At 71.8% G+C, this 57,671-nt stretch carries 50 protein-coding genes, 1 pseudogene and 1 riboswitch (2 of these 52 only partly in view); of the genes and pseudogenes, 39 read left to right on the top strand and 12 right to left on the bottom strand.

Going from position 1 to position 57,671, the window contains the following annotated elements:
• A protein-coding gene (gene ffh, locus STTU_RS08100) for a signal recognition particle protein (RefSeq protein ID WP_007821634.1) crosses the window boundary here: on the top strand, nucleotides 1–428 show its end. It extends 1,114 nt beyond the left edge of the window; 428 of the gene's 1,542 nt are visible here — the last part of the coding sequence; the start codon falls outside the window, past its left edge; its stop codon occupies nucleotides 426–428.
• Nucleotides 429–979: 551 nt separating this feature from the next.
• Entirely contained in the window at nucleotides 980–2,896 is a 1,917-nt protein-coding gene (gene ftsH / locus STTU_RS08095; RefSeq protein ID WP_043254543.1) for an ATP-dependent zinc metalloprotease FtsH, read from the top strand.
• Nucleotides 2,897–3,402: 506 nt separating this feature from the next.
• On the opposite strand, the gene STTU_RS08090 is transcribed toward ftsH, so the two are convergent.
• Nucleotides 3,403–4,368 carry a hypothetical protein gene (locus tag STTU_RS08090; RefSeq protein ID WP_007821629.1) on the bottom strand — a complete coding sequence of 322 codons (966 nt, stop codon included), beginning with the start codon at nucleotides 4,366–4,368 and terminating at the stop codon, nucleotides 3,403–3,405.
• Nucleotides 4,369–5,027: 659 nt separating this feature from the next.
• On the opposite strand from STTU_RS08090, the gene STTU_RS08085 reads away from it, so the two are divergent.
• From STTU_RS08085 to STTU_RS08005, 17 genes are all read left to right on the top strand, one after another.
• Nucleotides 5,028–5,672, top strand: a complete 645-nt coding sequence (locus STTU_RS08085) for a hypothetical protein (RefSeq protein ID WP_007821627.1) — start codon at nucleotides 5,028–5,030, stop codon at nucleotides 5,670–5,672.
• 550 nt (nucleotides 5,673–6,222) lie between these two features.
• The gene (gene rpsP, locus STTU_RS08080) at nucleotides 6,223–6,651 is read left to right on the top strand and encodes a 30S ribosomal protein S16 (RefSeq protein WP_009068900.1); all 429 of its coding nucleotides are present in this window, start codon (nucleotides 6,223–6,225) and stop codon (nucleotides 6,649–6,651) included.
• Nucleotide 6,652: 1 nt separating this feature from the next.
• Nucleotides 6,653–6,892, top strand: coding sequence for an RNA-binding protein (locus STTU_RS08075; protein WP_009068901.1), 240 nt, complete (start codon nucleotides 6,653–6,655; stop codon nucleotides 6,890–6,892).
• A 140-nt stretch (nucleotides 6,893–7,032) separates the two neighbouring features.
• Nucleotides 7,033–7,743, top strand: a complete 711-nt coding sequence (gene rimM, locus STTU_RS08070; protein ID WP_007821623.1) for a ribosome maturation factor RimM — start codon at nucleotides 7,033–7,035, stop codon at nucleotides 7,741–7,743.
• Nucleotides 7,740–8,636, top strand: a complete 897-nt coding sequence (gene trmD / locus STTU_RS08065) for a tRNA (guanosine(37)-N1)-methyltransferase TrmD (RefSeq protein WP_078518945.1) — start codon at nucleotides 7,740–7,742, stop codon at nucleotides 8,634–8,636. Before rimM ends, trmD begins: the two co-directional genes overlap by 4 nt.
• Before the next feature lie 129 nt (nucleotides 8,637–8,765).
• Entirely contained in the window at nucleotides 8,766–9,116 is a 351-nt protein-coding gene (gene rplS / locus STTU_RS08060) for a 50S ribosomal protein L19 (RefSeq protein WP_009068904.1), read from the top strand.
• Between the two features lie 87 nt (nucleotides 9,117–9,203).
• Nucleotides 9,204–9,899, top strand: coding sequence for a signal peptidase I (lepB, locus tag STTU_RS08055; RefSeq protein ID WP_043254539.1), 696 nt, complete (start codon nucleotides 9,204–9,206; stop codon nucleotides 9,897–9,899).
• Nucleotides 9,892–11,196 (top strand): signal peptidase I, encoded by a 1,305-nt coding sequence (gene lepB, locus STTU_RS08050; RefSeq protein ID WP_043254538.1) that lies wholly within the window; start codon nucleotides 9,892–9,894, stop codon nucleotides 11,194–11,196. The genes lepB (STTU_RS08055) and lepB (STTU_RS08050) overlap by 8 nt, the downstream gene beginning before the upstream one ends.
• A complete protein-coding gene (lepB, locus tag STTU_RS08045; RefSeq protein WP_043254536.1) occupies nucleotides 11,093–12,019 on the top strand; it encodes a signal peptidase I in 927 nt (308 codons plus the stop codon). Before lepB (STTU_RS08050) ends, lepB (STTU_RS08045) begins: the two co-directional genes overlap by 104 nt.
• A gap of 94 nt (nucleotides 12,020–12,113) precedes the next feature.
• Nucleotides 12,114–12,866, top strand: coding sequence for a signal peptidase I (lepB, locus tag STTU_RS08040; protein WP_063894604.1), 753 nt, complete (start codon nucleotides 12,114–12,116; stop codon nucleotides 12,864–12,866).
• Between the two features lie 256 nt (nucleotides 12,867–13,122).
• Nucleotides 13,123–13,635 (top strand): NUDIX hydrolase, encoded by a 513-nt coding sequence (locus tag STTU_RS08035; protein ID WP_052862472.1) that lies wholly within the window; start codon nucleotides 13,123–13,125, stop codon nucleotides 13,633–13,635.
• A 53-nt stretch (nucleotides 13,636–13,688) separates the two neighbouring features.
• The gene (locus STTU_RS08030; protein ID WP_007821609.1) at nucleotides 13,689–13,997 is read left to right on the top strand and encodes a DUF2469 domain-containing protein; all 309 of its coding nucleotides are present in this window, start codon (nucleotides 13,689–13,691) and stop codon (nucleotides 13,995–13,997) included.
• A 250-nt stretch (nucleotides 13,998–14,247) separates the two neighbouring features.
• A complete protein-coding gene (locus STTU_RS08025) occupies nucleotides 14,248–14,613 on the top strand; it encodes a YraN family protein (protein ID WP_009068910.1) in 366 nt (121 codons plus the stop codon).
• Nucleotides 14,614–16,230 carry a YifB family Mg chelatase-like AAA ATPase gene (locus STTU_RS08020; RefSeq protein ID WP_007821605.1) on the top strand — a complete coding sequence of 539 codons (1,617 nt, stop codon included), beginning with the start codon at nucleotides 14,614–14,616 and terminating at the stop codon, nucleotides 16,228–16,230.
• Nucleotides 16,227–17,414, top strand: coding sequence for a DNA-processing protein DprA (dprA, locus tag STTU_RS08015; protein WP_043254534.1), 1,188 nt, complete (start codon nucleotides 16,227–16,229; stop codon nucleotides 17,412–17,414). Before STTU_RS08020 ends, dprA begins: the two co-directional genes overlap by 4 nt.
• Before the next feature lie 286 nt (nucleotides 17,415–17,700).
• A complete protein-coding gene (gene whiG / locus STTU_RS08010) occupies nucleotides 17,701–18,540 on the top strand; it encodes an RNA polymerase sigma factor WhiG (RefSeq protein WP_043254533.1) in 840 nt (279 codons plus the stop codon).
• Between the two features lie 198 nt (nucleotides 18,541–18,738).
• Nucleotides 18,739–19,299, top strand: a complete 561-nt coding sequence (locus STTU_RS08005) for a TetR/AcrR family transcriptional regulator (RefSeq protein WP_009068914.1) — start codon at nucleotides 18,739–18,741, stop codon at nucleotides 19,297–19,299.
• A 298-nt stretch (nucleotides 19,300–19,597) separates the two neighbouring features.
• Here the strand turns inward: STTU_RS08005 and STTU_RS32845 are convergent.
• A pseudogene (locus tag STTU_RS32845) lies at nucleotides 19,598–20,119 on the bottom strand (murein hydrolase activator EnvC family protein); the annotation flags it as partial.
• A gap of 712 nt (nucleotides 20,120–20,831) precedes the next feature.
• Between STTU_RS32845 and rpsB the strand changes: the two are divergent.
• The 9 genes from rpsB to STTU_RS07960 all read left to right on the top strand — a co-directional run bounded on the left by rpsB (nucleotide 20,832) and on the right by STTU_RS07960 (nucleotide 31,639).
• Nucleotides 20,832–21,740, top strand: a complete 909-nt coding sequence (gene rpsB / locus STTU_RS08000; protein WP_007821594.1) for a 30S ribosomal protein S2 — start codon at nucleotides 20,832–20,834, stop codon at nucleotides 21,738–21,740.
• A gap of 159 nt (nucleotides 21,741–21,899) precedes the next feature.
• Nucleotides 21,900–22,739, top strand: a complete 840-nt coding sequence (gene tsf, locus STTU_RS07995; protein ID WP_009068917.1) for a translation elongation factor Ts — start codon at nucleotides 21,900–21,902, stop codon at nucleotides 22,737–22,739.
• Nucleotides 22,740–22,927: 188 nt separating this feature from the next.
• Nucleotides 22,928–23,701: a UMP kinase gene (pyrH, locus tag STTU_RS07990; RefSeq protein WP_010262000.1), complete on the top strand. Its 774-nt coding sequence runs from the start codon at nucleotides 22,928–22,930 to the stop codon at nucleotides 23,699–23,701.
• 184 nt (nucleotides 23,702–23,885) lie between these two features.
• The gene (frr, locus tag STTU_RS07985; RefSeq protein ID WP_008745390.1) at nucleotides 23,886–24,443 is read left to right on the top strand and encodes a ribosome recycling factor; all 558 of its coding nucleotides are present in this window, start codon (nucleotides 23,886–23,888) and stop codon (nucleotides 24,441–24,443) included.
• Complete coding sequence (locus tag STTU_RS07980; protein ID WP_007821588.1) at nucleotides 24,443–25,567, top strand: phosphatidate cytidylyltransferase; 1,125 nt, start codon at nucleotides 24,443–24,445, stop codon at nucleotides 25,565–25,567. Before frr ends, STTU_RS07980 begins: the two co-directional genes overlap by 1 nt.
• Before the next feature lie 262 nt (nucleotides 25,568–25,829).
• Nucleotides 25,830–26,939 carry a 23S rRNA (adenine(2503)-C(2))-methyltransferase RlmN gene (rlmN, locus tag STTU_RS07975; protein ID WP_007821579.1) on the top strand — a complete coding sequence of 370 codons (1,110 nt, stop codon included), beginning with the start codon at nucleotides 25,830–25,832 and terminating at the stop codon, nucleotides 26,937–26,939.
• Between the two features lie 346 nt (nucleotides 26,940–27,285).
• A riboswitch (TPP riboswitch) is annotated at nucleotides 27,286–27,411 on the top strand.
• A gap of 75 nt (nucleotides 27,412–27,486) precedes the next feature.
• Nucleotides 27,487–28,575 (top strand): thiamine ABC transporter substrate-binding protein, encoded by a 1,089-nt coding sequence (locus tag STTU_RS07970; protein ID WP_043254529.1) that lies wholly within the window; start codon nucleotides 27,487–27,489, stop codon nucleotides 28,573–28,575.
• Nucleotides 28,576–28,586: 11 nt separating this feature from the next.
• Nucleotides 28,587–30,488: an ABC transporter permease gene (locus STTU_RS07965; protein ID WP_234019190.1), complete on the top strand. Its 1,902-nt coding sequence runs from the start codon at nucleotides 28,587–28,589 to the stop codon at nucleotides 30,486–30,488.
• A complete protein-coding gene (locus tag STTU_RS07960; RefSeq protein WP_007821576.1) occupies nucleotides 30,488–31,639 on the top strand; it encodes an ABC transporter ATP-binding protein in 1,152 nt (383 codons plus the stop codon). The genes STTU_RS07965 and STTU_RS07960 overlap by 1 nt, the downstream gene beginning before the upstream one ends.
• A gap of 173 nt (nucleotides 31,640–31,812) precedes the next feature.
• Here STTU_RS07960 and STTU_RS07955 read toward each other — a convergent pair whose 3' ends face one another.
• The 5 genes from STTU_RS07955 to STTU_RS07935 all read right to left on the bottom strand — a co-directional run bounded on the left by STTU_RS07955 (nucleotide 31,813) and on the right by STTU_RS07935 (nucleotide 36,863).
• Nucleotides 31,813–32,229: a VOC family protein gene (locus STTU_RS07955; protein WP_010262017.1), complete on the bottom strand. Its 417-nt coding sequence runs from the start codon at nucleotides 32,227–32,229 to the stop codon at nucleotides 31,813–31,815.
• Between the two features lie 167 nt (nucleotides 32,230–32,396).
• Entirely contained in the window at nucleotides 32,397–33,542 is a 1,146-nt protein-coding gene (locus STTU_RS07950; RefSeq protein WP_043254526.1) for a hypothetical protein, read from the bottom strand.
• A complete protein-coding gene (locus tag STTU_RS07945; RefSeq protein ID WP_007821573.1) occupies nucleotides 33,524–34,276 on the bottom strand; it encodes an ABC transporter ATP-binding protein in 753 nt (250 codons plus the stop codon). The genes STTU_RS07950 and STTU_RS07945 overlap by 19 nt, the downstream gene beginning before the upstream one ends.
• Before the next feature lie 734 nt (nucleotides 34,277–35,010).
• A complete protein-coding gene (locus tag STTU_RS07940; protein ID WP_009068926.1) occupies nucleotides 35,011–36,390 on the bottom strand; it encodes an aspartate aminotransferase family protein in 1,380 nt (459 codons plus the stop codon).
• Nucleotides 36,375–36,863: an Lrp/AsnC family transcriptional regulator gene (locus STTU_RS07935; protein ID WP_007821571.1), complete on the bottom strand. Its 489-nt coding sequence runs from the start codon at nucleotides 36,861–36,863 to the stop codon at nucleotides 36,375–36,377. The genes STTU_RS07940 and STTU_RS07935 overlap by 16 nt, the downstream gene beginning before the upstream one ends.
• Nucleotides 36,864–37,082: 219 nt before the next feature.
• Between STTU_RS07935 and STTU_RS07930 the strand changes: the two genes are divergently transcribed.
• Together STTU_RS07930 and STTU_RS07925 are read left to right on the top strand one after the other, a co-directional pair.
• Nucleotides 37,083–38,519, top strand: a complete 1,437-nt coding sequence (locus STTU_RS07930; protein ID WP_007821570.1) for a gamma-aminobutyraldehyde dehydrogenase — start codon at nucleotides 37,083–37,085, stop codon at nucleotides 38,517–38,519.
• Nucleotides 38,520–38,976: 457 nt separating this feature from the next.
• The gene (locus tag STTU_RS07925) at nucleotides 38,977–40,287 is read left to right on the top strand and encodes a polyamine ABC transporter substrate-binding protein (RefSeq protein ID WP_007821569.1); all 1,311 of its coding nucleotides are present in this window, start codon (nucleotides 38,977–38,979) and stop codon (nucleotides 40,285–40,287) included.
• Here STTU_RS07925 and STTU_RS07920 read toward each other — a convergent pair.
• Both STTU_RS07920 and STTU_RS07915 read right to left on the bottom strand, forming a co-directional pair.
• A complete protein-coding gene (locus STTU_RS07920) occupies nucleotides 40,229–40,972 on the bottom strand; it encodes a glycerophosphodiester phosphodiesterase (RefSeq protein WP_043254524.1) in 744 nt (247 codons plus the stop codon). The genes STTU_RS07925 and STTU_RS07920 overlap by 59 nt on opposite strands.
• Before the next feature lie 20 nt (nucleotides 40,973–40,992).
• The gene (locus STTU_RS07915) at nucleotides 40,993–42,027 is read right to left on the bottom strand and encodes an adenosine deaminase (protein WP_007821568.1); all 1,035 of its coding nucleotides are present in this window, start codon (nucleotides 42,025–42,027) and stop codon (nucleotides 40,993–40,995) included.
• 999 nt (nucleotides 42,028–43,026) lie between these two features.
• On the opposite strand from STTU_RS07915, the gene STTU_RS33840 reads away from it, so the two are divergent.
• Entirely contained in the window at nucleotides 43,027–43,440 is a 414-nt protein-coding gene (locus tag STTU_RS33840) for a hypothetical protein (protein WP_086021134.1), read from the top strand.
• A gap of 363 nt (nucleotides 43,441–43,803) precedes the next feature.
• On the opposite strand, the gene STTU_RS07905 is transcribed toward STTU_RS33840, so the two are convergent.
• Nucleotides 43,804–44,439: an NADAR family protein gene (locus STTU_RS07905; RefSeq protein WP_007821562.1), complete on the bottom strand. Its 636-nt coding sequence runs from the start codon at nucleotides 44,437–44,439 to the stop codon at nucleotides 43,804–43,806.
• 199 nt (nucleotides 44,440–44,638) lie between these two features.
• Here STTU_RS07905 and STTU_RS07900 point away from each other — a divergent pair, with 199 nt between their 5' ends.
• From STTU_RS07900 to STTU_RS07870, 7 genes are all read left to right on the top strand, one after another.
• The gene (locus STTU_RS07900; protein ID WP_007821560.1) at nucleotides 44,639–46,153 is read left to right on the top strand and encodes a gamma-aminobutyraldehyde dehydrogenase; all 1,515 of its coding nucleotides are present in this window, start codon (nucleotides 44,639–44,641) and stop codon (nucleotides 46,151–46,153) included.
• A gap of 59 nt (nucleotides 46,154–46,212) precedes the next feature.
• Entirely contained in the window at nucleotides 46,213–47,487 is a 1,275-nt protein-coding gene (locus STTU_RS07895) for a polyamine ABC transporter substrate-binding protein (protein WP_007821559.1), read from the top strand.
• A gap of 406 nt (nucleotides 47,488–47,893) precedes the next feature.
• Nucleotides 47,894–49,087 (top strand): ABC transporter ATP-binding protein, encoded by a 1,194-nt coding sequence (locus STTU_RS07890; protein ID WP_043254522.1) that lies wholly within the window; start codon nucleotides 47,894–47,896, stop codon nucleotides 49,085–49,087.
• Nucleotides 49,084–50,043, top strand: a complete 960-nt coding sequence (locus tag STTU_RS07885) for an ABC transporter permease (RefSeq protein WP_043254520.1) — start codon at nucleotides 49,084–49,086, stop codon at nucleotides 50,041–50,043. The genes STTU_RS07890 and STTU_RS07885 overlap by 4 nt, the downstream gene beginning before the upstream one ends.
• On the top strand, nucleotides 50,043–50,939 hold the full coding sequence (locus tag STTU_RS07880; RefSeq protein WP_007821553.1) for an ABC transporter permease: 897 nt from the start codon (nucleotides 50,043–50,045) through the stop codon (nucleotides 50,937–50,939). Before STTU_RS07885 ends, STTU_RS07880 begins: the two co-directional genes overlap by 1 nt.
• 429 nt (nucleotides 50,940–51,368) lie before the next feature.
• Nucleotides 51,369–52,787, top strand: a complete 1,419-nt coding sequence (locus STTU_RS07875) for an NAD(P)/FAD-dependent oxidoreductase (protein ID WP_007821546.1) — start codon at nucleotides 51,369–51,371, stop codon at nucleotides 52,785–52,787.
• Nucleotides 52,788–53,076: 289 nt separating this feature from the next.
• Nucleotides 53,077–53,568, top strand: a complete 492-nt coding sequence (locus STTU_RS07870) for a hypothetical protein (protein ID WP_043254518.1) — start codon at nucleotides 53,077–53,079, stop codon at nucleotides 53,566–53,568.
• A 115-nt stretch (nucleotides 53,569–53,683) separates the two neighbouring features.
• Here the strand turns inward: STTU_RS07870 and STTU_RS07865 are convergent, their stop codons facing one another.
• Together STTU_RS07865 and gabT are read right to left on the bottom strand one after the other, a co-directional pair.
• Nucleotides 53,684–54,370, bottom strand: coding sequence for a phosphatase PAP2 family protein (locus STTU_RS07865; RefSeq protein ID WP_007821542.1), 687 nt, complete (start codon nucleotides 54,368–54,370; stop codon nucleotides 53,684–53,686).
• A gap of 604 nt (nucleotides 54,371–54,974) precedes the next feature.
• Complete coding sequence (gene gabT / locus STTU_RS07860) at nucleotides 54,975–56,309, bottom strand: 4-aminobutyrate--2-oxoglutarate transaminase (protein ID WP_043254516.1); 1,335 nt, start codon at nucleotides 56,307–56,309, stop codon at nucleotides 54,975–54,977.
• Between the two features lie 478 nt (nucleotides 56,310–56,787).
• On the opposite strand from gabT, the gene STTU_RS34085 reads away from it, so the two are divergent.
• Nucleotides 56,788–57,671, top strand: the start of a protein-coding gene (locus STTU_RS34085) for an ATP-binding protein (protein WP_043254514.1). Its footprint extends 1,429 nt past the window's final position; 884 of the gene's 2,313 nt are visible here — the first part of the coding sequence; the start codon lies at nucleotides 56,788–56,790; its stop codon lies beyond the right edge, outside the window.

The raw sequence follows: 57,671 nt of genomic DNA, 5'->3' as shown, positions 1-57,671 counted from the left end.
AACGCGACGTCGACCGCACCGCCGCCATCATCAAGTCGATGACACCGGCCGAGCGCGCCGACGCGACGATCATCAACGGCTCGCGCCGTGCCCGTATCGCCAAGGGCTCCGGCGTCGAGGTCAGCGCGGTGAAGAACCTCGTGGAGCGCTTCTTCGAGGCCCGCAAGATGATGTCGCGCATGGCGCAGGGCGGTGGCATGCCCGGCCTTCCCGGCATGCCGGGCATGGGCGGTGGCCCGGGGCGCCAGAAGAAGCAGCAGAAGCAGGCCAAGGGCAAGCGCCGCAGCGGCAACCCGATGAAGCGCAAGGCCGAGGAGCAGGCCGCCGCCGAACGCCGCGCCCAGGCCGCGGCCGGCGGCCAGGACGACGCGCCGCAGGGCGGCGGCGCCTTCGAGCTGCCGGACGAGTTCAAGAAGTTCATGGGCTGACCGTCCTCGGATTGTCGTACGTGAGGCGGGGTGCCCCCTGAAAAAGGGGGCGCCCCGCCTCACGTATGCGGCGACTTCGTAGAACGCCGCGTTCGGTGCCACGCCAGCCACGGCGCCGGGTGATGGGGCGGGCGGTGCGCGGCAGGGACGCGACGTACGGCGGGTTCGGGGCGATGCGCGGCGCTACGGGTCCTCGCGACGTCGCCGCGCCGTACGTACCGAGCATCCCGATGCCACGTCGCGTGACGGCGCGCGCCGTCGGGGCCCTTACGCGACGTCACGTCGTTCCGCACGTGCACGCCGCGCACGCGTCGTCCCGTACGTACACGTCAAACGCACGCGACGTCGCGCCGCCCCGGACGAACACGTCGCCTGCGCAACGCCCTCGTTGCCCCGTACGCCCGCCACGTCCCCTCTCTTCCCCCGAGCCCCCCGCCTCCCTCGCCCGCCCCCTGTCCGGCCGAAGCCGGGGGGCTGCCGTCGCATACCTCCGTTAATGTCCGGATCAAGGCATGCGGGGGAGGACCCGTTCCGGCGGCGAAGGAGCACGCGTGAGCAATCCCGTACCCCCGCGCGACCGGACGGACCAGCCGTGGCGCTCGGAGGGGGCACCGCCGCCGCCGAAACGGAAGCCGCCGTGGGGGCGGATCATCATCGCCGCGCTCGTCGTCTACCTCCTGACCAACCTGGTCCTCACGCTGGTCAATCACGACGACGACACCACGATCTCGTACACCGAGTTCAGTAAGCAGGTCGCTGACGACAACGTCGACAAGATCTACTCCAAGGGCGACTCGATCCAGGGCGAGCTGCGCAAGTCCAAGCCGAAACCGAAGGACGCCGACGGCGACGGGGACTACAAGAAGTTCACGACGCAGCGCCCTTCGTTCGCCGATGACAAGATCTGGGCCGATCTCGAACGCCACAAGGTCACCGTCACCGCGCGGCCCGTCGTGCAGGAACGCAGCCTGCTGACCAATCTGCTCATCTCGCTGGCGCCGATGATCCTGATCATCGTGCTGTGGTTGTTCATCGCGCGCCGGGTGAGTTCCGGCCTCGGGGGCGCCGGCGGGATGCTCGGCCGCAAGCAGCCGCCCAAACCGATCGAGATGGAGGGCGGCAAACGCACCACCTTCGCCGACGTCGCGGGCATCGACGAGGTCGAGGGGGAGCTGAACGATGTCGTCGACTTCCTCAAGCACCCCGACGCCTACCGCGCCATGGGCGCGAAGATGCCGCGCGGCGTCCTGCTCACCGGACCGCCCGGCACGGGAAAGACGCTGCTCGCGCGCGCCGTGGCCGGTGAGGCGAACGTGCCGTTCTTCTCCGCTTCGGCCTCCGAGTTCATCGAGATGATCGTCGGCGTCGGCGCGAGCCGCGTGCGGGAGCTGTTCGCGGAGGCGCGCAAGGTCGCGCCGTCGATCATCTTCATCGACGAGATCGACACGATCGGTCGCGCGCGAGGCGGCGGCTCCGGCCTCGGCGGCCACGACGAGCGCGAGCAGACCCTGAACCAGATCCTCACCGAGATGGACGGCTTCTCCGGCTCCGAGGGAGTCGTCGTCATCGCCGCGACGAACCGCGCCGACGTCCTCGACCCCGCCCTCACCCGGCCGGGCCGCTTCGACCGCACCGTCGTGGTCAGCCCGCCGGACCGCGAGGGCCGCGAGGCGATCCTCCGCATCCACACCCGCGGCATCCCGCTCGCCCCCGACGTCGACCTCGCCCAGGTCGCCCGCATCACCCCCGGCATGACCGGCGCGGACCTCGCCAACCTCGCCAACGAGGCCGCCCTCCTCGCCGTCAAACGCCGCAAGCAGGACGTCACGATGCCCGACTTCACCGGCGCCCTGGAGAAGGTCCAGCTCGGTGCCGAACGCAGCCTCGTCATGCCGGGCGAGGAACGCCGCCGCACCGCCTACCACGAGAGCGGCCACGCCCTCCTCGGCATGCTGCAACCCGGCGCCGACCCGGTCCGCAAGATCACGATCGTGCCGCGCGGTCGCGCCCTCGGCGTCACCCTCTCGACCCCGGACGCCGACAAGTACGCCTACACGGAGGAGTACCTGCGGGGCCGCATCATCGGCGCGCTCGGCGGCATGGCGGCCGAACAACTCGTCTTCGGCGTCATCACGACCGGCGCGGAGAGCGACCTCGAACAGGTCACCAACCTCGCGCGCGGCATGGTCGGCCGCTGGGGCATGAGCGCACGCGTCGGCAGGCTCTCCGCCCTCCCCAACGACGGCCAGCAGCCCTACGGTCTCGCCGCGGCGCCCGCGACGCTCGACACCATCGACGAGGAGATGCGCCGCATCGTCGACGAGTGCTACGCCCACGCCCTGCGCACCCTTCAGGAGCACCGCGCCCAGCTCGACGCCCTCGCCGACGCCCTCCTGGAGAGCGAGACCCTCGACGAGGCCGACGCCTACCACGCCGCCGGCATCCCCCGCCTCTCCAAGAACGACTGAACCGGGATGCGGTCGTCGGTCCTGGCGTGGCCGAAACCGCCCCTGTCGCGACGCAGGGATACGCCGCGTGGCGGATGCCGCGCGCAGACGCCGCGGCCGACCGGGGTACGACACGTCGCGCCGACGACGCGACGTCCGCGTGCGGGACGGGGCGCTGCGGGCGACGACGGCTGACGCGACGTGGCATATGCGACGTCGCGTGCGGGGCGGCTACGCACCGGGCACGACGCGACGTCGGCGGGGACGCGACGTCGGCCGGAAGTGGCGTTGGTAGGGACGCGACGTCGACGAGGACGCGACATCGGCCGGACGCCACGTCGGCCGGGACGCGACGTGAGCGGTAACGCGAGGACGCGGCGTGGTCCGCTTGTCCGTCCGCGCGCGCCACGTCGCGACGCCCGCGCGGCGTGGGCAGCGGTACGGGGCCCGCGCGACGTAGCGCGTGTGACGCCTCGCCCGCGTCCTCGCCACGCGCCGTTCTGCCGCACCGCGCCGAGCCTGCCCCGTCAGTCCCGCCGTGCGACGACGTAGCGGAAGACGTTCGGCATCCAGACGGTGCCGTCCTGCCGCGTGTACGGGTGCAGGGCCTCGCGCAGTTCCTTGTCCACCTGCGCGGCGTCCGTCGCCTCGATCGCGGCGTCGAAGAGTCCGGTCGACAGCAGACCCCGCACCGCGCCCGCCGTCCCCGCGTACCCGAAGGGGCAGGCCACGCGTCCCGAGCCCAGCAGCCGCAGACCCGCCCGCGCGGCGACCGCCTCCAGGTCGTCCCTGCGCTCCGGCCGCCAGCCCCCGCCCGCGCCCAGCTCACCGGGGCCGAAGGGCAGCGACGCGTCGGTGTCCGCGAGCCGTGTCGCGACGCGCAGCACCGTCGACGCGGCGCACCGCTCGGGCGGCCCCCAGCCGGCCACCACGACGGTCGCGCCGTGTGCCGTGAAGGGCAGCGCCGCGCGCAGTCGCGCCGTGAGGGTCTCGTAGTCACCCGCCGTCGCGCCTGCGGGCTGAAAGGCGGTCACGACCGTGTACGGCGGCGCGTCCACGCCGCGCAGGACGGCGGGTGAGCCGTGCAGGAGACGCGGCGTCGCGACGTCCTCCGTGGCGGCGGCCACGCCACGCGCCGCGACGTCGCGGCGCGGCACCGACGCCCCAGGCGGGGGTACCGGCTCCCGCGACGACCCCGCCCCGGCCACGGAGCAGCCGAGGCGCTCCGCGGCGAGCGTCAGCCGTGCCCGAGGCCCCTCGTCCACGCCGGTCACCGAGGCGCCCCGCGCCCGCGCCAGCACCAGTGCGAGCCCCGCCCCGCAGCCCAGCCCGAGCAGGCGCGCGCCGGGGCCGATCTCAAGGCGCTCGTACACCGCCGCGTAGAGCGGGACGAGCATGCGTTCCTGGATCTCCGCCCAGTCCAGGGCGGCACGTTCCTCGTCGTGTGCGCGCCGGGAGCCCGCAGCCCCGCGACGTGGTTCCCGCACGAGCATGGATGTCATGGATGGCGCCCCTATCGGCCCAGAGGTGTGTGGTGCCTGTCTGCAGTCCGCCCCCGTGCGGCCCGTGCCGCCCTCGTGCGCGGCGTGAGCCGTCGCTCGTCCGCGCGTGCTCCCTCTCCCGTGTGCCAGGAAACTCCGACCGCGCCGTGCCGTCCAGGGGAGGCCCGGGGCTTGTCGGCCAATGCTTGCGTGCCACCTTCCGCGCTCCCGTGCGCTGTCCGCGTCCCGGTTTGCCCCGGGCGGCGCCACCTTCACGCCACCGGACGAGGAGCGCCGCGCGACGTCGCGCCGGATGCGCGACGCGGGTCCCGCGCCGCGACGTCGCGGGGATGTCGCGTCGGCGGCACGCGCGACGTCGCCCGCACCGGCGCCCCGTACCCCGCCGCGAACGCCTCCCGCGCCGCGCGATAACGTCGCCCCGTCGCGCGACGCGGGACACCGCCCGAGGTGGCACACGGCCGGGTCGGCCGCCGCCTCTCCCCCCGCGCGGTCCCCGGCGCCGCCCCCGCCGACCGTGTCGCCGGGCGCTGTGCGTAGCGGCGCTACGTACCGTCTTGCGGGGAGCTGTGACGGGTTCTCCGCACATCGACGCACCCGCCCTCCTCCGGACGCATCACGGCCAACTGGCGGGTACGAGCAAATTATTTGGGATGGCCCGGAATAGGAACACGCCGCGCGCGCGGCTCGTTGGTCACGACGTGAGCACGACACCACCTGTTCTCGCCGCAGAGCTGGCACAGGCGTGGGCCGACATTCAGCGGTACCACCCCGACCTGCCGGATCTTGCCGCGCCCGAGTCCCTGATCGGGGAGTCCTCGTCCGCCTGCGGACACGAACTCTCCTTCGAACGACTGCTGCACGAGGCGGTTCACGGTCTCGCCGCCGCCCGGGGTGTTCGCGACACCTCCCGCGCCGGCCGCTACCACAACCGCAGATTCCTCACGATCGCCGAGGAACTGGGCCTGGACCATCCCGAGGAGCCGCATCCGAGCAGCGGCTTCTCCCTCGTCACCCTCAGTGCCGAGGCGAGGAAGCGGTACCGGGCCACCATCGACCAACTGCACCGCGCGCTGAAGGCGCACACTGCCGCGACCTCCACCGACTCGTCGAGCAGCTTCCGCGGCCCCGCGGCCCGGCACGGTTCGTCCGGCGGCGGCGTACGTGTCAAAGCGGTGTGCGACTGCGGGCGCAACGTACGCGTCGTCCCCTCGGTCCTCGCCCAGGCGCCGATCATGTGCGGCGGCTGCGGAAAGCCCTTCCGCATCCCCGAGCCCGCCGTTCCCGCCATGTCCTGAACGCCAGACCGCGCGCAGCCCCGCGAGCCGACGGCGCGGCATGTCCGGCCCCGCCCCGGACGTGCCACGCCGCCGGACGATACGGGGCGTACGGTGATCCGCCGCGCGCGACGCCGCGTCGCGCCCGCCGCGCGATGTCGTGGCGGCGCTCGTACGTCGCGGCGCGTACCTCGTATGTCGCCTCCCGGCGCTTCGTACGACGACGCGTGCCTCGCGCCGCAGCCGCCGCGGCGTCGCGGCGTCCCCGGCGTGATTCCCGCGCGACGTCGCGGCATTCCCATCCTGAAGTCACGCGACGTCGTGCGGCCTCGCTACGTCATGTCGCCCCCCCGCGACGTCGCGCGGTCCCCGTGGTGAGCGCGGTCCGGGCGTCTCCCCCCACGGGTCCGGGCGCGTCGTGGGCTGTGGCAGAATGGACAGCTGTACTCGACAGCCGCACAGGACCCCTCTCTCCTCCGGCTGACGTGTCCTGCGGGCCCGGTCGGATTCCGCAACCCCACGCGGCATCATCCGGTGCCCCACCCCGTCAAGACCAGGAGACACCACTCCCGTGGCAGTCAAGATCAAGCTGAAGCGTCTGGGCAAGATCCGCGCGCCTCACTACCGCATCATCATCGCCGACTCCCGCACCCGCCGTGACGGCCGTGCGATCGAGGAGATCGGCCTGTACCACCCGGTGCAGAACCCCTCGCGCATCGAGGTCGACGCCGACCGCGTGGCGTACTGGCTGGGTGTCGGCGCGCAGCCGACCGAGCCCGTGCTCGCCATCCTGAAGAAGACCGGCGACTGGCAGAAGTTCAAGGGCGAGCCCGCCCCGGCGCCGCTGCTCCAGCCGGAGCCGAAGCCCGACCACAGCGGTCTCTTCGAGGCCGTCTCGGCGAAGGCCGGCGATGAGCCCAAGGGTGAGGCCATCACCCAGAAGACGAAGAAGGCCGACAAGAAGGACGAGTCCGACTCGTCCGAGTCGACCGAGGGCTGACATGCTCGACGAGGCTCTCGAACACCTCGTGAAGGGCATTGTCGACAACCCCGACGATGTGCAGGTTGCCGAGCGCACCCTGCGCCGCGGGCGCGTTCTCGAGGTACGGGTGCACCCCGACGACCTCGGCAAGGTGATCGGCCGCAGTGGCCGCACCGCGCGCGCCCTCCGCACCGTCGTGGGTGCCATCGGCGGCCGTGGCGTCCGCGTCGACCTCGTCGACGTGGACCACGTGCGCTGAACTCGTACACGCGCTGAGGTCCACCGGACACAGCACAGCACCGGCGCGGGCCGGGGCGGGCCCTCGGGCCGGCCCCGGCCCGTCGTCGTACCAGGACCCACGTCGCAGCAGGCGTCGTAGCAGGACAGGAGATCCCCAGAGTGCAGCTGGTAGTCGCACGGATCGGCCGTGCCCACGGCATCAAGGGCGAGGTCACCGTCGAGGTGCGTACGGACGAGCCGGAGCTGCGGCTCCCGCCCGGCGCCGTACTCGCGACCGATCCGCCCGGTGCCGGGCCGCTGACGATCGAGCAGGGGCGGGTGCACAGCGGCCGGCTGCTGCTGCGCTTCGCGGGGGTGAAGGACCGCACCGCCGCGGAGGCGCTGCGCAACACGCTGCTGATCGCCGAGATCGATCCGGAGGAGGTGCCCGAGGACCCCGAGGAGTTCTACGACTATCAGCTCATGGATCTCGACGTGGTCACCGAGGATGGCCAGGAGGTCGGGCGGATCACGGAGATCTCGCACCTCCCCTCCCAGGACCTCTTCATCGTCGAGCGCCCGGACGGCAGCGAGGTGATGATCCCCTTCGTCGAGGAGATCGTCACCGAGATCGACCTCGACGAACAGCGCGCCGTGATCAATCCGCCGCGAGGGCTGCTCGACCTCGACGAGGCCGACGTCGCTTCGGAGCGGGAGACGTCGCGTACGGAGACGGGCGCCGCGCCGGACGACGCGACGGCGCGCACCGCGTCGCGTACGGACGAGGCGACGTCGCGCGGCGGCGACGCGACGTCCGCCGGGGACGACGCGGCGGCAGCCGCCGCCGATGACGCGACGTCGCGCGACGTCGCCCCCGAGGACCCCCGGTGACGGCCGCCACGTCGCGTACCGCCGCCACGTCGCGCGAGCCCGCGGACGCCTCGTCCCGCGTCGCCCCCTCGCTCCGTCTCGACGCGCTCACGATCTTCCCCGAGTACCTCGACCCGCTCCACGTCTCCCTCGTCGGCAAGGCACGCGCCCGCGGACAGCTCGATGTCCATGTGCACGACCTCCGCGACTGGACGTACGACCGCCACAACACGGTCGACGACACCCCGTACGGCGGCGGGCCCGGCATGGTCATGAAGACCGAGCCGTGGGGCGACGCGCTCGACGAGGTGCTCGCGGACGGCTACGAGGCGGGAGCGCGCGAACCGGTTCTCGTCGTGCCGACGCCGAGCGGCCGGCCCTTCACGCAGCGGCTCGCAGTCGAACTGTCCGCCCGCCCCTGGCTGATCTTCACCCCGGCGCGGTACGAGGGCATCGACCGGCGCGTCATGGAGGAGTACGTGACGCGGCTGCCCGTGTACGAGGTCTCCATCGGCGACTACGTGCTCGCGGGCGGCGAGGCGGCCGTACTCGTCATCACCGAGGCCGTCGCCCGGCTCCTGCCCGGCGTACTCGGCAACGCCGAATCCCACCGCGACGACTCCTTCGCGCCCGGAGCCATGGCGGACCTGCTCGAAGGCCCCGTCTACACGAAGCCGCCGTCCTGGCGGGGGCGCGGCATCCCCGACGTGCTGCTGAGCGGTCACCACGGCCGCATCGCGCGCTGGCGCCGCGACGAGGCGCTGGCACGCACCGTCGCGCACCGCCCCGACCTCATCGCCCGCTGCGACCCCGCGGCGTTCGACAAGAAGGACCGCGAGACGCTCTCGATCCTCGGCTGGCGGCAGGGGCCCGACGGCCGATTTGGGCCTGCCCCCTCCGACGTGGAAGAATAGGCCGCTGCCGTCCGTCCCGGCGCGCGCCCCTGCCACAGGGGGAACGACGCCCGCCCGGCGAAGCGGCACCCTTCACTCATCACCATGTTCCGTTGATGACCTGTGGCATCAGCGAGGAAGCAGACACACATGTCCAACCTGCTCGACTCCGTCGACGCCGCGTCGCTGCGCAGCGACCTCCCGTCGTTCCGCCCCGGCGACACCGTCAACGTCCACGTGCGCGTCATCGAGGGCAACCGCTCGCGTGTGCAGCAGTTCAAGGGCGTTGTCATCCGCCGCCAGGGCGCGGGCGTCCGCGAGACCTTCACGGTCCGCAAGGTCTCCTTCTCCGTCGGCGTGGAGCGCACCTTCCCCGTGCACACCCCGATCGTCGAGAAGATCGAGCTGGTGACGCGCGGTGACGTCCGTCGCGCCAAGCTCTACTACCTCCGTGAGCTGCGCGGCAAGGCCGCGAAGATCAAGGAGAAGCGCGAGAGCTGATCTCGCACGCGCGGCCGGCCGGTCGCGCGCATTGGGCCACCACGGCCCGGAGGGACCCACAGCGCCGCCCGATAGCATCGGGGCGCCATGGACACCGAAACGCAGGACACGGAGCGCGACCGCTCCGCCGTACCGAATCCGTCCGCACAAGCGACGGACCGGGCGGTGGAGGGGCCGCGCTCTCGTCTGTCCTGGCTGCCCGGCGGCGTCTGGACCGTCGCCGGACTGGCTCTTGTCGTCGTCCTGCTCCTCGTGAGCCGCTTCGTCGCGCAGCCCTTCGGGATTCCCAGCGCGTCGATGGAACCCGCGCTTCACGTCGGCGACCGTGTCATGGTCGACAAACTGGCGTACCGTTTCGGCGGAGAGCCGCGCCGCGGCGACGTCGTGGTCTTCGACGGCACCGGGTACTTCGGTGACGGCGACTACATCAAGCGCGTCGTGGGAGTCGGGGGTGACCGGGTGCGGTGCTGCGCCAAGGACGGCAGGCTCACGATCAACGGGAAGCCGGTCACCGAGCCCTTCCTGCACGCCGGGGACACGCCCTCGGACGTCGCCTTCGACATCGTGGTCCCGGCAGGACGCCTCTTCGTCCTCGGCGACCACCGCGCGGACTCCGCCGACTCGCGCGACCACCTCGGTTCGCCGGGCGGCGGCATGATCCCCCTCTCCGCCGTACGTGGCCGGGCGGACCTGGTGGTCTGGCCACCGAGCCGCTGGAACAGCCTCCAGCAACGCGACGCCTACGCGCCCGTTCCCGCGCCGTCCGCCGCGGCGCATGGGTAGGCACGGGGGACAGCCGGAGCGCCGCGGAGCGGCGGACGACGGCGATGACGACGACGCGGCGTCGCGCGCGCCTGGACCTCCGCCCGACGCGACGTGGCACGCCCCGTACGAGGACCGCGAGGCGGCGTACGGGGGGCGGGAGGCTCCGTACGAGGGCCGGGACGCGCGGTACGACGCGCAGGACGTGAACGACGCCGCGCGCTCGGTGAGCGACGTGCGGGCGCCATACGACGCGCACGACGCGTACGACGGCGCGGACTCCGTCGGCGACGCGCAGGCGACGTACGACGCGGAGGGCCGTACCCGACGCGACGTAGGACGCGTGGGACGTCGCGCGCGGGCACGTCGCGTCGCGCGCCGCAGACGTCGCGCGACGTTGCGCGAGATCCCGCTCCTCCTGGGCGCGGCGCTGCTCATCGCCCTCGTCCTGAAGACCTTCTTCGTGCAGGCGTTCGTGATCCCCTCGGGATCGATGGAGGAGACGCTGCGCATCGGGGACCGCGTGGTCGTCGACAAGCTCACACCGTGGTTCGGCGCCGACGTGCACCGGGGCGACGTCGTCGTCTTCCGCGACCCCGGCGGGTGGCTCGGCGCGGAGGAGCAAGGCCAGGACACCTCGTCCGGACCCGTACGGCAGCTGAAGAAGGGGCTGGCGTTCATCGGCCTGCTGCCGTCCGCCGACGAGAAGGACCTGATCAAACGCGTCGTAGGCGTCGGCGGCGACACCGTCGCCTGCTGCGACGCGCGGGGGCGGGTCACGGTCAACGGCCAGGCCGTGGAGGAGCCGTACGTGCGTGCGGGGAATAGGCCGTCCGAAGTGGAGTTCCGGGTCCGTGTCCCGGCCGGGCGCCTCTTCGTGCTGGGGGACCACCGGGCCGACTCGGGGGACTCCCGTTTCCACAGCGACGCCGGCTTCGACGGAACCGTCGCGGAAGACGCCGTGGTCGGGCGCGCCGTCGCCGTCGTCTGGCCGGTGGGGCACTGGTCCACGCCGGGGCACAGGGAGCGCTTCTCGCGGGTCCCCGACGCGGCGTCCGGGTGGCCCGTACGCACAGATGACTCGCATAGTCTGGCCCAGGCGCGGCCGAAGGCCGGCGTCGCGCTCCCGACCCCTGCGGAACTCCCGCTCGTTATGGGAGTGGTGGGCCCGCGCCTCCTACGGCGCGGGCAAGGGCTCGAAGTGAGGAGTGAGCGTGGGGGACGTCGCGGTGGGCGCCCGGTCCGGACACGAGGGGCCGGAAGAGCCGGAGCAGGGAGGCGCGGGTCCGGCCGGCGCCGGAGAAGGGCGGGAGCCTGAGGTGACCGAGTCCGGCGCGGACACCCCGCGAGGCCATGGCAGGACCAGCGCCCCGAAGAAGCCGCGGCCGTTCTGGAAGGAACTGCCGCTGCTCATCGTCATCGCCCTGGTCCTGGCGCTGATCATCAAGACGTTCCTGGTGCAGGCGTTCTCGATCCCGTCCGGCTCGATGCAGAACACCCTCCAGGTGAGCGACCGCGTACTCGTCGACAAGCTCACGCCGTGGTTCGGCTCGAAGCCCTCGCGCGGCGAGGTGATCGTCTTCAAGGACCCGGACCGCTGGCTGGAGAACGAGCCCACGCCCACGCCCAACATCCTCCAGAAGGGTCTCAGCTTCATCGGGCTGATGCCCTCCGCGGACGAGAAGGACCTGATCAAGCGCGTCATCGGCGTCGGCGGTGACACCGTCGAGTGCAACGGCACAGGCCCCCTCAAGGTCAACGGGAAGCCGCTCGACGAGCCGTACGTCTTCCAGGGGAACACCCCTTGCTCGGTTGACGAAGGTGGTCAATTCAAGGTCAAGGTGCCGAAGGACAAGCTGTGGGTGATGGGTGACCACCGCCAGGCGTCGGCCGACTCGCGGTACCACCAGACCGACCGCAACCAGGGCTTCGTCCCCGTCGACAACGTCATCGGCCGCGCTTTCGTGATCGCCTGGCCGCCGAACCGCTGGTCGACCCTCTCGGTCCCCGACACCTTCCACCAGTCCGGTCTCAACGCCGCGGCCTCCGCCACGGCCCCGGCCGCCCTCGGCCTCGTGGGCGCCTTCCCGCTCGTGCTCTGGCGCAGGCGGAGGCTTTCTGCCGAGCGTACCGACGGGTAGGGTGCCTCCCCAGACCGGCGATCATCGCGGCCGGACGCCCTGTGTCCCGGGCGCGCCGGCCCGGTGACGCACCGTTCCATCTGGGGGCACCACCATGAGCGCATCGTCCGGTACGGCCCCGCCCGGAAGCCGTACGGGAAACGTGCTGTCCGGCATCGTCGTCGCACTGGGGTTCGTGCTGCTCGTCGGTGGCTTCGCCTGGGGGGCCTGGGAGTACCGGCCGTACACGGTGCCCACGCCCTCCATGACCCCGACCATCGACGCCGGGAACCGCGTGCTCGGGCAACGCATATCGGGTGACGAGGTACGCCGCGGCGACGTGGTCGTCTTCAAGGACCGCGCCTGGGGCGACGAGACGCTGGTCAAACGCGTCGTGGCGGTGGGCGGCGACAAGGTCGCCTGCTGCACCGACGGCCACCTCACGGTCAATGGCAAGCAGATCGCCGAGCCCTACCTCCCCACCGACGCCGCGCACCGCGGCACGCGAGTCCCCGAGACGTCCGTGCCGAAGGGTCGCCTCTTCCTCCTCGGCGACGAACGCGCCGGCTCTCTCGACTCCACGGCCCACCTCGACGATGTCGCGCGCGGTTCCGTGCCCCGCTCCGCGGTCTCGGCCCGCGTGGACGCCGTCGTGGTGCCGTGGCGCGGCATGCTGGAGCGCCCGAGCGGTTTCGCCGGGCTCCCGGGCGGCATCTCCGCACCGGGGCCGCTGCGTCTGCTCCTCGGCTCTGTCGTCCTTGGCGCCGTACTGATCCTGGGCGGCGCGGCGTACGGCCCCCTCGCGCGACGTAGCGCGCTTCGCCGCGCGGCGCGACGGCGCAGGGAGGCGGCGACGAGTGCGGTCTGAGGACGGTGGCGACGGGGGTACGCGTCGTGACGGCGGTGCGCGCCCGGAAGGCGCGGTGCGTGGGGAGGACGACGCGTGGCGTGACGACACGACGCGTGGGGGCGATCGGGCAGGGAACGCGCGCGACGGGGCGACGTCGCGGCACGACGCCCCGTCCGGTGCGTACGACGCTCCGTCCGGTGCGTACGACGCGACGCTGCGTGACACGGTGCGACGTTCTGGAGACGCCGCATTGGTCGACGTCGCGCCGCAGCTTTTGCCCGAGACCGTCCCGCTTGGTGACACCCCTCCGCTACGCCGCGTAGCACGCGTCGTCCTGCTCGATCCGGACGACCGCATCCTGCTGATGCACGGACACGAGCCGGGCGACGTGGCCGACGCGTGGTGGTTCACCCCCGGCGGCGGTCTGGAGGGAGCCGAGACGCGTGAGCAGGCGGCCCTGCGGGAGCTGAGGGAGGAGACGGGGATCACCGAGGTTGCCCTCGGGCCCCTGATGTGGAGGCGGACCTGTTCCTTCTCGTTCGCGGGCCGGCGTTGGGACCAGGACGAGTGGTACTACCTCGCCCGTACGGCGCAGACCGCCACGGCGGCCGAGGGGCTGACCGAGCTGGAGCGCAGCAGCGTGGACGGCGCCCGGTGGTGGACGTGCGCCGAGCTGGAGGCCACGTCGGAGACGGTGTATCCCACCCGGCTCGCGTCGCTCCTGCGACGCCTGCTGCGCGAGGGACCGCCTCCGGTGCCCGAGATCCTCGCCACGGAAATCGCCTGAGAGTGGATGGGCAGGCGCACAATGGGGGGACGCACGGCTGAAGGGGAACTGCCATGAGCGCCGAGGACCTCGAAAAGTACGAGACCGAGATGGAGCTGAAGCTCTACCGGGAGTACCGCGACGTCGTCGGCCTGTTCAAATACGTGATCGAGACCGAACGGCGCTTCTACCTGACGAACGACTACGAGATGCAGGTGCACTCGGTGCAGGGCGAGGTGTTCTTCGAGGTGTCCATGGCGGACGCCTGGGTCTGGGACATGTACCGCCCCGCGCGCTTCGTGAAGCAGGTGCGGGTGCTCACGTTCAAGGACGTGAACATCGAGGAGCTGAACAAGACCGACCTGGATCTTCCCGGCGGCTGAACAGCGGCGACGAAGAGACCGGAGGGGCCCCGCGCGCGAGCATCGGGGCCCCTCCGGCGTTTCCGCTCGCCATACCCCACAAGGACGGGTGCTCGGCCCGGCCTGGGGATAACTCAGCGTTCCCGCCGACGCGCGTCACCCGAACGGGTGGGCGATTTTTCTTTTTCTCGGAGTTATCCACAGATTCCCGTTCGGCCCTCCCGCATCCCCTTGGCGTCCGTCACAGTCGGTGAGGAAGGAGGTGGTGTCCGTGAACACCAGAACGGCGCTGGGCAAGTACGGCGAGGAAGCCGCGGTGCGGGCGCTCTGCACGGCCGGGCTGCGGATCGTGGCACGCAACTGGCGGTGCGGTCGGGCCGGGGAGGTCGACATCGTCGCCCTGGACGGCGACACCCTGGTCATCTGCGAGGTGAAGACCCGCAAGGCCGAGGGATTCGAGCACCCGATGGCGGCGGTGCGGACCGCCAAGGTGGAGCGATTGCGGCGGCTCGCGGAGCTGTGGCTGAGCAAGCACGGAGGAGCGCCGCCGGGAGGCGTGCGCATCGATCTCGTCGGGGTCCTCGTTCCGCGTCGGTCGGGGGCCCCGGAGATCGAGCACGTGCGGGGGGTGGGCTGAATGGGCTTCGCCCGCACCTGCTCGGTGACCCTGCTCGGGATCGACGCGGTCGTGGTCGAGGTGCAGGCAGACCTCGAACCGGGCGTCGCGGCCTTCGCCCTGGTCGGGCTGCCGGACAAGAGCCTCGTCGAGAGCCGGGACAGGGTGCGTGCCGCTGTCGTCAACTCGGGTGCCGAGTGGCCGCAGAAGAAGCTGACCGTCGGGCTGAGTCCCGCGTCGGTCCCCAAGAGCGGCAGCGGCTTCGACCTCGCGGTGGCCTGCGCCGTCCTGGGGGCAACGGAGCGGATCGACCCCGCCGCGGTCGCCGACCTCGTGATGATCGGCGAGCTGGGCCTCGACGGACGCGTACGGCCCGTACGCGGCATTCTGCCGGGTGTCCTCGCCGCGGCCGACGCCGGCTACCGGCACGTGGTCGTCCCGGAAAGCTCGGCGGCCGAGGCGGCCCTCGTCCCCGGGATGTCCGTCCTCGGGGTACGCAGTCTGCGCCAGCTCGTCGCCGTGCTCACGGGCGAAACGGTCCCCGAGGAAGAGCCACTCGCTCCAGGCCGTCCCGACCCGTTGCTCACGGGTCTGTCGATGCCGGGCGCGGGCTTCGGGACCGGCGTGGCTCCCGGCCTCACGGACCGGCAGCCCGACCTGGAGGACGTCGCGGGGCAGCGCACGGCCCGCCGCGCCCTGGAGGTCGCCGCGGCGGGCGGCCACCACCTGCTGCTGCACGGACCGCCGGGAGCGGGAAAAACCATGCTCGCGGAGCGGCTGCCCGGCATCCTGCCGCCGCTGACCCGCCCCGAGTCGCTGGAGGTCACCGCGGTGCACTCGGTGGCGGGGATGCTGCCGCCCGGTCGGCCATTGGTGGAGTCGCCGCCGTACTGTGCGCCGCACCACTCCGCGACGATGCAGTCACTCGTGGGTGGCGGCGCGGGGCTGCCCCGCCCCGGAGCCGTCTCGCTGGCGCATCGAGGTGTGCTCTTTTTGGACGAGGCCCCCGAGTTCCACGCCCAGGTGCTGGACTCCTTGCGGCAGCCGCTTGAGTCGGGGTACGTGGTGATCGCGCGCTCGGCCGGGGTGGTGCGACTTCCGGCGAAGTTCCTCATGGTCCTTGCGGCCAATCCTTGCCCTTGTGGGCGCAGCGGCCTCGTGGGCGACCCCTGTGAGTGCCCGCCGGCCATGGTGCGTCGTTACCAGGCCCGGATCTCCGGGCCGCTGCTCGACCGCGTGGACCTCCATGTACGTGTCGATCCCATCGGCCGGGCGGAGCTCCACCTGGACCGCGCGGACAACGAGTCCACGAGCGTCGTGGCCGCACGGGTGCGCGAAGCGCGGGAGCGCGCGCTCGCCCGGTACCGCGACGAGCCGTGGCACTGCAACAGCGAGGTGCCCGGCCACGAATTGCGCACCCGCTGGCCACTCGCCCCGGGCGCGCTCGACACCGTGGCGAGGGACTTGGAGCGCGGCCTGCTGACGGCCCGGGGGCTCGACCGGGTGCTGCGCGTCGCCTGGACCCTGGCCGACCTGGCGGGCCACGACCGCCCCGACGCGGCGGCCCTGGCGCTGGCGCTGGAACTACGTACGGGCGTACGACGCGGAGCGGCCCTCACGACGGGAGCCCCCGCATGAGCGAGATCACCCGAGGGCCGGCAGGGGCGGGGGACGACGAGCGCCTGGCGCGCGCCGCGCTCAGCCGGGTGTTCGAACCGGGCGAGCCGAAGACCGGCGCTCTACTGCGGACCAGCGGCGGCGCCTTGCCGCTCCTGGAACGGCTGCGCGCGAGCGAAGGGCCCCCGAAAGGTTTTACGAAGGCTCGCTGGGAGGGACTGACCGCTCGTGCGGTGCGAGCGGACCCGCAGCGGGACCTGGAGCGTGCTGCCACGGTGGGTGCGCGCTTCGTGTCCCCGGGGGACCTCGAATGGCCGTCCCAGCTCGACGACCTTCAGGACACCCGGCCCCTCGGGCTGTGGGTGCGCGGGCCCGCCGACCTGCGCATGTGGTCGCTGCGGGCCGTCGCGCTGGTGGGAGCGCGGGCCTGCACGGACTACGGCACCTACCTGGCCGGGGCGCTCGCCGTGGGCCTCGCGGAGCGGGGCTGGGTCGTCGCTTCGGGGGGAGCGTTCGGGATCGACGGGGCGGCGCACCGAGGGGCGCTGGGCGTCGCTGGAGGCACGGTGGCGGTACTCGCCTGTGGCATCGACCGCGCCTATCCGCCGGGCCATGCGCGCCTCCTCGCGCGCATCGCCGAGCAGGGGCTCCTGCTCGGCGAGCTTCCGCCGGGTGAACATCCCACTCCGAGTCGCTTCGTGACGCGCAACCGTGTCATCGCCGCGCTGACGCGGGGGACCGTGGTCGTCGAGGCCGCGCTGCGCAGCGGGGCGCTGGTCACCGCACGCGCGGCCGAGCGGCTGGGGCGCCACGTCATGGGCGTTCCCGGTCCCGCCACCAGCGGGCTCTCCGCCGGAGTGCACGAACTCCTGCGCGGCCAGGCTCACCTGGTGACGGACGCGGCCGAGATCGTGGAACTGGTCGGGGAGATCGGTGAACTGGCCCCGGAGAAGCGCGGGCCCCTCGTGCCGAGAGATCTGCTGAGCCCCGAGGCGGCGTCCGTGCTCGCCGCGATGCCCGCCCGCGGGGTCGTGCCGGCAGAGAGCGTCGCCCTGGCCACCGTCACCGCCAAGGACGACGTGATCGCGCGCCTGTACGAGCTCCAGGCGCTCGGGTTCGTCGAACGGGACGGTGACGGCTGGCAGTTGACACGCCGGACGCGCACTACGGCTTCCGCGGGGTGGGAAAGAGGTGGTCGTGTGTGACCCGGACGGGTCGACGGGGCTCAAGTCCCCATTGTCCCGGGGGCGAAGCGCGCGGTGCCGTTGCGGAGCGTGACGGCACGCGTGGTCTCGCGGGGCGAGCGGAACGTATCTGCAAACGGGTAATCCCCTAACATGCGCACATTGCGACACCGTAGTCACGCTACGCTCACGACACTCCCACTCCCAGCAGGTGACCGGGCGGCCTCCCGCCCTCGCGGGCCCGGCCCGTATCCATAACCCCGCAGACGAACACCCCAGTTCGGCCCAGAACGACCCAAGGCGACGCATGCCCCAGCAGATCTCCGACTCCGACAGCGCGGCGGCTCCCCCCGCCGCCGGTGGCGACAGTGTCCAGCGCCGCGCCCCCCAGTCGGTGGACGAGCTGTGGCGCATGTACAAGACGACCGGGGACGCGCGCCTGCGCGAGCAGCTGATCCTGCACTACTCGCCCCTCGTGAAGTACGTCGCCGGGCGCGTCAGCGTCGGCCTGCCCCCCAACGTCGAGCAGGCCGACTTCGTCTCCTCCGGGGTCTTCGGGCTGATCGACGCGATCGAGAAGTTCGACATCGAGCGGTCCATCAAGTTCGAGACGTACGCGATCACCAGGATTCGCGGCGCCATGATCGACGAACTGCGCGCCCTCGACTGGATTCCCCGCTCCGTCCGCCAGAAAGCGCGCAACGTCGAACGCGCCTACGCGACGCTGGAAGCGAAGCTCCATCGCACCCCCACCGAGATGGAGGTGGCAAGCGAGATGGGCGTCGGCGTGGAGGACCTGCACGCCGTTTTCAGCCAGTTGTCCCTCGCCAACGTCGTGGCGCTGGAGGAACTTCTCAGCGTCGGCAGCGAGGGGGGCGGCCGGCTCAGCATCATGGACACCCTGGAGGACACAGGGGCCGACAATCCTGTCGAGGTCGCCGAGGGGCGCGAACTGCGCCAACTGCTCTCGCGGGCCATCAACTCGCTGCCGGACCGCGAGAAGACCGTGGTGATGCTCTACTACTACGAGGGGCTCACCCTCGCGGAGATCGGCCATGTGCTCGGCGTGACCGAGAGTCGGGTCAGTCAGATCCACACCAAGTCCGTACTCCAGCTCCGCGCGAAGCTGTCGAGCTTCGACACCTGAGGTCTGAGGTCTGAGGGCTGAGGTCCGACACTGCGCGGCGGATGCGACGTGGTGGGCCCATGCGCGGCCAGTGTTCTCCGGGGCGGCGGTGCGCTTTGCGAGAATTTGACCTCCTTTCATGTATCGGCACCCCGCGCCCTGGGCCGATGGGGGCGGCGTCCGTAAAGTGGATGGGTGCCAAGGATTCGAGCGGCCTCCGTGGCCGAGCACCGAGCGATGCAGCGCAGTGCCTTGCTGGACGCCGCGCGGACCCTGCTGTCCGAGGGCGGGACCGACGCGCTGACCTTCCCCGCGCTCGCCGAGCGCACCGGCCTGGCCCGGTCCTCGGTCTACGAGTACTTCCGTTCCCGGGGTGCCGTCGTCGAGGAACTCTGCGCCGTCGACTTCCCCGTGTGGGCGGCCGAGGTCGAACTGGCCATGACGGAGGCACCCACCGCGGCGGAGAAGATCGAGGCGTACGTCCGTCGCCAGCTCGACCTGGTTCGGGACCGAAGACACCGCGCCGTGGCCGCGATCTCCGCCAGTGAACTCGACCGCGGGGCACGGGAGAAGATCCGCGCCGCCCACGGCGGTCTCGTCGGCCTCGTCGTGGACGCGCTCAGCGACCTCGGCCACGAGGAGCCGCGCCTCGCGGCGATGCTCCTCCAAGGTGTCGTCGATGCCGCCGTGCGCCGGATCGAACTCGGGGTCGCCGAGGAGCCGGAGAAGATCGCCGACGCGGCCGTCGCCCTCGCTCTGCGTGGAGTGACCGGCTACTGACGCGCCGCTCCCGCTGCGCGGGCCGCCCCTGGACGTCCTCGTCGTGCGGGGTGACGTCATGCGGCCGGGCGTCGGGGGCGGGGGCCGGCGGTTGGGACGGGGGAGGCGACACCGGCTGCCGCGCGGAAGCGGGGCGCGCGACGCGTCGGTGGGTGGGCGTCGGCAGCAACGGATGTGCTGCGGGGGCCGCCGAACTGCCCGACGCCGACGCCTGCGGGAGAGGGCCTGTCGGCGGGAACAGGCGGGACGGGCCGAGGCCGAGCAACTCGGGAGGCAGCAGGCTCAGCGGATTGAGATACGCCTTCCCGCGCCGCAGTCCCCAGTGCAGGCACGGCGTCCCGCAGTGGTAGGCGCCGGCCCCGCTCAGCACGCCGAGCGGCTGCCCCGCCTCGACGACGTCCCCCTTGCGGACGGACGCCACGACGGGCTCGTACGTCGTCCGCAGCGGCGGGCTGCCGGTACCGGGCAGTTCCACGCTCACTACTCCGCGACCCCCTACGGGACCAGCGAAGACGACCTTGCCGGCTGCTGCCGCCCGTACGACCGTGCCCTCGCTCGCTCCCAGGTCGACACCCCGGTGACCCGGACCGTACGGGGTGGCCGGAGGCTCCCAGCCGCGCAGCACCGGGGGCGGCGCGGAAACCGGCCAGGAGCGCGCGGTGGGGTCCGGTGAGGTCGGGTCCGGCGCGGCGGGGTTGGGGGGTGCGGGGGAGCGGGGCGGCCTCTGTGCAAGGCCGCTTGCGCGCGTACCGCCGCCGCTGCCTCCTGAGCCTGTGGAATTCCGAACCGATGTGCCGCTTGTCCTATGAGCGCCGGTCATACGACTGTCGGTCGTGCCGGTCGTCCGAGTGGTAGTCGTACGAGCGATCGTCGTACGAGTCGAAGCCGGAGGTCTCTTGTGAGGACGGCGCTGCGGCGGGCAGTCGGCGGTGCGCGTCCCGGGCGGAGACTGGGTCGCCGGAGGCGCCGTCGCCGGGGCCCGGCTCGCGGTGCAGGTGTGCGCCGCACTTTCCGGGGACTCTTGAGCTGCCCACGTCGCAGCCCAAGCGGCCAGCGAGGCCGCGAGGGTGGCCGAGGCGGCAGCGAGAACCGCCGTACCCAGGCGCAGAAGAGAACGTGCGCGAAGTGAAGCCTCAGGGGTGGTCGCCATCAGTGACCCTCGCCTTTCTCTGTGCAGGTCAAACCGCCGCGCAGGTGCGACGGCACTGCACTTGGTCACGGAGTGTTGCCCTCCATGAGTAAAGCGTGACGCATGTGCAAGTCCGCCAGCGCCACTTTCTGGCGATCTGTGGATAACTGGCCCGTTACGGATATCGCCGTCACCCGGAAGCGTGGCGGTCCCGTACACTTCTCGTGGCGATCCGGGGTCCCGGATCGACTTCGCACGCCCCGACATCGGTGGGATTCCTCCCGCACGACGGTGGGTTCTCCGATGTCCGCGCTTCTCGGTCCCTTGTGGCGCAGCGCGACCGGGGCGTCAGGAGCGTTGGCCGACCGGCCGGCGCAACCGGGAAAAACAAGGAGATACGGCCATGGCCGTTGTCACGATGCGGGAGCTGCTGGAAAGCGGCGTCCACTTCGGTCACCAGACCCGTCGTTGGAACCCGAAGATGAAGCGCTTCATCTTCACGGAGCGCAACGGCATCTACATCATCGACTTGCTCCAGTCGCTGTCGTACATCGACCGCGCCTACGAGTTCGTCAAGGAGACCGTCGCCCACGGCGGCACGGTCATGTTCGTCGGCACGAAGAAGCAGGCGCAGGAGGCCATCGCGGAGCAGGCCACCCGCGTCGGCATGCCCTACGTCAACCAGCGCTGGCTGGGCGGCATGCTCACCAACTTCTCCACCGTCTACAAGCGCCTGCAGCGCCTGAAGGAACTCGAGCAGATCGACTTCGAGGACGTGGCCGCCTCCGGCCTCACCAAGAAGGAGCTGCTCGTTCTCTCCCGCGAGAAGGCCAAGCTGGAGAAGACCCTCGGCGGTATCCGCGAGATGCAGAAGGTGCCCAGCGCCGTCTGGATCGTGGACACCAAGAAGGAGCACATCGCCGTCGGTGAGGCGCGCAAGCTCAACATCCCGGTCGTCGCGATCCTCGACACCAACTGCGACCCCGACGAGGTCGACTACAAGATCCCGGGCAACGACGACGCGATCCGCTCCGTCACCCTGCTCACCCGCGTGATCGCCGACGCCGTCGCCGAGGGCCTCATCGCCCGCTCCGGCGCCGCCACCGGCGACTCCAAGCCGGGCGAGAAGGCCGCCGGTGAGCCGCTGGCCGAGTGGGAGCGCGACCTGCTCGACGGCGACAAGAAGGACGAGTCCGCCGCCGAGGCCGAGGTCCAGACCTCCGCCGAGACCGAGAAGGTCGCCGACGCCGAGGTCGCCGAGGTTCCGGCCGCCGAGGCCGAGGCCGTCGAGGCGCCGGCCGAGCAGGCCTGACCTTCCGGGGTTGCTGACGGCGGGGGCCAGGCGGCCCCCGCCGTCCACCCGTAGAATCCCGCGGTCCGAGGGTGCCCACGCCGCTCACCTCCGGTGGCGGCGGCAGGGCCGCGCCGTACGGACCGCGCCCTCCAGACTTCGAGAAAGACTCACAGGATCATGGCTGCGAACTACACCGCCGCCGACGTCAAGAAGCTCCGCGAGCTGACCGGCGCCGGCATGATGGACTGCAAGAAGGCGCTGGACGAGGCCGAGGGCGACGTCGACAAGGCCGTCGAGCTTCTCCGCGTCAAGGGCCAGAAGGGCGTCGCCAAGCGCGAGGGCCGCTCCGCCGAGAACGGCGCCGTCGTCTCCCTCCTCGCCGACGACCACACCTCCGGCGTCCTCGTCGAGCTGAAGTGCGAGACCGACTTCGTCGCCAAGGGCGAGAAGTTCCAGGCCGTCGCCAACACGCTGGCCGAGCACATCGCGAAGTCGTCCCCCGCCGACCTGGAGGCGCTGCTCGCCTCCGAGATCGAGGCCGGCAAGACCGTCCAGGCGTACGTGGACGAGGCCAACGCCAACCTCGGCGAGAAGATCGTCCTCGACCGCTTCGCGCAGTTCTCCGGCGGCTACGTCGCGACGTACATGCACCGCACGATGCCCGACCTGCCGCCGCAGATCGGTGTCCTGGTCGAGCTCGACAAGGAGAACGCCGAGGTCGCCAAGGACGTCGCGCAGCACATCGCCGCCTTCGCGCCGAAGTACCTCTCGCGCGAGGACGTCCCGGCCGAGGTCGTCGAGTCCGAGCGCCGCGTCGCCGAGGAGACCTCGCGCAACGAGGGCAAGCCCGAGGCCGCGCTCCCCAAGATCGTCGAGGGTCGCGTCAACGGCTTCTTCAAGGAGGTCACCCTCCTCGACCAGCCGTTCGCCAAGGACAACAAGAAGTCCGTCAAGAAGGTCCTGGACGAGGCCGGTGTCACCCTGAAGCGCTTCGTGCGCATCAAGGTCGGCATCTGAGTCCGTACCACGACCGGCTCGGCGTCCCGCCCGGTACCCGCCGGACGGGGCGCGGAGTTCCTTGTCCCGCACCCCACAGGGCGCGGGACAAGGCGCTGATCTGACGAGGAGGCCATTGCCGTGCACGGGGTGCCCACAACGCCCGCCGGCAATGGCCTTCTTGCTATGTGCATCACGAGGAGAACCCCATGACCATGGCCGAAGCCGACAAAACCACCGATTCCAGCGTGCACGGCAAGGGCGCCGGCCGCTTCTTGCTGAAGCTGTCCGGTGAGGCGTTCGCCGGTGGCGGCGGGCTCGGGGTCGACCCCGACGTGGTGCACACCATCGCGCGCGAGATCGCCGCCGTCGTACGCGACGGTGCCCAGATCGCCGTCGTCATCGGCGGGGGCAACTTCTTCCGCGGCGCCGAGCTGCAGCAGCGCGGCATGGACCGCGCGCGGTCCGACTACATGGGCATGCTCGGCACGGTCATGAACTGCCTCGCGCTCCAGGACTTCCTGGAGAAGGAGGGCATCGACTCCCGCGTCCAGACGGCGATCACGATGGGACAGGTGGCCGAGCCGTACATCCCGCTGCGCGCCGTGCGGCACCTGGAGAAGGGGCGCGTCGTCATCTTCGGCGCAGGCATGGGGATGCCGTACTTCTCCACCGACACCACCGCCGCGCAGCGCGCCCTGGAGATCCACGCCGAAGCCCTCCTGATGGGCAAGAACGGCGTGGACGGCGTCTACGACTCGGACCCGAAGACCAACGCCGACGCCGTCAAGTTCGACGCCCTCGGCTACGGCGAGGTCATCACGCGCGACCTCAAGGTCGCCGACATGACCGCCATCACCCTCTGCCGCGACAACAAGCTCCCGATCCTCGTCTTCGAGCTGCTGACCGCGGGCAATATCGCCCGGGCGGTCAAGGGTGAGAAGATCGGCACGCTCGTGAGCGACCAGGGCACTCGGGCCTGACCGCCGCGTGCTCCGGCCGCCCTCGTGGGCGAGCACGGAGCGCCGCCGCCGCGCGATGGGATGGACAAAGCCCCGTCGCTCGGACACCGTGCAGTACGGAAGCGACGCAGCCGGACCTGTGCGCCTCTCGCCCCCCGGCGGGACGAACCTCATCAGGCCAACTCAAGACACGCAGGAGCAAGTGGTGATCGAAGAGATCCTCCTCGAAGCAGAGGAGAAGATGGAGAAGGCCGTGGTGGTCGCCAAGGAGGACTTGGCAGCCATTCGCACCGGTCGCGCGCACCCGGCGATGTTCAACAAGATCGTCGCGGACTACTACGGGGCGCTGACGCCGATCAACCAGCTCGCCTCGTTCTCGGTGCCCGAGCCCCGTATGGCCGTCGTGACGCCGTTCGACAAGAGCGCGCTGCGCAACATCGAGCAGGCCATCCGCGACTCGGACCTCGGCGTCAACCCGAGCAACGACGGGCACATCATCCGGGTGGTCTTCCCGGAGCTGACCGAAGAACGCCGCAAGGAGTTCATCAAGGTCGCACGGACCAAGGGCGAGGACGCACGCGTCTCGATCCGCGCCGTGCGTCGCAAGGCCAAGGACGCCCTCGACAAGCTGGTCAAGGACAAGGAGACCGGCGAGGACGAGGTGCGCCGCGCGGAGAAGGAGCTCGACGACACCACCGCGAAGTACGTCGCGCAGGTGGACGAGCTGCTCAAGCACAAGGAATCCGAGCTGCTTGAGGTCTGATGAACGACTCCTCCTGGGACGCGCCGTCCCGTACCGGATACGGCGAGCCGTGGCCCACCTCCGGACAGGGGGCTGCCTCGGCGGGTCCCGTGTACGAAGGGCATGACGTCCAAGAGACTCGGCCCATGCCCATCGTGCCCGACGTACCCGCGAACGGCGGCGACCAGGACGACGACCGGGGGGCCGCTCGGCTGAGTGGTCCCCTGTTCCGCGACGAGGTGCCGCGGGAGCCCGGCCGGACCGAGCCCGTACCGCCCGCGACCCCGGTCGCGCAGCCGTCCCCGGCACCGAGCCCCGGCCGGCAGAAGAAGAGCGCCGGCCGGAACCTGGGGGCGGCCATAGGGGTCGGCCTCGGTCTCGGCGTCGTTGTCGTCGCGTCGTTGTTCATCGTCAAGGCCGTCTTCGTCGGCGTCATAGCGCTCGCCGTCGTCGTCGGCCTGTGGGAGCTGACCTCCCGCCTCGCCGAGCGCAAGCAGATCAAGGCGCCGCTGATTCCGCTCGCGGCGGGCGGCGTCGCGATGGTCGTCGCGGGCTACGTGCGGGGCGCCGAGGGCGCGTGGGTGGCGATGGCGCTGACGGCGCTCGTCGTGCTCCTCTGGCGGATGTTCCAGCCGCCGGAGGGCTATCTGCGCGACGTCACGGCGGGCGTCTTCGCGACGTTCTACGTGCCGTTCCTCGCGACGTTCGTCGCGCTGCTGCTCACGGCGGACGACGGGCCGCGGCGCGTGCTGCTCTTCCTCGTGCTCACGGTCGTGAGCGACACCGGCGCGTACGCGGTGGGCTGGCGCTTCGGCACGCACAAGCTCGCCCCCCGCATCAGCCCCGGCAAGACGCGCGAGGGACTCCTGGGCGCGGTGAGCTTCGCCATGGTCGCTGGCGCGCTGCTGATGCAGTTCATGATCGACGACGGTCAGTGGTGGCAGGGGCTGCTCCTCGGCCTGGCCGTCGCGGGCAGCGCCACCCTGGGCGACCTGGGTGAGTCCATGATCAAGCGGGACCTGGGGATCAAGGACATGGGAACGCTGCTGCCCGGCCACGGCGGCATCATGGACCGGCTCGACTCGCTGCTGCCCACGGCGCCCGTCGTGTGGCTGCTGCTCGTCCTGTTCGTCGGCTCGGGCTGAGGGCCGGGCGGCTTTCGCGACGAGGTCCGTGCCGGGCTGGGGCTGATGCCTCTCCTTCGACTCGGGGTGAGGTCCGGGCGCGCGTTACGCTGAAAGGGTCCGCCGTGACGTACGGCGGACCCTTTCGTGTACGGCCTCACGCCGCGTCGCGCCCCGCAGGGCGACATCGCGCACCGTACGCCGCCCCCGAGGCGCCCACCCGGCGCGTCGTCGCGTCCCCAGGGGCGCGCGGCGCCGCACCGTATCTGAGGAGTATTGGCCCATGCCGCCCGCACCGGGAGAACTCACCTTCGTCGCGCCGCGCGGTGCCAAGAAGCCCCCTCGTCACCTCGCCGACCTCAGCCCCGCCGAGCGCAAGGAGGCCGTCGCCGCCATCGGCGAGAAGCCGTTCCGCGCCAAGCAGCTCTCGCAGCACTACTTCGCCCGCTACGCCCAGGACCCGGCGCAGTGGACCGACATCCCCGCCGCGGCGCGGGGGCGGCTCCAGGAGGCGCTGCTGCCCGAGTTGATGTCGGTCGTGCGGCACATCTCGTGCGACGACGACACGACGCGCAAGACGCTGTGGCGTCTCTTCGACGGCACGCTCGTCGAGTCGGTGCTCATGCGCTACCCCGACCGCGTCACCATGTGCATCTCCTCGCAGGCGGGCTGCGGCATGAACTGCCCGTTCTGCGCGACGGGGCAGGCCGGCCTCGACCGCAATCTCTCGGCGGCCGAGATCGTCCACCAGATCGTCGAGGGCATGCGCGCGCTGCGCGACGGGGAGATTCCCGGCGGACCGGCGAGGCTCTCCAACATCGTCTTCATGGGCATGGGCGAGCCTCTTGCCAACTACAACCGCGTCGTGGGCGCCATCCGAAGGCTCACCGACCCGGAGCCCGACGGGCTCGGGCTCTCGCAGCGCGGCATCACGGTGTCCACCGTGGGCTTGGTGCCCGCGATCCATCGTTTCGCGGACGAAGGGTTCAAGTGCAGGCTCGCCGTCTCGCTGCACGCCCCGGACGACGAGCTCCGGGACACGCTGGTGCCCGTCAACACGCGGTGGAAGGTACGTGAAGTTCTGGACGCCGCGTGGGAGTACGCGGAGAAGTCGGGGCGGCGGGTGTCGATCGAGTACGCGCTCATCCGCGACATCAACGACCAGGCGTGGCGCGGCGACCTCCTGGGCCGGCTCCTGAAGAACAAGCGCGTGCACGTCAACCTCATCCCGCTCAACCCGACGCCCGGGTCGAAGTGGACCGCGTCGCGGCCGGAGGACGAGCGCGCCTTCGTGGACGCGATCGCGGCTCATGGTGTGCCGGTGACGGTGCGCGACACCCGGGGGCAGGAGATCGACGGCGCGTGCGGGCAGTTGGCGGCGGCGGAGCGCTGAGGGAGCATGGCGCGGCGGCGCAGGGCGGCGGGGTGCCGCGTGTGCCGCGAGGTGACGTGGTGCCGCGACGCGACGTGGTGGCGTGCGACGCGGCGTGCGTGGGTGTGGGCAGGATGCGGCGGGGCAGGCGCAGGGCATGTCGTGTGCACGATGCGGCGTGGACGTCGCGCAGGCGAGGCGGCGAGGACGTGGGGCACGCGACGTGGCGTGGACGGCGCGAGGCACGTCGCACGCGGTGCGGCCTGGACGGCACCGGTGCCCCGCGCGGCGTAGCGATAGGGTGGGAGAGCAGCATCGCTCGCGGCGCGTCCGGGAGCGCGACATCTTCATACTCCGTACGACGTACACATTCCGACAGGGGAGCGCCACAGCGCTGAGAGTGCGACACCACACCGGTCACCGGTGTACAGGTCGCAGACCCTCTGAACCTCGCCCGGGTCATTCCGGGTAGGGAGTTCGGTCACCACTCATGCTGTTGTGCCCTGCCCGCGGCCTCGCCGGCCGCGGGCAGGGCCGCGTCTTCTCCTGGCCACCCCAGGAGGAATTCATGTCCACCCGACGCAAGACCGTCGCCGCCATAGTCGCGGCGGGTCTGGCCGCTACCGGCCTCGCCGCCTGCGGCGACGACTCGGCGGCCGATGCCGGCCCGTCGAGCGGCAAGACCGTCACACTCGTCAGCCACGACTCCTTCGCCGCTTCCAAGAGCGTGCTGAAGAAGTTCGAGCAGAAGACCGGGTACCGCCTCAAGGTCCTCAAGAGCGGCGATGCCGGTCAGGCGGTGAACCAGGCCGTCCTCACCAAGGGGCGTCCTCAGGGCGACGTCTTCTTCGGCGTCGACAACACCCTGCTGTCCCGCGCCCTGGATCAGGGAGTCTTCCAGCCGTACGAGGCGAAGGGACTCTCCGCCGTCCCCGCAGACCTCCAACTCGACGGCAAGCGGCACCGTGTCACCCCCATCGACACGGGTGACATATGCGTCAACTACGACAAGAAGTACTTCGAGGGTAAGAAGCTCGACCCGCCGAAGACCCTCGCCGACCTCGCCGACCCCGCCTACAAGAACCTGCTCGTGACGGAGAACACCGCGACGTCTTCGCCGGGTCTCGGCTTCCTCCTCGGAAGCGTCGCGCAGTACGGGGAGCGGGGGTGGCAGACGTACTGGAAGAAGCTTCGCGCCAACGGCGTCAAGGTCGTGGACAGCTGGGAGCAGGCGTACAACGAGGAGTTCTCGGGCTCCGCCGGTGGACACAAGGCGGGCGGCGACCGGCCGCTCGTCGTCTCGTACGCCTCCAGCCCGCCCGTCGAGGTCCTCTACGCGGATCCGCGGCCCGAGGACGCGCCCACGGGTGTCGCGACCGGGACGTGCTTCCGGCAGACGGAGTTCGCGGGTCTGCTCGACGGTGCGCCCAACCCGGAGGGCGGCAAGGCGCTCCTCGACTTCCTGCTGAGCGACACCTTCCAGCGGGACATGCCGCTCCAGATGTTCGTCAATCCGGTCGTCAAGGGGACGGCGCTGCCGGATCTGTTCACGCGGTACGGAGCGGAGGCCGACGGAGCGCGGACCGTCGCGCCGCAGAAGATCGCCGAGCACCGTGAGGACTGGATCAACGCCTGGACCTCACTGGTCGTCAAGTGAGGTCGCGCGGGATGTCGCCTGGGACGCCGCACGACGCGTCGGCGCGCGCCGTAGGTCGCGCTGACACGTCGCGACGTCCCGCGCGACGTCGCCTCACCCCGGCGCGTCCCGTGACGCGACGTCGCGTCACCGTGCTGCTCCTCGTCGCGGCCGCCGCGCTCTTCTTCGCGCTGTTCTTCGGCTATCCCGTCGCGGCGATCGTGGGGCGTGGGCTGCACACCTCGGCGGGGTGGCAGCTCGGCGCCGTCGCGGATGTCCTGGGGCGCCGCGACATACGCGACGTGCTTTGGTTCACGACGTGGCAGGCCCTGGTGTCCACGGCGTTGACCCTTCTCCTCGCACTGCCCGGGGCGTACGTCTTCGCGCGCTTTGCTTTCCCCGGGAAGGGCGTGCTGCGCGCCGTCGTCACGGTGCCCTTCGTCCTGCCCACTGTCGTGGTCGGCAGCGCCTTCCTCGCCGTACTCGGGCGCGGCGGGCTGTTGGACGAGCTGTGGGGCGTGCGCCTGGACACCACGGTCTGGGCGATCCTCGCGGCCCACGTCTTCTTCAACTACTCCGTCGTGGTGCGCACGGTCGGCGGATTGTGGGCGCAGCTGGACACGCGGCAGGAGGACGCCGCGCGCACCCTGGGCGCTTCGCGCTGGCGGGCCTGGCGGGCGGTCACGCTGCCTGCGCTCGCTCCCGCCGTGGCGTCGGCCGGCTTGATGGTGTTCCTGTTCACCTTCACGTCGTTCGGGATCGTGCAGATCCTCGGCGGCCCGGCCTACTCGACGCTGGAGGTGGAGATCTACCGGCAGACGGCGCAGCTGCTCGATCTCTCCACGGCGGCGGTGCTGACGCTCGTCCAGCTCGGCGCCGTCGTGGCGGTGCTGGCTCTGCACGCGTGGGTGCTGCGCAGGGGCGAGAGCACGTTGCGGCTCGTGGACCCGTCGCGCACGGCGCGGCGGCCACGCGGCGTGGCGCAGTGGACGCTGCTGAGCGGCGTCCTGGGTGTCGTCGCGGTACTTCTCGTGCTGCCGCTCGCGGTGCTCGTCCTGCGCGCCTTCGACACCCCGGACGGCTTCGGTCTGACCTACTTCCGGGCCCTCGGTTCCGCAGACGGAGGCACCTTCCTCGTCGCTCCCATCGCGGCGGTCGGCAACTCTCTGCGTTACGCGGCCGTGGCGACGCTCATCGCCCTCGTCGTCGGCGGCTTGGCCGCCGTCGCGCTCAGCCGTGAGCGACGGGGGCAGGACGGCCGGCCGGGCGGCGTATCCCGGCTGCTCCGCGGATTCGACGCCTTGCTGATGCTGCCGCTCGGGGTGTCGGCGGTCACCGTGGGCTTCGGCTTCCTCATCGCGCTCGACGAGCCTCCGCTCGATCTGCGCGCGTCCTGGATTCTCGTCCCGCTCGCTCAGGCACTCGTGGGCGCGCCGTTCGTCGTCCGGACGATGCTTCCCGTGCTGCGCGCCGTCGACCAACGGCTGCGCGACGCCGCGTCGGTGCTCGGGGCGTCGCCGTGGCGGGTGTGGTGGGAGGTCGATCTGCCGCTGGTACGTCGCGCGGTGCTCGTGGCCGCCGGCTTCGCCTTCGCCGTGTCACTGGGCGAATTCGGCGCGACCGTCTTCCTCGCCCGCCCGGACAGCCCGACGCTGCCCGTCGCCGTCGCGCGCCTCCTGGGACGTCCCGGCGACCTGAACTACGGGCAGGCAATGGCGCTCTCCACTGTCCTCATGCTGGTGTGCGTCGTCTCCCTGCTGGTCCTGGAGCGGCTGCGCCCACGCGACGTGGGCCAAGGAGGCAGGGGTCCGTCCGGCCGTGCACGGTCCAGCCCCGCCGCCGTCACGAAGCCGCGCCAGGCTCCGGCGCTGCGCCCGGACGGCGCGGTCACCGCCCCCACCGAGGGGCCCCTTACGAAGGAGAGGTCGCGCTGATGCCGCGCTCCAGTGGTGCACGTCGCGAGAACGCCGCCGAGGCTTCGGCGCGCGACGGGGGGACGGCGCGGGCCGCGACGTCGCGCGTCGTCGGCGTGCGACAAGGGGAAGCGGAGCCCAGGGCCGCGTTGCGCGTCGACGGGGCCACGGTGCGTTTCGGGAACGGGCGGGCGGCGCTCGACGCGGTGGACCTGTCGGTGCGCACGCACGAGGTCGTCTGCGTCCTGGGGCCCAGCGGGAGCGGGAAATCGACGCTCCTGCGCGCCGTCGCGGGCTTGCAGCCGCTCGACGCGGGGAGCGTGTGGCTCGGGGGCGAGGATCAGCGCGACGTGCCGGTGCACCGGCGCGGCGTGGGACTCATGTTCCAGGACCATCAGCTCTTCCCGCAGCGCGACGTCGCGGGCAACGTCGCGTTCGGTCTGCGCATGCGGCGTATGCCGTCGGGTGAGCGCGAAGCGCGGGTGGCCGAGTTGCTGTCGCTCGTCGGACTGGCCGACGCGGGGCATCGCGGCGTCGGTTCGCTCTCGGGCGGCGAGCAGCAGCGCGTCGCCCTGGCGCGCGCGCTCGCGCCCAGGCCCAGCCTGCTCATGCTCGACGAGCCGTTCGGACAACTCGACAGGACGCTGCGCGAACGCCTCGTGCAGGAGCTGCGCGAGCTGTTCACCGCGCTGGGCACCACGGTGCTCGCCGTGACGCACGACCAGGGAGAGGCGTTCGCCCTCGCCGACCGGGTCGTCATCATGCGCGACGGGGCGATCGCGCAGTCCGGGGCGCCGCTCGACGTCTGGCGGCGCCCCGCTGATCCCTTCGTCGCGCGTTTCCTCGGCTTCGGCAACCTGGTACGCGCCCGGGTTACGGGACGCGTCGCGGAGACGCCGTGGGGGCGGTTGCCGCTGCACGAAAGCGTCACGGCGGCGTCAGGGGAGCACACGGTGCTCGTACGGCCCGGGGGAGTGCGCCTCGTCGCGGAGTCCGGCGGCCTTCCGTGCGAGGTCGTGGCACGGACCTTCCATGGCACCCACGTCTCGGTACGACTGCGTCCCCACGACGCGCCGGAGATCGAGGCGACGTGCACGTTGTACGAGGCACCGGAACGCGGGGACCGTGTAGGCGTCGTCTTCGACGCCCAGGACGTCGTGGTGCTGGACTAGCGCCACGACGCGCGCCGCGTGGTGGCCGACGCGGCGCGCGACGTACGCGGAGCCTGGCGCGACGTCGCGTGCGCCGCACCGTCTGTTGCGACGTTGCGCGAGATCTGACGCGACGGCGCGCAGTTCCGTCTGACGCGACGTCCCCCGTCCTCCGTTGCGCGACGTCGCGTGGCTCACTCCTGGATCTGCGTGGGGTCCATCCAGACGACCTCCCAGACGTGACCGTCGGGGTCGGTGAAGGAGCGCCCGTACATGAAGCCGTGGTCCTCGGCCTCCCGAGCCGGGCTGCCGCCGGAGGCGAGCGCCCGGTCGGCGAGCATGTCGGCCTCTTCCCGGCTGCGCGCACTGAGTGTCAGCAACACTTCGGTCGTCGCCGTGGCGTCCGCGGGCGTCTTGCCCGCCGGCGTGTACTGGGCGAAGCGTTCCCGCGTGTGCAGCATCGTGATGATCGTGTCGCTGATGACCACGCTCGCGGTCTCCTCGTCGCTGAACTGTTCGTTGAGGCGGAAACCCAGGTCGGTGAAGAACTTCTTCGTCACGGAGAGATCGTTGACAACGAGGTTGATGAAGATCATCTGCTGGTAGCTCATCAGGTTCTCCTGGTTCGGTAAGGGCAGCGACGCCGCACCTGGAACGTGCGGGCGTGCCGCGACGGGCACCACGACGTCTCCGTGCGTCCGTATGCAGGTGATGACCGCCCGGCGCGACGGGATTCATCGGTGGCGCGCTGATCTCTTCGGTGCGGGCGGCGTAGGCGTCAGTGGCCGACCGGCAACGTCGCGAGCACCGTGACGGCCCACGTCAACGGGATCAGGGCGAGCAGCACGGCACCGGCGCGAACGGCCACGGCGGTCCGGAGTGTCGCGGCGGGTGTCCCGGACTGCTCCAGCGCCGCGGTGATGTCCGTACGGGCCTGACGGGACTCGACGGCGGCCAGCAGAAGCGCGATCGCGGCGCAGCCCACCACGAGACCCACGCCGAGCGCCGTGAGCGGGCCCGTCGCCTTGTACGTCGCGTCGCCGCCGTACGCCGCGGCGAGCGCGGCACCCACCGCGACTGCCACGCCGAGGGGGCGGCCGACGCGCCGAGCTTCCTCCTGGAGGCCGCGCCCCGCGAGGAGGCGTACGGCGCCGGGGCGGCCCGATTGCAGCAGCCTGCCGCACAGCCACGTGATCCCCGGACCGGCGACGGCGAGTCCCGCGGCGATCAGCGCCCAGCCGGCCACGACGCCGCCCGGAACGCCGCCACGTCCCGCGAGGGCCTTGGCGGAGAGGCCGGCCGTTCCCTCGCCGAGTGTGGCGCGTACGGCGAACCCGGCTGCCAGCAGCGCGACGCCCCAGGGCAGGCCCGGCGGCGCCGACGTCGCGCCGGGCGTCGCGTTCGCCGTGCCCTGCCCGGCGGCGACGGGAACGAGGGCCGCTGTCGCCGCCGAGGTCGCGACGGGGACGAGGGCGAGGAGCGTGAGGACGGCCGCGACGGGAATGTCGAAGCCTGCGCCAAGCGCCTTCGCGGCGCCGTCGCCCAGGGGCCGGACGCCTAGGCTGCCGCGGCCGAGGAGGAAGAGGAGCAGCGCGGCGACGGAGCCCAGGGCGCAGAACGCCGCGGTGGCTGTGCCCGTGAGGAGGCGCATGCCGCGGGACGAGAGGCCGTAGGGCGGTCGCCCGCGTTCGGGACGGAGCGCGGGGTCCGTGCGGGAGACGGCGACCGCGACGTACACCGTGGCGACCAGCGGGACGAGGCACCATGCGAGGCGCCGGACGGAGCTTGCCGCGCCGTCGTGCGACAGGGCGTGCCCGAGGGCGGCCAAGAGGAGGAAGCCGGTGCCCGCCGACGCCGCGCTCACGAGGAGACGCCGCGCCTGGACGAGCGGCCTGCCGCCGCGTACTAGACGGAGACTGAGCACGTCGCCTTCCCCTCTTCCGTACCGGGAACGTCGCCGGAGACGGACGTCGCGTCGGCGAGGCGTCCGTCGCGCAGGGAGACGGAGCGGTCGGCGAGTTCCGCCGCTTCGTCGCCGTGGGTCGTGAGGAGCATGCTGATGCCGTGCGTGCGCGCCGCGGTGACGAGGGTGCGCAGCAGAACGGCACGGTCGGCCGAGTGGAGCGCGGCGGTGGGCTCGTCGGCGAAGAGGAGCGCGGGGGTGCCGGCGAGCGCGCGGGCCATCGCGACGCGGTGTTGCTCCAGGTGGGTGAGCGCGTGCGGGCGGCGTCGCGCGCACGGGGCGATGTCGAGGCGTTCCAGCCACTCCGTCGCGACGTCGCGTGCCGCGCGGTGCGGGACGCCGCGCAGGAGGAGCGGCAGCGCCGCGTTCTCCCATGCGGTGAGTTCCGGGGCGAGGTGCGGTGTCTCCTCCAGCCAGCCGAAGTGGTCGCGCCGTACGTGGGCACGCCGCGCCGTCGACAGCTCGTGGAGCGGCGCCCCGTCGAACCAGATGCCGCCCTGGTCGGGGCGGGCCATGCCGGCGAGGCAGCGCAGCAAGGTGGAGCGTCCGCTGCCGCGTGGTCCGCCCACGGCGAGGATCTCGCCGTGTCGCAGGCTGAGCGTCACGTCGCTCAGCACGGGGGAGCCGTGACGGGTCACGTGCAGGCCCTCGGCCCGCAGCACGTCGTCGGCCGGGGATGGCGAGGGGGCAGCCATGCAGTGCACCTCAGTTCCGCTCGGGGCCGTCGGATTCGGGGCGGCGTCGCGCGAGTCGCCGCGACGGTGCCGGACCGCGTGGCGGCGGGTTGACGTCGCGTCCGTGTCCGACCGGTCGCGAGAGCGCGTTGTTCGTCCCTAAATCGCCTGGAACGTAACACGCGGCGTGCGGCGTCGCGCGCCATCCGCCGTACGCCGCGACGTCGCGCGGCGTGGGGTGCGGTGGACGGGGCGACGCGGCGTCTGTCGGCGCGACGTCGCCGCGTCACGTAGCGCTGGGGGTGGGGGTACGTCGCCTTCGGCGGGGCGTCGCGTCGCGTGTGTGGCGCGCGACGTCGCGCCGCGTTGCGTCGTATCGCGCTGCCACGTCGCGTGCGGGCTGACGCGTAGTACGTCGCGCAGGCGACGTTGGCGACGCGACGTCGCGCCCACGCGGCGGCGACGTGGCGTCGCGTATGGCCCGACGTCGCGTACCAGCCGTGCGCTACGTCGCGTACCGCATCGCCATCACGTCACGTCACGCCGCGTCGCGTCGCCTGGCGTCGCGCCCCACGACGCCCCATCCACGTCGCGTCACTCCGCGTCGCGCGCCCCACGCCGTCTCGCCCGCACGCCGCGCCCGAGCCCGGTGCCTTGCCCCGAGCGCCCCGCCTCCCCCCCCAAAAAAACACCCCAGCCCCGCTCTCACCCGCAAGAGTGAGTCGGGGCCGGGGTGGCGTGCGTGGGGGCCGGGGTCAGATCTTCGTCCATGCCTCGGTGAGGACCTGGCGGACGATGCCCTCGATCTCGTCGAAGGTGGACTGGTCGGAGATGAGCGGGGGCGAGAGCTGGATGACCGGGTCGCCGCGGTCGTCGGCGCGGCAGTACAGGCCGTACTCGTAGAGCTTCTTGGAGACGAAGCCGTAGAGGATGCGCTCGCTCTCCTCGTCGGTGAAGGTCTCCTTGGTGGCCTTGTCCTTGACGAGCTCGATGCCGTAGAAGAAGCCGTTGCCGCGGACGTCGCCGACGATGGGGAGGTCCCGGAGCTTGTCCAGGGTGCCGAGGAAGGCGGCCTCGTTGTCGAGGACGTGCTGGTTGAGGTTCTCGCGCTCGAAGATGTCGAGGTTGGCGAGGGCGACGGCGGCGGAGACGGGGTGGCCGCCGAAGGTGTAGCCGTGCAGGAAGGTGTTGTCGCCCCGGTAGAAGGGCTCCGCGAGGCGGTCGGAGACGACGCAGGCGCCTATCGGCGAGTAGCCGGAGGTCATGCCCTTCGCGCAGGTGATCATGTCCGGCACGTAGTCGAACTTGTCGCACGCGAACATCGTGCCGAGGCGGCCGAAGGCGCAGATGACCTCGTCCGAGACGAGGAGCACGTCGTACTGGTCGCAGATCTCCCGTACGCGCTGGAAGTAGCCGGGCGGCGGCGGGAAGCAGCCGCCGGCGTTCTGGACCGGTTCGAGGAAGACGGCAGCGACCGTGTCGGGGCCCTCGAAGAGGATCTGCTGCTCGATCTGGTCGGCGGTCCAGCGGCCGAACGCCTCGGGGTCGTCGCCGTGGATCGGCGCGCGGTAGATGTTGGTGTTCGGGACCTTGTGCGCACCCGGTACGAGCGGCTCGAACGGCGCCTTGAGGGCGGGCAGCCCGGTGATCGACAGCGCGCCCTGCGGCGTGCCGTGGTAGGCGACGGCGCGGGAGATGACCTTGTGCTTGGTCGGCTTGCCGGTCAGCTTGAAGTACTGCTTGGCGAGCTTCCAGGCGGTCTCGACGGCCTCGCCGCCGCCCGTCGTGAAGAAGACCTTGTTGAGGTCCCCCGGGGCGTGGTGGGCGAGGCGCTCGGCGAGCTGGATCGCGGAGGGGTGCGCGTAGGACCAGACGGGGAAGAACGCGAGGTCCTTCGCCTGGCGGTGCGCCGCCTCGGCCAGTTCGGCGCGCCCGTGACCCGCCTGGACCACGAAGAGGCCCGCCAGGCCGTCCAGGTAGCGCTTGCCCTGGTCGTCGTAGATGTAGGTGCCCTCGCCCCGCACGATCGTGGGGACGGGCGCGTTCTCGTACGACGACATGCGGGTGAAGTGCATCCACAGGTGGTCGTACGCGGTTCGGGAGAGGTCCTTGCTCACGGCTATCGGGTTCCCCACATGTAGGTCTGCTTCGTGAGCTTCAGGTAGACGAAGCTCTCGGTGGAACGCACTCCGGGGAGGGTGCGGATCCGTCTGTTGATCACATCGAGAAGGTGGTCGTCGTCCTCGCACACGATTTCGGCCAGCAGGTCGAAGGAGCCGGCGGTGAGGACGACGTACTCGACCTCCTGCATCGCGGCGAGCGCGTCGGCCACGGGGTCGAGGTCGCCCTCGATGTTGATCCCGACCATCGCCTGCCGCCGGAAGCCCACGGTGAGCGGGTCGGTGACCGCGACGATCTGCATGACGCCCTGGTCGAGCAGCTTCTGCACGCGCTGGCGCACCGCCGCCTCGGAGAGGCCCACGGCCTTGCCGATCGCGGCGTACGGACGTCTGCCGTCCTCCTGGAGTTGTTCGATGATCGCCAGCGAGACGGCATCGATCGACGAGCTGCCGCTCCCGGTCCTGGATTCTGAGCTGCGACTGACCACGCCCTCACTCTGCCCGAGGACTCCGTAGTTCCGCAAGCCTGAATCGATGAAATCCGTTGTTCACGAGCGTGAAAAGCACCGATTCCGCAGCCTGGGGGGAGCGGGTGTGTCGAAAGCGTTGCCTCTGCGGCTAGGGTGGGTGTCTCAGGCTCTGGACACGGAGCCTGTGGCCAGGGAGCCCTGGACACCGGGCTCCGGACACCGACAGGAGGGCCGGCAGTGACCACCGAACTGCGCCGACTGCGCAACTACATCAACGGCGAGTTCCGCGACGCCGCGGACGGCGCGACCACGGAGGTCGTGAACCCGGCCACCGGCGAGGCATATGCGACGGCGCCCCTGTCGCGCGCCGTCGACGTGGACGCCGCCATGGACGCCGCCGCCGCGGCCTTCCCCGCGTGGCGCGACGCGACGCCCGCGGAACGCCAGCGCGCGCTGCTGAAGATCGCCGACGCCTTCGAGGAGCGCGCCGAGGAACTCATCGCCGCCGAGGTCGAGAACACCGGCAAGCCGGTCGGGCTCACCCGCAGTGAGGAGATCCCGCCGATGGTGGACCAGATCCGCTTCTTCGCGGGCGCCGCGCGCATGCTCGACGGACGCTCGGCGGGCGAGTACATGGAGGGGCTCACCTCCTTCGTACGACGCGAGCCGATCGGCGTCTGCGCGCAGGTCGCGCCGTGGAACTACCCGATGATGATGGGCGTCTGGAAGTTCGCCCCGGCGCTCGCCGCGGGCAACACCGTCGTCCTCAAGCCCTCGGACACGACGCCCGCGTCGACCGTCCTGATGGCTGAGATCATCGGCTCCGTGCTGCCCGACGGCGTCTTCAACGTCGTGTGCGGCGACCGCGACACGGGGCGCCTCATGGTCGAGCACGACACGCCGGCCATGGCCTCCATCACCGGCTCCGTGCGCGCCGGTACGGAGGTCGCGGGCTCGGCGGCCAAGGACCTCAAGCGCGTCCACCTCGAACTGGGCGGCAAGGCTCCCGTCGTCGTCTTCGACGACGCCGATCTCGCGAAGGCCGTCGCGGGCATCTCCGAGGCCGGCTACTTCAACGCCGGGCAGGACTGCACCGCCGCGACCCGCGTCCTCGTGCACGAATCGGTGCACGACGAGTTCGTCACCGCGCTCGCCAAGGCCGCGGCCGAACTGCGCACCGCCGGACCCGACGACGAGGACGCCTTCTACGGGCCGCTCAACAACGCCAACCAGCTCGCCCAGGTCAGCGGCTTCATCGACCGGCTGCCCGCGCACGCCAAGGTCGAGACCGGCGGGCGCCGCGTCGGCGACAAGGGCTACTTCTACGCCCCGACCGTCGTCTCCGGCCTGCGCCAGGACGACGAGATCATCCAGAACGAGGTTTTCGGGCCCGTCATCACGGTCCAGTCCTTCACCGACGAGGCGCAGGCCCTCGCGTACGCGAACGGCGTCGAGTTCGCCCTCGCCTCGTCCGTCTGGACGAAGGACCACGCGCGCGCCATGCGGATGTCCAAGTCGCTCGACTTCGGCTGCGTGTGGATCAACACGCACATCCCGCTCGTCGCCGAGATGCCCCACGGCGGCTTCAAGAAGTCCGGGTACGGCAAGGACCTGTCGCTGTACGGGTTCGACGACTACACGCGCGTCAAGCACGTGATGACGTCGCTGGACTGAGGCGGGACCCTTCGGGGGAGCGGGACGGGCCTGGGCTGGCGGCGTGTTCTGTTTCCTGGAGGGCGGGGACGGCTCGTGCCGCGCGGAGGCGCGGTGCGGGCCGTTTTGGTGTGGGGGCGGGGTGGGGTGGGAGCGGGGGGCGGGGGATGTCGCATAGCGGCGCGACGTCGCGCGGGGGGTGGGGACGTCGCGTAGCGGGGGACTGCGGCACGTCGCGTGACGTCGCGGCGTCGCGTGGTGGGCGGGGACGTCGCGTAGTGCGCGGTACGTCGCGTACCGAGGCGCGACGTCGCGGGGTACGGCGCGTGCGCGGCGTCGCGGCGAGGACGTCGCACTGGGTTGTGCGTCGCGTCGTGCCCGTGCCCCCTCCGCCCTCGACACTGTGTCTTTCCCGCGCCGTCCGGTGGGGACGCGACGTCGATTGCTGTCGGCGTGTGACGCGCGTCATGCTGCGCGCGTGCCGAAGCCATCGATACCCCGGTCCCTGCCCGCCGACTTCGCCGCGACGTCGCGTACGTCCCGGGCGGCGTGCACGTCGCGTACGACGCGTGCGCGACGCGACGTCCTCCCGCCGCGACGCGACGTCCTCCCGCCAGGACGCGGCGTTCCGACGCGACGTGCCGTCCTGCGCGGCGGCGTCGCGGCGGCGGGCACGCTGGGGCTCGGCGCCTGCGGCGTCCCCGCGGCATACGTCGCGCCGGGGGACCGTACGGCCGCGGACCGGTCCGCGCGCGAGCACGAACTCGACTTCGCCAACTGGCCGCTCTACATCGACACCGACGACAGCGGACGGCGCCGCCCCACGCTGGACGCCTTCACGCGACGTACCGGTATCCGTGTGCACTACACCGAGGAGATCAACGACAACGACGAGTTCTTCGGCAAGGTCAGCCCGTCGCTGATGAACCACCAGTCCACCGACCGGGACCTGATCGTCATCAGTGACTGGATGTGCGCGCGGTTCGTACGGCTCGGCTGGGTGCAGGAGATGGACCGCGGCCGGCAGCCGCACGTCGCGCGCCACCTCGATCCCTCGTTGCGCGACCCGGCGTTCGACCCCGGGCGGCGCTACACGGTGCCGTGGCAGTCGGGCATCACGGGAATCGCGTACAACGCGCGCAAGCTGGGCCGCACGCTGCACCACGTGTCCGAGCTGTGGGACGACGACCTCAAGGGGCGCGTCACGCTCCTGTCGGGGATGGACGAGGCGTTCGCGCTGCTGCTCCAGGGCGACGGCGTGGACATCACCCGCTGGACGACCGACGACTTCCACCGCATGTGCGACCGGCTCGCGCCGCGCGTGCGCGCCGGGCACATCCGCCGCTTCACCGGCAACGACTACATCAAGGACCTGGCCTCGGGCGACGTGCTCGCCTGCCAGGCGTACTCGGGCGACGTGATCCAGCTCCAGGCCGACAACCCCGATATTCGTTTCCTCGTACCGGAGGAGGGCGCGGAGTTGTGGGCCGAGTCGCTCATGATCCCCGACCGCGCCCCGCACAAGCGCAACGCCGAACGCCTCATCGACTACTACTACGAGCCCGAGGTCGCCGCGGCGCTCGCCGCGTGGGTCAACTACGTCTGCCCCGTGCCCGCCGCACGCGACGTCCTCGCGGCGTCGAAGGACAAGGAGACCGCCGCGCTCGCCGAGGACCCGCTCATCTTCCCCGACGACGCGACGCGGCGTCGCCTCGCCATCGCACGCGACATCACGGCGCGGGAGCGTCCCGAACTGGCGCGTCGCTGGAGCGGGACGACGGGCGTGTGAGGCCCGCGCGGTCCCGTTCCGCGCACGCGACGCCGACGCGGTTGCTCGTCACGGAGTCGACACCGGCGGCGAGGAGACGACGCAGCGAACGCCGCGTGTCCGGCGTCCAGGCGGACACGAGATAGCCGTCGCGGTGCAGCGACGCGACGAGGCCGCTGTCGAGGAGGCCGAAGCGGTAGTTGAGCCAGCGGGGCCGGACCGTGTCGAGGAGCGCCGGGCGCGGCGGGGCGAGCGTCGTCCACGTCAGCGCGATTTCCGCGGCGGGGTCCTGCGCGCGGACGGCGAGCATGGCGTCGGCGCCGGCACTGTAGTACACGCGCGACGTCGCGCCGCTGTCGCGTACGACGCCCAGGACGGCGCGTACGGTGCGCGACGTCGCGGAGGGGAGGTCGATCATGACGCGACGCCCCGACGTCGCGTCGAGGGCGTCGGCGAGCGAGGGCACGCCGCCCCCTGTGCGGCGCGCGACGTCGGCGGCGGTGACCTCGTTCACCCGGGCGTCGACCCCCCACAGCCGGGCGAGCGTCGCGTCGTGCAGCAGCACGGGCACGCCGTCGCGCGTCAGCCGGACGTCCAGCTCCACGGCGTCGGCGCCGCTCGCGAACGCGGAGCGCAGCGAGGCGAGTGTGTTCTCACGGAAACGGTACGGATCGCCGCGATGTCCCACGGCGGTGACGGTGCGCATGGGGGCATGTCATCACAGCGTCAGGGCGCCAGCCAGGCGGCGAGGTACGCGTCGATCTCGGCATGGAGCCGCGCCTTGCCCACGGCGTCGAGGAACGACGCTTCGACGGCGTTCTTCGCCAGCGCCGCCAGACCGCGTTCGTCCAGGCCGAGGAGCCGGGCCGCTACGGCGTACTCGTTGTTGAGGTCGGTGCCGAACATCGGCGGGTCGTCGCTGTTGATGGTCACGAGCACGCCCGCGTCGACCATCTGCTTGACCGGGTGCTCCGAGAGGTCCGCGACGGCGCGCGTCGCGATGTTGGACGTCGGGCACACCTCCAGCGGGATGCGGTGTTCCGCGAGGTGCGCGAGGAGCCGCGGGTCCTGCACGGCGCTCGTTCCGTGGCCGATGCGCTCGGCCCCCAGCTCGTTGAGCGCGTCCCAGATCGTCTCGGGCCCGGTCGTCTCGCCCGCGTGCGGCACGGAGCGCAGTCCCGCCGCCCGCGCGCGGTCGAAGTACGGCTTGAACTGCGGACGCGGCACCCCGATCTCCGGGCCCCCGAGACCGAAGCTGATGAGCCCGTCGGGGCCCAGCTCCGTCGCGAGGTGCGCCGTCTCCTCCGCCGCTTCGAGCCCCGCCTCGCCGGGAATGTCGAAGGACCAGCGCAGCGCGACGTTCAACTCCTTCTCCGCGGCGTGGCGCGCGTCCTCGATGGCCTCCATGAAGGCGTGCGCGTCGATGCCGCGTCGCGTCGAGCTGTACGGCGTGACGGTCAGCTCCGCGTAACGGATGTTCTGACGCGCCATGTCGCGTGCGACCTCGAAGGTCAGCAGCCGGACGTCCTCGGGGGTGCGGATGAGGTCGACGACGGAGAGGTACACCTCGATGAAGTGCGCGAAGTCCGTGAACGTGAAGTAGTCCGCGAGCGCCTCCGGCGCCGTGGGCACCCGCGTGTCGCTGTGGCGCGCCGCGAGCGCGGCGACGATGCGCGGCGAGGCGGAGCCGACGTGGTGCACGTGCAGTTCGGCCTTGGGCAGACCTGCGATGAAGGTGTGCAGTTCGCTGGAGACGTTCATGGGTCCTCGCGGTCCTTCCCCGGTCAAGGCGGTGGACCGGTTTCGGCGCCGGTCGGGGATCATCGTAGGACGGCGCGCCGTGCGGCAGACGGCCGGGATACGGGACGATGCGGCATTCCGCCGCGCCGTCGTCCGGGCGGTGCGGTGCGGTGCGGTGCGGCAGAGCATGAGGAAGGGGAATGGGTGGACGAGGCGCAGCGGGGCGACGGGGACGACGCGGGGCGTGAGGACGCGCCGTGTGACGGTACGGGGCGCGGGGGGCACCTGGCGGGGGACGTCGCGTACGGAGGGGAGGGCGCGGCGCGCGAGGGGGACGGCGCGGCGGCTGGCGGGGGCGAGGCGGCGTCGGGGCGGGACGAGGCGGCGTTCGCGGGCGGCGTCGGGGCGAGTGGAGGTCATGCCGGGACGGTGGGCGCGGGGGCCGCGCCCGACGTCTTGGGCATAGTGACGGCACGTGAGGCTGCGGGGGGCGCGGACGGGGACGAAGCCCGGGACCGCGGGGAGGCGGGGGCTTCGGCTGCGCGGGGCGGTGGCGGTTCCTTCACGGCTCCCGCTTCCTGGCCGGCGCCGTTGCCGGGCACAAGGTCGCCCGACGTCGCGCCACCGTCTTTTGCCCCGGCCCTCTCCGACGGCGTGGCTACGTCGCCGGTACGGGGCCCCGCCTCGTTCGGACGAGCCCGGGACACGGTGCCGGGACGGGGCGCCGACGCGGTGCCGGGACGAGGTGGGGACGCGGTGCCGGGTATCCCGACATCGCCGGAGGGCCCGGGGTGGGCGGCGTTCGGCTATCCACTCGCCCGCGTCGCGCCCGAGGGAATGCCGCGTGCGGGGTACGCGACGTCGCCGTACGTTGCGACGTCCCCCGTACCTGCGTCGAACGTCGCGGCGCCCGCGACTGCCGCCGGGCCCGCGTCGTACGGGGCGCCGGTTACGGCACCTGTACCGCCGTCTACGGCACCTTTCGCGCCAGGCGTCACGTCGCCGCGCGGCGCGCCGTCGGTGCCGTCCGCGTCGCGCGTCGCGGCGAGCGCCGCGTTCCCGAAGCCCGCCGGACCCGCTCGTGTCGCCCTCTCACTCGGGGTCGTCGCGCTTCTCGCCTACGGGCTCGCTTTCGCCCTCGACGCCGGGGGCGCCGTGGCGTGCTGGTTTCTCGGCCTCGTGACGGGCGTGCTTGCCGTCGTCTTCGGCGCCGTGGGGGCCGGACGCGCGCGGCGCGCGGGCGGGCCGGGGCGTGGGATGTCGGTGGCCGGGTTGGTGTGCGGGGTCGTCGGGCTGGTGGGTGGCCTCGCCGTCCTCGTGGTGGGCTTCGTGCTCGCGGTGGAGGAAGAGGACACGGGCGGCGGAGCGACGCACGAGTACCACGCGCAGGCGTCGTCCGGCGCGGCAAGCGGTCCGCACGCGGCGTCGCGCTGACCGCGTAGCGCAGCGACGTCGCCTTCGCGTCGTGCCCGCGCGACGCCGCGACGTCGCGTACATGTCGCGTCGGCGCCGTGCCCCACGTCGCGCGTACGCGTCGCGCCATTGCCACGTCGCCTAGGGACCGTACCGTCGCCGCGCCCCGACGTCGCGTGTACGTCGCGCCGTCATCCCACCCCTGACGTCGCGTACACGTCGCGTAGTCCCCCCGCCCCGACGTCGCGTAGACGTCGCGCCGGTGCCCACGCCGCGACGTCGCCCCGCGCGACCCCTGCGCATAGCGTCGTGCACCACCTCCGCCCGCACGTCGCGTCGCGCCCCCTTCCTCGCGCCCTCGCGGCCCGACGCGTCCTCCCGCCCCTACCCCTCCCCACCCAAGATGTCGCGTGCCGCCATGAGCGCGAAGCCGAGGAGGTTCTGGCCGCGCCAGCTTGCCGGGCGGGAGGCGCGGGGGTCGTCGGCGGCGAGGCCGATGCCCCAGATCAGGTCGAGCGGGCTGGCCTCGACCAGCACGCGGTCGCCGGTGCCGAGGAGGAAGGCGCTGAGAGCCGGGTCTGCGCAGAACTTGTGGACGCTGCCTTCGACGACGATGCGGAAGCGTTCCCGCTCCCACGTCGCCTCGTCGAAGCCCTGGACGAGGCGGCCGGCCACCTTCGCCTGCGCCGGGCCCGGCGCCGTCAACACGGCGTTCTCCGCCGCGACGTCGCCGAAGAGCCGCGCCTTATGCGCCATCATCCAGTGCTCCGCCGTGGCGTACGTCGCGTCGCCTACCGTGAACGGCGCCGGCCACCACTGGCTCAGACACGCTTTGTCGACGCCCTCGCCGCGCGACGTGTGCCCCCAGAAGTGGAGGAACTTCACGCGACGCGTCGCGAGGGGCGCGCCACCCGCCCCAGCAGCGTGGATTTCGTCGCCTGCGCCGTCCCCCACGGGCAGCACCGTGCCGCGTGCCCGGTCGAGCAGTGCAGCGTAGTCCCTGGTCAACTCCTCATCCATGGCGCGAGTTTTGCAGCCCCGCTCGGCACTCCGTATGGGTTTTCGTGGGAGACTCGACAGGTGGCCGACAGATTTCGTCGTGTAACCAAAAGGCAACAACGGAATCACTTGTTGAAGTGATGCCGCTCTGCCAGGATCGGCACTCACATCGAGCCGGAGCTACGGTGCCCGCACTCGCGCGGGGCCGGAGGAGAGCGACATGCGCAACCGCTTCCAGCCACGGGACCACTTCGCCGCGGGCGCCCAGTACATCGATGGCCGCCTCGTCCCCGGAACGTCGGGCAGCGGGCAGGACGTCGTGGACCCGGCGAGCGGGCGGACGATCTTTACGTACGAACTCGCGGGGCCCGCCGACGTGGACGCCGCGGTCGCCGCCGCGCGCGCGGCCTTCCCCGGGTGGTCCGGTGCGACGCCCGGCGAGCGTGCGGACGCCCTGCACCGCTTCGCGGCGGTGCTCGCCGAGCGTGCCGAGGACTTCGCCCAGGCCGAGTCCCTCCAGTGCGGCAAGCCGATCAAGCTCAGCCGCGGGTTCGACGTGCCGGGCACCGTCGACAACACGACCTTCTTCGCCGGCGCCGCGCGGCACCTCGAAGGGCGCGCGGCGGCCGAGTACAGCGGCGACCACACCTCGTACGTACGTCGCGAGGCGATCGGCGTCATCGGCTCCATCGCGCCGTGGAACTACCCCCTCCAGATGGCCGCCTGGAAGATCCTTCCGGCCATCGCGGCAGGGAACACGATCGTGCTCAAGCCCTCCGAGCTGACCCCCTTCACCTCGCTCCTCTTCGCCGAGGCCGCGACGGCCGCCGGCCTCCCCGACGGCGTCGTGAACATCGTCAACGGCACGGGCCGCGACGCGGGCGAGCGCCTCGTCACGCACCCCGACGTCGCGATGACGTCGTTCACCGGATCGACGGCCGTCGGCAAGCGCGTCGCGGAGCTCGCCACCGGCGGCGTCAGCAGGCTCCACCTCGAACTGGGCGGCAAAGCCCCCTTCGTGGTCTTCGACGACGCGGACCTCGACGCCGCCGTGCACGGCGCGGTCGCCGCCTCGCTCATCAACGGCGGGCAGGACTGCACCGCCGCGACGCGCGCGTACGTGCAGCGCCCCGTCTACGAGCGTTTCGTACGCGACGTCGCGGCGCTCATGGAGACGGTGCGGCTCGGTGACCCCTTCGATCCGGCGACCGACCTCGGGCCGCTCATCAGCCACGCGCACCGCGACCGCGTCGCGGCGTTCGTGGAGCGCGCCCGCGCGACGTCGCGCGTCGTGACCGGCGGCGAGGCGCCGGGCGGCGCGCTCGCGGACGGCGCGTACTACCGCCCGACGCTCCTCGCCGACGTCGCGCAGGACAGCGAGGTCGTGCAGTCCGAGATCTTCGGCCCCGTCCTCGTCGTGCTCCCCTTCGACACCGACGACGAGGCGTTGCGCCTCGCCAACGACACCCCGTACGGGCTCGCCGCCTCGGCCTGGACGCGCGACACGTACCGCGCGCACCGTGCCACCCGCGAGATCAAGGCCGGCTGCGTGTGGATCAACGACCACATCCCGATCATCAGCGAGATGCCGCACGGCGGCTACAAGTCCTCGGGCTACGGCAAGGACATGTCCGTGTACTCCTTCGAGGAGTACACCCAGGTCAAACACGTCATGTTCGACAACACAGCGGTGGCCAGAAAAGACTGGCACCGCACCGTCTTCGGGGACCGGTAGCGCACCGACCGGCCCCACGGCCCCCTCATCGAGCAGGCTCACCCGGAAGGGCACAGCGCATGGAACAGTTCGATTCGGATCGTCCGCCACCGGCCACGGCGCGTGCGCTGTCGCGCGCGGTACGGGGCGGCTGGACGGGGCGGCGCGGCGCGGCGCCGTGGGCGCCCGGACGACGCGCCGTGCTGCGCGCCGTCGTCGGCGGCGCGCTCGCCGCGGGCGGCCTCGCGGGGCTCAGCGCCTGCGGCATCCCCGCCGCGGCGAAGACGGGCGACGACACGGTCACCTCCGAGGACCACTCCAAGCAGGAGAAGAGCGTCAACTTCTCCAACTGGACCGAGTACATCGACGTCAGCGACGACAACCGCCACCGCCCCTCGCTGGACGCCTTCGCGAAGCGCACCGGCATCAAGGTCAAGTACACCGAGGACATCAACGACAACGTCGAGTTCTTCGGCAAGATCAAGCCACAACTCGCCGCGGGCCAGGACACCGGCCGCGACCTGATCTGTGTCACCGACTGGCTCGCGGCGCGGCTCATACGCTTCGGCTGGGTGCAGAAGCTCGACCCCGCCCACCTGCCGCACGCCTACGCCAACCTCGCGCCGCAGTTCCGCAGCCCCGACTGGGACCCGGGCCGCTCCTACTCGTACCCCTGGGCCGGCATCTCGACCTTCATCGCCTACAACATCAAGGCGACGGGCGGCCGTGAGATCACCTCCGTCTCCCAGTTGCTGGACGACCCCAAGCTCAAGGGCAAGGTGGGGCTGCTCTCGGAGATGCGCGACACCGTGGGCATGGTGCTGCTCGACATGGGCACGGACCCCGGCCGGGTGACGGCCGACCAGTACGACGCGGCGATCGCGCGCATCCAGAAGGCCGTCGACCGCAAACAGGTGCGGCGCTTCACGGGCAACGACTACATCGCCGACCTGAGCAAGGGCGACCTCGCGGCCTGTCTCGCCTGGGCAGGCGACGTGGTCCAGCTCCAGGCCGACAACCCCGACGTGCGCTACGTCATCCCCGACTCCGGCTACATGACCTCGACCGACAACCTCATGGTGCCCAACAAGGCGCGCCACAAGGCGAACGCCGAGAAGCTGATCGACTACTACTACGAACCGCCGGTCGCCGCCGAGCTCGCGGCCTGGATCAACTACGTCTGCCCGGTCGACGGCGTCAAGCCGGAACTGGCGAAGATCGACAAGGACGCGGCCGACAACCCGCTCATCGTCCCCGACCGCGTCATGGCGGCGAAGTCCCACGCCTTTCGTTCGCTCGCGACGAAGGAGGAGACGGCCTATGAGAAGAAGTTCGCTTCCCTGACGGACGGCTGACGCGAAGGCCGCGACGTCGCGGCGGCCGACGCGGTACGGAGCGACGTTGCGGCACGTCGGCACGTCGGCACGTCGGCACGTCGCGTGGGGCGCGCGCCGCGGGGCGACGCGACGGGGTACATCGCGACGTCGCGAGCCGTACGTCGCGCACCCGGCGCTCGCGGCGTGCGACGCGACGTCACGTACGCGACGTACCGCCGCCCCCGGACACGAAGCCCCACGGCGACCGGCACCGCGCGAGACCCGCGCGACCCCGCGCCGACGCGACGCACCCCGCGCGACGTCGCGGCGTCGGACCCGTACCGACCCCCTACGAGAACCACGCGCCGTACTACCCGGCGCACCCCCGCACCGTTCCCACTCCGAAGGCTCCACCACCGGCACCTCCACCACCGGGATACAGCTCATGACGACCACCACGCCATCCACCGACCAGACGGCCCCGACCGACCGGGGCGGCGCCGTGCGCCTCGAAGGGATCGGGAAGAAGTACGGGAACTTCACGGCGGTGCACCCGCTGGACCTGACCGTTCCGCAGGGGTCCTTCTTCGCGCTGCTCGGCGCCTCCGGCTGCGGCAAGACGACGACGTTGCGCATGATCGCGGGCCTGGAGGTGCCGACCTCCGGCTCCGTGCACCTCGGCGACGAGGACGTGACGGCGCTCCCGCCGCACCGCCGCCCTGTCAACACGGTGTTCCAGAGCTACGCGCTCTTCCCGCACCTCGACATCTACGAGAACGTCGCGTTCGGCCTGCGACGACGCGGCATCAAGTCGGTGAAGAAGCAGGTGGCCGACATGCTCGACCTCGTCCAGCTCGGCGACTACGCGCGCCGCAAGCCGCACCAGCTCTCCGGTGGCCAGCAGCAGCGCGTCGCCGTCGCCCGCGCGCTCATCAACCGCCCCAAGGTCCTGCTCCTCGACGAGCCCCTCGGCGCCCTCGACCTCAAGCTGCGCCGGCAGATGCAGCTCGAACTGAAGCGCATCCAGACGGAGGTCGGCATCACCTTCGTGCACGTGACGCACGACCAGGAGGAGGCCATGACGATGGCCGACACCGTCGCGGTCATGAACGCCGGCCGGGTCGAACAACTCGGCGCCCCCGAGGACCTCTACGAGACGCCGCGCAGCACCTTCGTGGCGAACTTCCTCGGCACCTCGAACCTCATCCCGGGCACCGTCGCCGACGCGACGCCGGACGGCGACGTCGCGCTGACGTCGCGTGGCACACGCCTCGTCGTGCCCGCCGCGCGCTGCGCCGTACCGCCGCGCGCGGGCGGCGCGCTGCTGCTCGGCGTGCGCCCCGAGAAGGTCTCGCTCGTCCCCGTCGAGGACGAGGCGCGGATACCCGAGGGACGCAACCGGGTCCGGGGCCGCATCACCGACTCCAGCTTCATCGGGGTCTCCACGCAGTACGTGCTCGACGCCCCCTGCTGCGGGCGCTTCGAGGTGTACGCGCAGAACATCGAGCGCGACGCGCGCCTGATGCCCGGTGCCGAGGTCGTCGCGCACTGGAACCCCGCACACGGCTTCGGTCTCGACGCGGAGCAGGACATAGACGCGGGCGTCGCCACGGCGGGCAGCGAGCGGGACGCCGCGTGAGCGCCACCGAAGCACCACCCGCGCCGCCCGCGAACACACCGGGACCCGACGACGTCGCGGGCCCCACGCCGCCCCGACGTCGCGGCGTCCGGGTGCGTGGCCGCCTCGTCCCGTACTGGCTGCTGCTGCCCGGCATGCTGTGGCTGCTGGTCTTCTTCGCGCTGCCGATGATCTACCAGGCGTCCACGTCGGTGCAGACCGGGTCGCTGGAGGACGGCTTCCGGGTGACGTGGCACTTCGCCACGTACTGGGACGTCTTCAGCGAGTACTGGCCGCAGTTCGTGCGCTCTCTCGCCTACGCCGCCGTCGCGACGGTCCTGTGCCTCGCGCTCGGCTACCCGCTCGCGTACCTCATCGCCTTCCGCGCGGGGCGCTGGCGCAACCTGGTGCTCATCCTCGTCATCGCGCCGTTCTTCACGAGCTTCCTCATCCGCACCCTCGCGTGGAAGACGATCCTGGCCGACGGCGGCTTCGTCGTGGACGTGCTCAACACGCTGCACCTCCTGGACGTCACGAGCGCGCTCGGCATCACCGAGGGCGACCGCGTCCTCGCGACGCCGCTCGCGGTCGTCTGCGGGCTCACGTACAACTTCCTGCCGTTCATGATCCTGCCGCTGTACACGTCCCTGGAGCGCATCGACCCGAGGCTCCACGAGGCCGCGGGCGACCTGTACGCCGCGCCGTTCACGACCTTCCGGAAGGTGACCTTCCCGCTGTCGCTTCCCGGCGTCGTCTCGGGGACGCTGCTCACGTTCATCCCGGCGGCCGGCGACTACGTCAACGCCGATCTCCTCGGGTCGACCGATACGCGGATGATCGGAAACGTCATTCAGACGCTTTTCCTACGCGTCCTCGACTATCCGGCCGCCGCCGCCCTCTCCTTCATCCTCATGGCGGCCATCCTCGCGGCCGTCACGGTCTACCTGCGCAAGTCCGGTACGGAGGACCTGATCTGATGAGCACCCGGACCCCCACGCCGCGCGACGTCGCGCCCGCGGCGCGCCGTACGCCGCGTGACGCCGCGTCGGCGTCGCGTGCGCGCAAGCCCGGCGGGCCGCTGCGCGCCGTCCGCCGCAACCTCGTCGTCATCGCCGGGATCTGCACGCTCGCGTACATGATCCTTCCGAATGTCGTCGTGATGATCTTCTCGTTCAACAAGCCGAACGGACGATTCAACTACGAGTGGCAGCGCTTCTCCACCGATGCCTGGACCGACCCCTGCGGAGTGGCCGACATGTGCGGCTCGCTCTCGCTCAGTCTCCAGATCGCGGCCTGGGCGACGCTCGGGGCGACGGTGCTCGGCACGATGATCGCCTTCGCACTCGTGCGGTACCGGTTCCGCGCGCGCGGCGCGGTCAACTCGCTGATCTTCCTGCCCATGGCGATGCCCGAGGTCGTCATGGCCGCTTCGCTGATGACGCTCTTCCTGAACATGGGCGTCCAGTTCGGCTTCTGGACGATTTTGATCGCGCACATCATGTTCTGCCTCAGCTTCGTCGTGACGGCGGTCAAGGCACGCGTCATGTCCATGGACCCGCGCCTGGAACAGGCCGCGCAGGACCTTTACGCCGGGCCCGTCCAGACCTTCTTGCGCGTCACGCTGCCGATCGCCGCACCGGGCATCGCGGCCGGCGCGCTGCTCGCCTTCGCGCTCTCGTTCGACGACTTCATCATCACCAACTTCAACGCCGGCTCCACCGTGACCTTCCCGATGTACGTGTGGGGCTCGGCGCAGCGCGGCACCCCGGTGCAGATCAACGTGATCGGCACCGCCATGTTCGTCGTCGCCGTCCTCGTCGTCCTGGCCGCCATGCTCCTCGGCAGGCGGCGGAAGCGGCAGCAGGGGGGCTGACGCGGCGGGGTGGGACGTCGCGCGGGGCGGGGCGTGTCGCGACGTGGGCCGCGTCGCGCGTGATGTCGTGGCGTGCGCGGTGCCGCGTCGTAGGTGGTCTCGCGTCGTACGGGGGACGCCGCGCGCGGGGCCGCGACGTGGCGTGCCGCACGCGACGTGGGCCCCGTGGCGCCACGTGCCGCGCGCCGTCGAGACGGCGCGACGTCGCGGCACACGTCGCGTGGTCCGCATGGCGTCGCGTCGCGACGTGCCGCCGCGCGACGTCCACCCCACGCCCCCGCACGTCGCGTGCGCCTCGTAGCGTCGCGGCGTGCGGCCCGCGCGTCTCCGCCGGCCCGGACCGGCGCGAGGCACGCGACAGCGATACCGCACCTTTCGTACCGAACGTGTTCCGCAGCGCGCGGAGCGCCACCGTAGGGAGTTGACATCATGGCCGCGAGCGCCATGAGCAGCACATGGACCACCGCCCTCGCCGACGTCCGTCCCGGCGCCTACTGGCTCGACGACCCCGGCCGCCCCGAGCCCCTCCCGGCCCTCGTGGGCGACACCCGTTGCGACCTCCTCGTCGTCGGCGGAGGCTACAGCGGACTGTGGACCGCTTTGCGGGCCAAGGAGCGCGACCCGGGACGCGACGTGGTCCTCGTGGAGGCGAAGACGGTCGGCTGGGCGGCCTCGGGACGCAACGGCGGCTTCTGCGCCGCGTCCCTCACCCACGGACTCCCCAACGGCCTCGATCGCTGGCCGGACGAGATCGGCGCCCTGGAGGCGCTGGGGCGCCGCAACCTCGACGACATCGAGGCGACGGTGGCGCGCTACGGCATCGACTGCGCATTCGAGCGCACCGGCGAGATCGACGTCGCGACGCAGCCGCACCAGGTCGAGGAACTCGCCGAGCTGTACGAGACGGCGCGCGCGCACGGCTTCGACGAATACGAACTCCTCGACGAGGCGGCACTGCGCGCCGAGGTCGACTCGCCGACCTTCCTCGCCGGCCTGCAGGACACCCGCGGCGTCGCGCTGCTTCACCCCGCGCGACTCGCGTGGGGGCTGCGCGGCGCGTGCCTCGCTTTGGGTGTCCGCATCCACGAGCACACCCCCGGCCAGGCCCTCGCACGCGACGGCGGCCGGATGGCACTGCGCACCCCGTACGGACGCGTCTTCGCGCGCGACGTCGCGCTGGGCACCAACGTCTTCCCCTCCCTCGTACGCCGTCTGCGGCCGTACACGGTGCCGGTGTACGACTACGCGCTCATGACCGAGCCGCTCACGACCGCGCAGCGCGACGCGATCGGCTGGCGCAACCGCCAAGGGCTCGGCGACAGCGCCAACCAGTTCCACTACTTCCGGCTCACCGCCGACAACCGCATCCTGTGGGGCGGCTACGACGCGATCTACCGCTTCGGGGGCACGGTGCGCGCCGAGTACGACGACAGGCCCGCGACGTACGAGAAGCTGGCGCAGCACTTCTTCACCTGCTTCCCGCAGCTCGAAGGTCTCCGCTTCACGCACGCGTGGGGCGGCGCGATCGACACCTGCACGCGGTTCTCGGCCTTCTTCGGTACGGCGCACCGCGGGCGCGTCGCGTACGCCGCCGGCTTCACCGGCCTCGGTGTGGGGGCGACGCGTTTCGGCGCCGACGTCATGCTGGACCTCCTCGACGGGGCGGAGACGGAACGGACCGCGCTGCGCATGGTGCGGACGAAGCCGATGCCCTTCCCGCCGGAGCCGCTCGCCTGGACGGGGATCGAGCTGACGCGACGTTCGCTCGCGCACGCCGACGACCACGGGGGGCGACGGAACCTGTGGCTGCGGGCGATGGACCGGATGGGGCTCGGGTTCGACAGCTGAGGTGGGCGGGGGCGTCGCGTCGCTGTGTCGGCGCGTGGTGTCGCGCGGGGTCATGGGGCGCGCGACGAAGCGTGCGCGTCGCGCGGCGTGATGCTACGTCGCGTTGCAGGGAGGGGGAGTGGGGGCGACGTCGCCTCGCCACGTCGCCCTGCCACGTCGCTACGTCGCACCCGACGCTGTGATGTGTGTCACCGCCGCGTCGTCTCCCGACTCGCGTAATGCTCGCGTCGGCGGGCGGTCTCTCCTGGGGGCGCGCGCCGTGCGCGTCCCGTGACAGGAGGCGAGTGCGATGACGGACCCCCAGGAGGCCGTAGAGGCCGCAGAGGTCGTGGAGAGGCCGACCCCCTTGGCGTGGCTGGCGCATGCGGCGCCCGACCCCGCCGCGTGTCTTCGCCGGTGGGAGCGCGATCCGCGGGGGACCGCGCTGCTCCCGGCGGGTCGCGCCTGGGACGTCCTGGTCCTGCCGGGGCCCCTCGGGCGCGCGACGCTGGAAGTGCTGGGGAAGCTGGTCGAGCGCCCCGGTCCCGTGCTCGCGGATGCCGGGCGGGACCGCCTGGGATTCCTCGTGCCGGTCGGTACCGCCGCGCAGTGGGCGGGCGGTGGGGTGCGGTGTGCGGGACCCGGCACCTGGCTGGTGGTGCCGCGCCCCGGGGAGACAGCGGACGGCATCAGCTGGATCGTTCCGCCGGACGGATCGGGAGTGCTCACCGACGCGGCACAGCTGGAACTCGCCCTGCACGAGGCGGCGGCACGTCGCGACGAGGAGGGACGGAGCGAGTGACGACGTGGCGCGGGGTCGGGGGCGACGTCGCGTGGTGCAGGGGCTACGTCGCGTACGCCGAACGACGCCGCGTAGGCCGGGACACGCCGCGTAGGCCGGGACACGTCGCGTGGGACTACGCGACGTCGCCGCGTTCCGGTTCGTCCGCGCGACGTTCCTGCCGCCGCGTCACGTCGTCCGGCGCCGGCGTCCGCGGTCGCTCTCGTACCCGCACCCGTACGAGGACCACTGCCACGACCTGGAGTACCGCGCCGCCCAGGCACCAGCTCGCCGCGACGTCCAGCGGCCAGTGGTAGCCCTGCCGCACCAGTCCGTAGCTCACGCACACGACGAGCAGCAGCCACGTCGCGGTGAGGGCGCGCCGTACGTCGCGCCGGTGGGGCGGGACGGGGCCCGCGAGGAGCAGGAGGAGTGCGACGCCGTAGGCAACGGTCGCGGTCGCCGTATGGCCCGAGGGGTAGTAGCCGAGGCCCTCGGCGGAGGGCTGGCCGGGGCGGTCGAAGATCTCCTTGAGCGGGAGGACGAGCGCCGGGACGACGAGGATCGCGCAGAGAGCGGTGAGCGCGGGCCACCACGCGACGCGCCCCGTGCCGCGACGTACCCACCATGTGACCGCGGCGGCCGAGACGGCGAGCACCGGAACGGCGACCGAAGGGTTGCCGAGGTCGGAGAAGAACTCGGCGAGGGGGTGCGGAAGACCGGCGCCGTCGTGGAGGCGCACTCCGAGGCGCTCGTCGAGGCGACGCAGGGGACCACGGGCGACGAGTTGCCACGTGAGGAAGGCGAAGAGCGCCGCGCACAAGGACAGGACGACAGCCGGACGCCCCAGAACCGGGGGGCTGGTTCCGGGGCGTCCGGGAGGACCGGGAAACCGCGAGCCCCGGGGGGTGTGGGGCGAGCGGCCGTCCGATCGGTGAGGAAGTCCGGGACCTGGGGCCCCGGGGATGTGCGCGAAGGCACGGCCGGTACGCGACTGGGGAGGCCACGCGACGGCACCGCTCGCGGTTTCCCGCGGGCGGGGTGCTTCGTTCATCTGCTGAGAACCTACGGCAGGGAGCGGCGGCCGGAACAGGGACCGACCCATCCCGCCATCGCCCTCGCACACCTTCTTCACAAGCCTGGTCACGCCCTCACGATGCCTGACGGAGCGGGCACGGGCGAGCGCGACGGGCGGAGGAAGCGGGGGACGTCGGGACGTCGGGACGTCGGGACGTCGCGGTGCGGGACGTCGCGCGTCTCCGCCAAGGCGCAACGTCGCGCTGTGGACGCCGCGACGCTGCACGCGACGTACGCGACGTTCCCGCCGCCACCCGACCCGACGTCGCGACGTGGCGGGAGGCGACGCCCCTGTCCGCCACGCGACGTAGCCGCTCGTCCCGTCCCGCCCCGTATCCGTCCTCCGCTCCTCAGACCGACGCCGCCAGCGCCTGCTCGAAGACGTCGAGCGCGTCGTCGAGGAGGTCCTCGCCGATGACCAGCGGGGGGAGGAAGCGGACGACGTTGCCGTACGTGCCGCAGGTGAGGACGAGGACGCCCGCGGCGTGGCACGCCTTGGCGATCGCCGCGGTGATCTCCGAATTCGGCTCCTTGCCGCCCGGCTTGACGAACTCGGCCGCGATCATCCCGCCGCGCCCGCGCACGTCGCCGATGACCTCGTACTTCTCCTGGAGCGCGATCAGTCGCCCCTTCATGATCTCCTCGATGCGCTTCGCCTTGGCGTTGAGGTCGAGTTCCTTCATGGTCTCGATCGCGCCGAGCGCCGCGGCGCACGCGACGGGGTTGCCGCCGTACGTACCGCCGAGGCCGCCGGAGTGCGCGGCGTCCATGATCTCGGCGCGCCCTGTCACCGCGGAGAGCGGGAGGCCGCCGGCGATGCCCTTGGCGGTCGTGATCAGGTCGGGGACGATGCCCTCGTCCTCGCACGCGAACCACTGGCCCGTACGGCAGAAGCCGGACTGGATCTCGTCGGCGACGAAGACGATGCCGTTCTCTGTCGCGAACTCGCGCAGCGCCGGCAGGAAGCCCTTCGCCGGCTCGATGAAGCCGCCCTCGCCGAGCACGGGCTCGATGATGACGGCGGCGACGTTGTGCGCGCCGATCTGCTTCGTGATCTGGTCGATGGCCTGCGCGGCGGCCTCGGGGCCGGCGTTCTCCGGACCGGTCGGCCAGCGGTACGCGTACGCGACGGGTACGCGGTAGACCTCGGGCGCGAAGGGGCCGAAGCCCTCCTTGTACGGCATGTTCTTGGCCGTCAGCGCCATCGTGAGGTTGGTCCGGCCGTGGTAGCCGTGGTCGAAGACGACGACCGCCTGGCGCTTCGTGTACGAGCGGGCGATCTTGACAGCGTTCTCGACGGCCTCGGCACCCGAGTTGAAGAGCGCGGACTTCTTCGCGTGGTCACCGGGGGTGAGCGCGGCGAGCTGCTCGGCGACGGCGACGTAGCCCTCGTACGGCGTCACCATGAAACACGTGTGCGTGAAGTCGGCGAGCTGCGCGCTCGCACGCCGTACGACGGCCTCGGCGCTCGCGCCGACGGTGGTGACCGCGATGCCGGAGCCGAGGTCGATGAAGCGGTTGCCGTCGACGTCCTCCAGGATGCCGCCCTCGGCGCGCGCCGCGAACACGGGCAGCGTCGAGCCGACGCCGGCCGCGACGGTGGCGGCGCGGCGGGCCTGGATTTCCTGCGACTTCGGGCCGGGGATGGCCGTGACGACGCGGCGCTCCTGCGGAATGGCGCTCATGAGGGCTCCTGTGGTCCTTGGGTGTCCGTGGTCCGGGTGGTGCTCACCCGGCTGCCCGGTTCCGGGGCGGGGACGTGTGACGTTCGCCCGCCGGGCCGGGGATGCGGCGCTCCGTCGCCAACGGTGCTTCCGCTCGTCGCCGGGGCCTGTTCGCAGGCTAGGGGGCGCCGGGGCGCGACGGGATGCGCCGTTCGGGAGAAGTGGGACGTGTCGGTTGTCCTTGGTGGAGCAGGGGAGTGCTCGCGATGAGGCGGCACGTCGCGTCGTGGAGGGTCGCGCTGAGGCTGTCGCGCGTCGTCGCGTCGTCGCGTCGTCGCGCGGCGTGGGCTGTCACGGATCTGTCGCCCGGCCGAAATTCGGGTACAACTCGTGTGCGTCGTCCCCGGAGGCGTGCGGGGACACTAGATTGAGCCGCGATCGATGATCGACCCGCGCCGCGCGAGACGGTACGACGGACCGGCAGGTCAGGGGGCTGGGCATGGACAGGGACGGTACGTACGGATCGCAGGCACCCGGGAGCGGTCCCGCGCCCGGAGGCCCACCCGCCGAGTCCGTGCCGCCGATGCCACCGGTCCCCGACGGCCCGCCCGGGGTCCGGGGGGTAACTGACGCGCGTCAGGGCGGCGCCGTGCCTCCCGTACCGCCGCGACCCGCCGGGCCGCCCCCCGCCGCGACGGTGCCGTCCCCGTCGCACGGGCGCCCCGCCGCCTACGACGCGCGGGTGACGCCGCCCATGCCGGGGTGGGACCCCGGCGCGTCTCCAGGGGGGAGCGTCGCGGCGAGGCCCCCCGGGGCGGACTTTCTCGACTGGCTCCGTACACCGCGTCCGCCGGCCCTCCCCGGCATCTGGCGCTTCGGCCACCGGCCGCGGCCCGAGGTCGAACCGGAACAGACTCCGGGGCGGCAACTCGTCAGCGGGGCGGTGATCGCTCTGCTGGTGGGGTGGTTGTTCTGGTCGTTGCTTCTCAACAATTATTTGTGGGGGGACTGGTGGCTGGCGCCTCTGTTCGCCCTCTTGCCGAGTTCATGGGCTCCGAGCGGCTCTCAGGCGGCTGTTCGAGCCACCAACATTTACCAACTTCTGATCACATTGCTGTTCCTTGTGCTGGTCGCCAGGCTGGGCCGCTGGCCCGAGCTCTGGCGCCGCTATTCCCCCTGGTCCCGCACCCGTCGCGAAACCACCAGCGCGGCGTCCCCGCCCCCGGCCCCCACCCCCCAGGAAGACCCCGCGCAATGGCCCGAGCTGCGGGCGGCCGGTGAGCACGCCGCGGCCGACAGGCTCGCGGACGAGGCGTTCGCGGGCCGGCTGCGCGACGTGGACCACGCGCGACTCGTACGCGCCTGGCGCTCCGTGCAGTCCGG

The sequence above is a fragment of the Streptomyces sp. Tu6071 genome (assembly GCF_000213055.1).
Taxonomy (GTDB): domain Bacteria; phylum Actinomycetota; class Actinomycetes; order Streptomycetales; family Streptomycetaceae; genus Streptomyces; species Streptomyces evansiae.
This window is presented reverse-complemented; position numbering and strand designations above follow the sequence as displayed.

Bases quoted from the DNA above. Each gene is read 5' to 3' on its own strand.
- STTU_RS08090 (WP_007821629.1), bottom strand. From the start codon at position 4,368: ATGCTCGTGCGGGAACCACGTCGCGGGGCTGCGGGCTCCCGGCGCGCA.
- STTU_RS08085 (WP_007821627.1), top strand. From the start codon at position 5,028: ATGGCCCGGAATAGGAACACGCCGCGCGCGCGGCTCGTTGGTCACGAC.
- STTU_RS08075 (WP_009068901.1), top strand. From the start codon at position 6,653: ATGCTCGACGAGGCTCTCGAACACCTCGTGAAGGGCATTGTCGACAAC.
- rplS (WP_009068904.1), top strand. From the start codon at position 8,766: ATGTCCAACCTGCTCGACTCCGTCGACGCCGCGTCGCTGCGCAGCGAC.
- lepB (WP_043254539.1), top strand. From the start codon at position 9,204: ATGGACACCGAAACGCAGGACACGGAGCGCGACCGCTCCGCCGTACCG.
- lepB (WP_043254538.1), top strand. From the start codon at position 9,892: ATGGGTAGGCACGGGGGACAGCCGGAGCGCCGCGGAGCGGCGGACGAC.
- lepB (WP_063894604.1), top strand. From the start codon at position 12,114: ATGAGCGCATCGTCCGGTACGGCCCCGCCCGGAAGCCGTACGGGAAAC.
- STTU_RS08030 (WP_007821609.1), top strand. From the start codon at position 13,689: ATGAGCGCCGAGGACCTCGAAAAGTACGAGACCGAGATGGAGCTGAAG.
- STTU_RS08020 (WP_007821605.1), top strand. From the start codon at position 14,614: ATGGGCTTCGCCCGCACCTGCTCGGTGACCCTGCTCGGGATCGACGCG.
- dprA (WP_043254534.1), top strand. From the start codon at position 16,227: ATGAGCGAGATCACCCGAGGGCCGGCAGGGGCGGGGGACGACGAGCGC.
- whiG (WP_043254533.1), top strand. From the start codon at position 17,701: ATGCCCCAGCAGATCTCCGACTCCGACAGCGCGGCGGCTCCCCCCGCC.
- rpsB (WP_007821594.1), top strand. From the start codon at position 20,832: ATGGCCGTTGTCACGATGCGGGAGCTGCTGGAAAGCGGCGTCCACTTC.
- tsf (WP_009068917.1), top strand. From the start codon at position 21,900: ATGGCTGCGAACTACACCGCCGCCGACGTCAAGAAGCTCCGCGAGCTG.
- pyrH (WP_010262000.1), top strand. From the start codon at position 22,928: ATGACCATGGCCGAAGCCGACAAAACCACCGATTCCAGCGTGCACGGC.
- STTU_RS07980 (WP_007821588.1), top strand. From the start codon at position 24,443: ATGAACGACTCCTCCTGGGACGCGCCGTCCCGTACCGGATACGGCGAG.
- rlmN (WP_007821579.1), top strand. From the start codon at position 25,830: ATGCCGCCCGCACCGGGAGAACTCACCTTCGTCGCGCCGCGCGGTGCC.
- STTU_RS07970 (WP_043254529.1), top strand. From the start codon at position 27,487: ATGTCCACCCGACGCAAGACCGTCGCCGCCATAGTCGCGGCGGGTCTG.
- STTU_RS07965 (WP_234019190.1), top strand. From the start codon at position 28,587: ATGTCGCCTGGGACGCCGCACGACGCGTCGGCGCGCGCCGTAGGTCGC.
- STTU_RS07960 (WP_007821576.1), top strand. From the start codon at position 30,488: ATGCCGCGCTCCAGTGGTGCACGTCGCGAGAACGCCGCCGAGGCTTCG.
- STTU_RS07955 (WP_010262017.1), bottom strand. From the start codon at position 32,229: ATGAGCTACCAGCAGATGATCTTCATCAACCTCGTTGTCAACGATCTC.
- STTU_RS07945 (WP_007821573.1), bottom strand. From the start codon at position 34,276: ATGGCTGCCCCCTCGCCATCCCCGGCCGACGACGTGCTGCGGGCCGAG.
- STTU_RS07920 (WP_043254524.1), bottom strand. From the start codon at position 40,972: ATGCGCACCGTCACCGCCGTGGGACATCGCGGCGATCCGTACCGTTTC.
- STTU_RS07915 (WP_007821568.1), bottom strand. From the start codon at position 42,027: ATGAACGTCTCCAGCGAACTGCACACCTTCATCGCAGGTCTGCCCAAG.
- STTU_RS07905 (WP_007821562.1), bottom strand. From the start codon at position 44,439: ATGGATGAGGAGTTGACCAGGGACTACGCTGCACTGCTCGACCGGGCA.
- STTU_RS07900 (WP_007821560.1), top strand. From the start codon at position 44,639: ATGCGCAACCGCTTCCAGCCACGGGACCACTTCGCCGCGGGCGCCCAG.
- STTU_RS07895 (WP_007821559.1), top strand. From the start codon at position 46,213: ATGGAACAGTTCGATTCGGATCGTCCGCCACCGGCCACGGCGCGTGCG.
- STTU_RS07890 (WP_043254522.1), top strand. From the start codon at position 47,894: ATGACGACCACCACGCCATCCACCGACCAGACGGCCCCGACCGACCGG.
- STTU_RS07880 (WP_007821553.1), top strand. From the start codon at position 50,043: ATGAGCACCCGGACCCCCACGCCGCGCGACGTCGCGCCCGCGGCGCGC.
- STTU_RS07875 (WP_007821546.1), top strand. From the start codon at position 51,369: ATGGCCGCGAGCGCCATGAGCAGCACATGGACCACCGCCCTCGCCGAC.
- STTU_RS07870 (WP_043254518.1), top strand. From the start codon at position 53,077: ATGACGGACCCCCAGGAGGCCGTAGAGGCCGCAGAGGTCGTGGAGAGG.
- gabT (WP_043254516.1), bottom strand. From the start codon at position 56,309: ATGAGCGCCATTCCGCAGGAGCGCCGCGTCGTCACGGCCATCCCCGGC.